Below are 49233 nucleotides of genomic sequence, written 5' to 3' on the forward strand. Positions count from 1 at the left end.
AAGGTGAGCAGATGCAGCGCGATGCTGCCTATACCGTATCGCGTGAGCAAGCAGGCTTAAAAGCGGCGAAAGACGTCGGCCTGGAAGCGGCGCAAGAAACGCTTGCACGGCTTAATAGCCAAAAACTAGGAACCATGAAGGTGCCGGTGATCTTTCGTGCCGATGTGGCCAATTCCCTGTTTGGGCATTTAGTGTCTGCCATTGGCGGCGGTGCGCTTTATCGTAAGTCGAGCTTCTTACTCGATAGCCTTAATACCCAAGTTTTCAGCGATATTGTTAATATCAGTGAGCGTCCGCATCTAGCCAAAGGTTTTGCTTCTTCACCCTTTGATGCGGAGGGCGTTAAAACGCAAGATCGTGAGATCATTCACGGTGGTGAACTGCAGACCTATTTATTAGCCAGTTATGCCGCACGCAAAATGGGCATGACCGCCACCGGCCATGCCGGCGGTATTCATAACTGGTTGGTACAGAAAACCCATGATGACTTGCACGCTTTGCTTAAACAAATGGGTAAAGGGCTGCTAGTGACCGAGTTGATGGGTCAAGGCGTCAATACTGTCACCGGCGATTACTCGCGCGGAGCGGCCGGATTTTGGGTTGAAAATGGTGAGATCCAATACCCAGTCAGTGAGATTACCATCGCTGGCAACCTTAGCTCGATGTTTAAAGGCGTTGCTGGCATTGGCGGTGATGTTGACCCTCGCGGCGGGGTGTTAACCGGTTCGGTGTTAATTGAACAAATGCAAGTTGCGGGGCAGTAGCTCAGGTAACACGATAAGCCTAGAGCCTCTCTCTAGGCTTTTTTAAATAAATGCTAAAAAAGTGCTTTACCTCAACTTAAGTTGAGGAAATAACTTACTCCCTGAAATAATAAATCATCTTCGGGAGAACGTTATGTATTTAGAGCATGTAAACCTTGTCGTGAATGACATCAATCAAGCCCTCAACTTTTATCGTGCCGCTTTTCCACATTGGCGGGTGCGCAGTCAAGGCGAGGGGTTATGGTCTGGGAAGCCGCGTACCTGGTTGCATTTTGGCGATGATTACCACTACCTTGCTTTTAGTGACAATGGCATTGGTGACAACCGTGATCTCAGCGGCCACCAAGTTGGTTTAGCACACTTTGCTTATGTCACCGAAGATCTTGATGGCGTCATTCAACGGCTCCAAGATGCGGGCTTCGAAGTTGATAAAGTGGGCCCTGAAAATCCTTATCGCCGCAACGTGTACTTTAAAGACCCAGCAGGTTTTGAAGTGGAGTTTGTTGAATACGGATCTGATATTCCAGCACAAAGAAATAACGACCTATAGGCTTAAATGCTGCTAAAAGTTGCAAAATAAACACTAAATGAACGTAAATGTCTTGGTTATTCGCTTTTCGGAAATTTTTTCACTGAGGTGTGTAACTTAGGTAAGGTTGTTCCTAAATGCTTGCTGAACACATTGCTTATGCTGTTGATTTTATGAAGAAAATCAAGTTGGCAAGGGATTCGCAACACTTAAAGCGTCACAAGCAATAGTAAGGAGACGACATTATGAAAACGTTCACTAAGACAATCGTAGCTGCAGCTGTACTTGGTTCTACTGCCTTCACTGCCCAAGCAAATGATTGGCAGAACGAGAGTAAAGATGCATGGATTGATGGTAAAGCTGAAACTGTGCTGCTACTGAATGGCAACCTAAACAACTTTGACATCAACACTGATGTGAAAAATGGCAAGGTTATGCTCACAGGTAAAGTGGACAGCGAGGTCGATAAAGAGTTGGCCGAAGAGCTGGTAGTTAGCCTAGACGGTGTAAACGATGTAGAAAACCAGCTAACGGTTATGAACAACGAAGAGGGTATGAGCCACAATGATGATGCAGGGGATACTGGTAGCGACTTAACCGACGCTAAGATCTCAACGGTAATCACTACTCGTCTACTGTTTGACTCAGAAGTAGCTGGCACTGACATTGATGTTGATACTGACCAAGGTGTCGTTACGCTTAAAGGTAACGTTGATAGCGAAGCCGAGCGTGACCTTGCGATTAAAATCGCTGAAAATACAGAAGATGTTCGTGAAGTAAACGATGAACTGCGAGTAATGGCTGAATAATTCGTTGTAAGTTCTCGGTAGAAGGCCCAGCGTTGCTGGGCTTTCCTTTATCTACAAGCAGATGTAACCAGCGGAGCAATTATGGACATTATTAGAATCATTTTCTCAATTCTTATTCCCCCACTCGGTGTATTTTTGCAGGTGGGCTTAGGAATGCACTTTTGGCTTAATATTTTACTAACCCTATTAGGCTACTTTCCTGGCCTTATTCACGCTATCTACATTATTGGGCGGCGTTAAATAAGGAACCAAGTCGCGGTTCCAAGGAATGCGAAGATACCTACGATGTCGGTAACTGTGGTCAGCACTACATTACCGGCGAGCGCCGGGTCGATATTCATTCTCTTCAGAATTAAGGGAATAACCGCACCAGCAATACCCGCAGCGAGGAGATTCATAAACATCGCAAAGGCGATCACTAAACCGATTGTTAAATCCCATTTCCAAAGCGCAATGGCGCTACCGATGAGCAAGGCCCACAGCACCCCATTCAAGGCCCCGATGGCCAGCTCTTTGGTCAGTATAAATTTCTGGTTGGTGGCATTAATATGGCCAAGTGCGAGGCCACGAATAACCAAGGTCAGCGTTTGCGAGCCAGCCACGCCCCCCATTGACGGCACAATGCCATTGAGCACGGCTAAAAATGGCAAGATACCCAAGGTGGTTTCGAAAAAGCTCGCCACAAATGCGGCCAGCATAGCGGTCAATAAATTTACTCCAAGCCAAACGGAGCGCCGTTGAGTACTTTTAAATACTGGAGCGAAGGTATCTTCTTCATCATCTAGACCAGCTAAGCTCAGTAAACTGTGTTCAGCGTCTTCACGGATAACATCGACGATATCATCAATGGTAATACGCCCAAGTAAGTGCGCTTGATCGTCGACCACAGGGGCTGAAATCCAGTTGTGACGCTCGAACAGCTGCGCCACTTCAGACTCATCCATGGTGATTGGAATAGACTCACACTCTTCATCCATGATGTCACGCACGATGGCATCTGGCATGGTGGTTAGCAAAGAGCTCAATGGCATTGAGCCTAAAAAGCAGTTATTTTTATCGACTACGTAGAGCTCATCGGTGCCTTCAGGTAACTCGCCTTTGAGGCGTAAGTAGCGCAAGACCACATCAACAGAGACATCGGGACGGATAGTCACTGTATCGGTATTCATCAGCGCCCCAGCTGAGCGCTCCTGGTAAGACAGAGCCGTAGTTGCACGGTCTCTATCTTGAATATCCATCGCCTCAATAACGTCTTTATAAACGGGCTCTGGTAAGCTTCGTAATACTTCCCCTAAGTCATCATCGTCCATGTCCTCTGTCGCTGCGGCGATATGCTCAGGCTCCATGCGTGAGATAATGCTCAGGCGTACATCTTCAGAGAGCTCTTCAAGTACATCACCTTGGACATCAGGGTCGACGAGCGCCCATAGTTTAGAACGTGTCTTATGGGGCGATGATTCTAATAATAATGCGGTATCACAGGGCGCAGTTTTGGCGAGAAGCCTGCGTACATGAACAAACTGGCCGCTATTAAGAGCTTCGGTGACTTCTTGAAGTTGTTGCAGCGGGTAATCTTGTTCATAGGCTTCTGGCATAGGCATCCCTTAAATACAAAAAATGGGGTGGGAAATAGCGTGCAAGCAAGCGCTTACAAGCCGTTGATTAGTTTAACCTAACTAAATCAATGATAGCAAAAGTAAATGCCTAAGGGTTATTCTTGTTCGTGGAACTTTTCTGCAATGAGCGCCCCGATAGCAGCTAACGCGGCATCGGCATCAGGGCCTTCACACTGCACGCGCACTTCCTTACCTTTGCCGCTCTCAAGGAGCAGTAAAGCCAAGACACTGTCGGCCTGTGCGCTCTTATCACCTTGATATAGCGTTATTTGGGCATCAAAATTCATCGCCAGTTGCGCCAATTGTGAGGCTGCACGAGCATGTAGGCCTAACTTATTTTGAATAATAAAAGTACCTTCAACCATCACTATTTTTCCTGCTCTCGATGGCGAATTTTCACGTTCGGATAGGTATCTAAAAAGCGCTCTCCCAAGGTTTGGGCAAGGTACACTGAGCGGTGTTGACCTCCAGTACAGCCAATAGCAATGGTCAAATAACTACGGTTATTACGCTCTAAGTGCGGTAACCAAGTTTGTACAAAAGTTTGGATCTGCCAAGTGAACTTTTGCACAATTGAGTGGCTGGCTAAATAGTCTTGAACGGGTTGGTCTAACCCTGTGAGCGCCTTTAGTTCAGGTTCCCAGTGGGGGTTGGGGAGAAACCGCACATCAAACACATAATCAGCATTCTTTGGAATGCCATGTTTAAACCCAAAAGACTCAAAAGTGATCAGTAATTGCTTGTCTTTTTTACCCAGCACTTTTTCACGGATCATCTCCGCCAACTGGTGAACGCTGAGCTCAGTTGTATCAATAATAAAGTCGGCGTGGGAGATGAGTACATCAAGAAGCTGCTTCTCTTCACGAATAGCGACATCCAACGTCATATTTTGCATTGATAAGGGGTGTAGCCGACGAGTTTCAGAGAAACGCTTAATCAACGTTTGTTCGTCACTATCAAGGTAAAATAGCGAAGGCTTAGCAAACTCAGGCAGATAAGCGAGAATGTCGTTAAATTCATGCTGCTCTTTGGGCAAATTGCGCACGTCGATACTGACGGCAATTTTGTCATAATTTGCCGAAACACTGCGCACCAAAGAGGGGAGTAAAATAACCGGGATGTTATCTACGCAATAGTACCCAAGGTCTTCGAGCACCCGTAACGCGACTGATTTTCCAGAACCCGAGCGACCACTGACAATGATAAGTTCCATCCGACAACTCCTTGTTTTACCCCAAGACGCACATTTAAACGACACCATGAATCAATACGGCGCGCATTAGTCGGCGATCAATTGATAAAGCTCTTGATCGCTGCTGGCTGAGCGCAGTTGTTTACACAGTTGTTTGTCTTTTAGTTTATCAGCAATTGTCGCTAAGGTCTTCAGGTGTTGTTCAGTCTCATTGGCCGGCACTAAAAGTGCGACAAAGATATCCACCGGAAGGTTATCAATGGCATCAAAGTTAATGGCTTCGCGATTAGTTACAACAATGGCAATGGTACTGTCGATACCATCGAGACGGCCGTGCGGAATAGCAACGCCTTTACCTATACCGGTACTGCCCAGCTTTTCGCGGGTCAGCAAAGCATCAAGTACCGATTGCTCGCTGAGGTGAGGGCTGTGCTGATGTGCCACCTGAGAGAGGTACTCCAGCATTCTTTTTTTGCTATTAAAAAGGACCGCAGCTTTGCTGCAGTCCTTGCTAAAGAGTGAATCTAGGTTCATGTTAGTGACGAGATAATTTCTCTTTATGTTTAATCACTTGACGGTCGAGCTTATCAATTAAGCCGTCGATCGCCGCATACATATCCTGGTGCTCTGCGGTTGCGAACAGTTCACCACCGTTAACGTGAAGAGTAGCTTCTGCTTTTTGTGTTAGTTTTTCAATATCAAGAATGACATGCACATTATTTATATGGTCAAAGTGACGCTCTAATTTTGCAAATTTGCTATTCACATAGTTGCGAAGAGAATCAGTGATTTCTACGTGACGACCGGTAAGATTTAATTGCATAAGCATTTTCCTTCTTGTCTAACGTCTATATCAAACTTTTACGCTGATTTGACGGTGGAATGGCTAGCGATTCACGATATTTAGCTATCGTGCGCCGAGCCACTTTAATTCCTTGCTCGGCTAGTACGTCGGCAATCTTGCTATCACTCAACGGCTTAGCAGGATTCTCCGCAGCTACTAGCTTTTTGATCAATGCTCGAATCGCTGTGGACGAGCATTCACCTCCGTTTTCGGTTGTAACATGGCTGGAGAAAAAGTACTTCAGCTCAAAAATACCCCGTGGTGTATGCATATACTTTTGGGTGGTCACACGGGAAATCGTTGACTCATGCATTTCCACCATTTCGGCAACGTCATTAAGCACCATTGGCTTCATTGCCTCTTCACCATGTTCAAAGAATGCCTGTTGTTGTTGAACAATGCAATTAGTTACTTTAAGTAGCGTATCATTGCGTTGCTCCAAGCTCTTTATAAACCATTTCGCTTCTTGTAAATGCGAGCGAATAAATTGACTATCACTTTGCGACTTACAGCTTCGCGACATTGATGCATAGTGATCGTTAACGCGGATCTTAGGCATACTATCTGGGTTTAATTCAACCACCCAGCGGCCTTTAACTTTCTTCACCGATACATCTGGAATCACATACTCTGACTGCTCTCGCACAATCGTGGCTGCAGGAGTTGGATTTAAACTGTGTATCAGTGTCATCACCTCTTTTAACTGCGCTTCTTTAAGCTTAGTCTTTTTCATCAAGGTGCGATAGTCACGACTACCAAGCAAATCAATATAGTTACAAATTACCTCTTTGGTCTCTTCAAGCCAAGGAGTTTGTGGGTCAAATTGCTTGAGCTGGATCAACAAGCACTCTTGTAAAGAACGCGCACCAATTCCTACTGGATCAAAGAGTTGGATACGCTTAAGGACGGCTTCAATTTCATCGAGCTCGATACCATCGTCTTGTTCGTCATGGTTCAAGCTTTCCAGCAGATCTTCACAACTGACCGTTAAAATGCCGTTGTCATTGATGGCTTCAATGATGGCTGTGGCGATGGCCTCGTCGGTGGCACTAAAAGGTGTTAATTGCAGCTGCCACATCAAATAATCGTGCAGCGACTCGGTGGTTTCGCCTTGATAGATAGACTCATCTTCTGGCATAGGCCCAGAGGAGGCAACGGGAGCCGCACTAATATACTCATCCCAAGACACATCCATGGGCAAGTCCTCACTGATGGACTCGTTGTTCATGGCATCAGCACTTTCAACTTCATCTTTGCTGGCACTGGCCGTCTCGGCGATGTCGTTATTTTGGCTGTCGGACGTCGACTCTTTTTGCTCTTGGTTGTCGTTATTGTCGGCGTAATTGTCTTCTTCAACTTCAAGTAATGGGTTGGCGTCCAACGCCTCTTGAATTTCTTGTTGGAGATCCAAAGTACTGAGCTGCAACAGGCGAATCGCTTGCTGCAATTGTGGGGTCATTGTTAATTGCTGGCCTAGGCGCAGCTGTAATGATTGCCTCATGTATCTCTAACAATCCTTTAATCGTTATAATCTAAACTGCTCACCCAAATAGACGTCGCGAACCGTTTGATCGGCAAGAACTTGCTCTGGAGTGCCGGAAGCAATGAGCTCGCCATGGGAAACAATGTATGCGGTTTCACATACGTCTAGGGTCTCTCGCACATTGTGGTCGGTGATTAATACACCAATGCCACGATTGCGCAGATGCTCTATGATTTTCTTTATATCTAACACTGAAATAGGGTCGACACCAGCAAAAGGTTCATCCAACAAGATAAACTTGGGGTTTGCCGCCAATGCTCGCGCTATTTCTACCCGGCGACGTTCGCCACCAGATAACGCCATTCCTTGTGAGTCTCGAATGTGCTGTATATTGAACTCATCAAGCAGGCCCTCAAGCTCGCTTTCACGCTCGGCTTTGCTTAAGCCCTTGCGGGTTTCTAGGATGGCCATCAAATTTTGAAAAACTGTCAGCTTTCGAAAAATAGATGACTCTTGCGGTAAATAACCAATACCTAAGCGCGCACGAGAATGCATCGGCATCAAGGTGATATCCTCATCATCAATACTGATGGTGCCTTTATCACTGGGTACCAAGCCGACTATCATGTAAAAAGTAGTTGTCTTACCGGCTCCATTAGGGCCGAGCAAGCCGACGATACTACCCGCTTGCACCTCTAAGCCAACACTTTTGACGACCTCCCGGCCTTTATAGCTTTTCGCTAGTTTTTGTGCTTTAAGAGTCGCCATTATTGCTCTTTCTCCGGCGTATCGTCACTTTGTGGTGTTAATGTTGTGCGCACTCGTGTGCTGGAGTTTTCATCTTTTTCAGCGGTGATCAGCTGTTTGGCAATATCATAGCTTATGGTTTCGGCAACGATATGCTGGTCGGCCATGGCAATCTTGGCATCACCTTGAATTTTAAGGGTTTCAGAGGCGACATCATAACGAATTTCCAGCGCCTGTGCAGAAATCTCTGTGCCATCTTCCATCACTTCGGTGTACACGGCTGGTGAGCCGGTGGCTACGAGCAATTGCTTGTTATCCCCCAATTCTGGACGACGGTGAGCTTCAAGGCGGTCAGCTTTTATTTCCCGTTTGCCGTGAACAATATGCACGTTCTTATCAAAAATAGTGATATTTTCTTTGATCAGTGCTTGTTGTTTGTCGGCATCAATTAACACTTCCTTGGCGGTGATTTGCTCAGCAATCGCGCTGGCAGAGCACAAGCCAATTGCGATGGATGTAATTAATGCACTGATTTTATTGGTCATAATATATTGTTCGCGTATGTTCTGTTAATTCAACTATCTCTGTATTGAGGTCTGCTTTCAAGCCTTGCCCAGTGATCTTCATATTCGGGCCACTTAATACTACAGCCTGCTCGGACTCCATGCGCTGGCTATCTATATCAACTTGAATGGCCTCAGCGCTGACCTTCTCAATCATCGCCCCTTCTTTTAAGTTGGTGGCGGTGACGTTATTTTCCAAGATCAAAATATTGTTGTTGTATAAAGTCGCTTCATCGGCGTTTACCTGCCAATTTTCTGTTTCACCGTATAAGGTAAACACCGGCTTGGTGAAATGCGTAAACCCGAGCTCTTGATACAGCTCCATTTCTTCAGCATAAACGGTGTGGCTTAACTCACCCTGATCGTTATAACTAGTCTGACTTAGCCCGGTTGCAATATAGTCGGGCGTGGCGATATGGTCTTGCTGAGCGACACCATCATCTGTGGACTTCATAAAATAAGGGTACCAAAGCCACGCCATCGCGACGATAAATAGCAGTGATATGAGCGCTCTCGCTGCGTTCATGTGCTACTTCCCTGTGTTCCCAAGCTATGGCCTTGGGCCAGCATCAGCAAATCTGTGAGCTCACGCACAGCGCCAAAACCACCCGGTAGCAAGGTAGTGTAATGGGCGATTCGCTTAACCAGTGGATGAGCGTCGTTAACCGCTACGGCGAACCCCACTTGCTCCATCACCGGTAAATCAGGGCCATCATCACCAATGTAGGCTATTTGCTCATCGCTTAGGTTTAATGTGCGTTTTAACTGTGCATAGGCTTCGAGCTTATTCTCTTTACCTTGATAAATGTGGGGGACACCTAGGCTTTGCATTCGCGTTTGTACTATCTGTGATTGTCGCCCGGTGATAACAGCGACTTCAACACCCGCATTGAGCAACGCTTTAATGCCAAACCCGTCTTTGGTATTAAAGGCCTTTAACTCCTCGCCTTGGTTGCCTAAGTAAATACGGCCATCTGAAAACACGCCATCAATATCACAAATTAACAACCGAGTACGTTGTGCACGTTGCCATGCGCCTTCGTCTATGGCTTGGTATAACTCTGAAAACAACACTAAATCACCCCCGCGCGCAATAAGTCTTGCGTATTCAGCGCGCCAATGGGACGTTGCTCGTGGTCGGTCACAATAAGTCCATTAATGCGCTTTTGTTCCATAATTTTCAGTGCTTCCGCCGCCAGCATATGAGCATCGGCAGTGGTGCAGTTCGGAGTCATTACCTCAATCAGCGCGGTGTTGTGAATATCCACTCGCTGCTCCAATACGCGGCGTAAATCGCCATCGGTAAATAGCCCTACCAGTCGCTCACTGTCATCGACAACAGCGGTCATGCCTAAGCCTTTGCTTGAGATTTCTAATAAGGCATCTTTAATGCTTTGTGATTGATGACTGCGTGGCACGTCATCGCCGCTATGCATAACATCATTCAAGGTCAGTAATAAGCGTTTACCTAGGCTACCGCCGGGGTGGGAGAGGGCAAAGTCATCGGCAGTAAAGCCTTTGGCTTCTAATAAAGCAACAGCAAGTGCATCGCCCATTGCCAAGGTTGCGGTCGTGCTTGCGGTGGGGGCTAAACCCAGTGGGCAGGCTTCTTGCGATACTTTAATACAAACATGGGCATCAGCTAAGGTCGCCATACTTGATTGAGGATTGCCAGTCATGGCAATCATGGGCGCGCCAATACGTTTAATTACCGGAATAATGCTCACAATTTCATGTGTTTCACCAGAGTTAGAAATGAGCATAACGATGTCATTTTCAGTGATCATGCCTAAATCACCATGGCTGGCCTCACCTGGATGCACGAAAAAAGCGGGAGTGCCTGTACTTGCTAGGGTCGCGGCAATTTTATTACCAACATGTCCTGATTTACCCATGCCAATAACAATGACTCGGCCGCTACAAGCCATGATCATCTCGCACGCTTGAATAAATTGTGCGTCTAAATACTGATGTAACTCCTGCAAAGCGGTTTGTTCTATTTCTAAAACCCGTTGTGCGGTGGCAATAAAGCTTTGGCTCATACTATTACTCTAGGCTAACTGACTAAAAATATATCCTTGGTAGGCAAAAAATGCGACTAGTAAAAAGCCGCCCTCGATTCTGTTGATACGCCGTGCGCCACGAAAGTTCAAACTCATGGCAATAAGTACCACCGTTGCCGCAATCATAATTAATGCATCACGGTTAGCGGCGGAGGGGTCGATAACCGACGGGTTTAAAATACCGGCGATGGATAGGACAGCGAGAATATTAAATAGATTCGAGCCAACAATGTTGCCCAGTGCTAAGTCATCTTCATTTTTCAGCACCCCAGCCACACAAGCAGCAAGTTCCGGTAAACTAGTGCCAATGGCGATGATGGTAAGCCCAATAACTAAATCAGAAAGGCCAAAATACTGAGCTATATCCACGGCTGAGTCGACAATAAAATGCGAACTGATGGGCAGCATCGCCATCCCGATAATTAACCAAATCAGCGCGGACTTGGTGCTTACCCCACTGGGTATTTCATCACAGACTTCACTCACCAAGGGATCGTCATCATTACTTTTTTGATTGCGTGAAATAACAATCAAAAAAACGATAAAGGTGACAAAACCGCCCGCCAATAACCACCCCTCAAGCTGAGAGAAATAATTATCGGTAAACATATACCATGCAATCAGTGACACCACGAGCACAATGGGCATTTCGCGCTTTAGCGTAATAGAGGACACTGAAAGTGGGCGTAGCAAAGCGGTAATACCTAACACCAAGAGAATATTGGTAATGTTTGAACCAACAGCGTTGCCGACAGCGGTATCGGTTTTATCTGCCAGTGCCGCAGAAGCTGATACCATCATCTCTGGTGCCGAAGACCCCATTGCGACCACAGTCAAACCGATGATTAGGGCTGGCACCCCTAAGTTGCGTGCCAGCGCAGCTGCGCCATAAACAAAACGATCCGCACTCCATACTAGGGCGACAAAACCAGCGACTAGAATGGCGAAAGAGGTGAGCATGATTAATGAGCCATTGATTTAAGTTAAACCTTGGCGCAGATAGTAACAAACTGGGCTGTGTTTGTGTAAGAAAACCGTGTGTTTAGGTGTTCCACTGAGCAGGAATTTGAACGGGCTTACAAAAATTTACAGAATCTTTTTTCCCTCAGCGTAAAAAAACTTTAAAATACGAGGTCTAATGATAGAAATGAGCGGGAGAGCGACTTGTCGCAACCAATAGTAGAAATCAAGGATGTTACCTTCTCGCGCGGAGAGCGTGTTATCTATCAAAATATGGACTTTACCATTCCGAAAGGGAAGATCACTGCTGTTATGGGCCCAAGTGGTATAGGTAAAACCACTTTGCTCAGGCTGATTGGTGGGCAATTAAAGCCCGATTCGGGCGATATTTTATTTCAAGGCAATAGCATTCCAAGCATGTCACGTTCGGCGCTTTATCAAGCGCGAACAAAAATGAGCATGTTGTTTCAAAGTGGTGCGCTGTTTACCGATATGTCGGTGTATGACAATATCGCCTTTCCTCTTAGAGAGCACACTGAACTCAGTGAGGAGTTAATTCGCTTGGTGGTGTTAATGAAACTACAAGCGGTTGGCTTACGTGGCGCAAAAGATTTAATGCCTGCTGAGTTGTCCGGGGGGATGGCACGCCGCGCTGCTTTGGCTCGCGCGATAGCCCTAGACCCTGAGTTTATTATGTATGATGAGCCTTTCGCCGGGCAAGACCCCATCTCTATGGGCGTGTTAGTGCGGCTAATTAAATCACTCAACGAAGTGTTGGGGTTGTCTTCTTTGATTGTTACCCACGATGTGCAAGAGGTGTTGAGTATCGCCGACCACGTGATTATTCTCGCCGACAAAGGGGTGATTGGCAGTGGCAGCCCGGCACAAATGCGCGAACATGAATCGCCCTTAGTGCAGCAATTTTTGCAAGGGCTGTCCGATGGGCCAGTGCCTTTTCACTTTGATGCTGAGCCTTATGAACAGGAGTTGTTGTCATGATGCAGTCGCTGCTTAATTTGTGGCAACGCCTTGGACATAAAAGTCTAAGCCGTTTCGCGTCGATGGGGCGCGCTACACAGATGTTGCTGGGTGCCTTAATTAGTGTTCCTAATGTGCGCAAAGGCACGCCCTTATTAATTCGACAGCTGTATATGGTGGGTTTTCAGTCACTGATTATTATCTTGGTGTCAGGGCTGTTTATTGGCATGGTCCTAGCTCTGCAAGGCTATACCGTATTAGTTGATTACGGCGCTGAAGATAGCTTGGGGCCCCTGGTTGCTTTGAGCCTATTACGCGAACTAGGACCGGTGGTGACGGCGCTGTTATTTGCGGGTCGCGCTGGCAGTGCGTTAACCGCCGAAATAGGCTTAATGAAAGCCACTGAGCAGTTAACGAGTTTAGAAATGATGGCTGTAGACCCGCTAAAGCGCGTCATCTCACCGCGCTTTTGGGCCGGCATGATTAGTATGCCGCTTCTTGCGCTGATCTTCTCTGCTATTGCCATCATCGGCGCACATTTAGTGGGCGTAGATTGGTTAGGCGTAGATAGAGGCAGCTTCTGGTCTATTATGCAAGCGCAAGTGTCGTTCGAAAAAGACGTTCTCAACGGCCTGATTAAAAGCTTTGTCTTCGCCTTATTGGTGACCTGGATAGCCCTCTATAAAGGCTATGACTGTATCCCGACCTCTGAGGGGATCAGTAAAGCGACCACAGAAACCGTTGTGCATTCATCATTAGCCGTTCTTGGCTTCGATTTTATTTTGACCGCCGTAATGTTTGGCGGCTAAAGGATTAACACCATGAATTCGAGAAAAATTGAAATTTTAGTCGGCTTCTTTGTCACTCTTGGTGTGGCGGCGCTGGCAATTTTGGCTTTAAAGGTCGCCAATGCGGGATTAGCTGGTAGTAATGGTACTTATTCATTGCAGGCTAAGTTTGAAAATATAGGATCGTTGAAAACACGCGCTCCGATTAAAGTCGGTGGCGTTGTGGTTGGCCGTGTTGAGGGCATCCAAGTGCACCCCAGTGAATTTGTTCCTGTGGTTGAAATGGCCATCGACAACCAATATGAGTGTAAGTTTTCCGATGCCACATCGGTATCGATATTAACCTCGGGCATACTCGGCGAGCAGTATTTGGGTATTTCCCCGGTCATAGCGAGTGACTCGGCACAGCAAAGTTGTTTAGGCAATGAAGTGGCGCAGGCACAAAGCGAGGATGAGCTTTCGATAGATGCCGTATTTGGCGTACAAACGAAAGCGCTCAAGGATGGCGATATGATCACTGACACCAAATCAGCCTTGGTTTTAGAAGAGCTTATCGGCCAGTTTTTATTTAATCAAAGTAGCGAGTAATGATTATGCGTAAGCTGTTCATTGTTTTAACTGCCGTATTCTTGGCCGCCACTTCTAGCTTACAGGCGCAAGAGGTGGATTTAAGTGAACCTTATAAAATGGTGCGTCAGGTTGCTGATAACACCTTTAAGCGTGTGGAGCGCGATCAACAAAAAATTCAAGCCGATAAAGAATACCTAAAGGTCATTGTCGAAGAAGAGCTGCTGCCCTATATCGACTATAAGTATGCATCTTATCGTATGCTCGCAAGCTATATTCAAAAAGCGCGCAGTATTGAAGACCCCGAAGAGAAGAAGCAGGCGATAGCCCATATAAAGCGCTTTATTGATGTCTTCAAAAACTACCTGGTAACCACCTATGCCGGGGTGTTTACGCAGTACACTAACCAAAAGGTTGAGTTTGCTGCGCCTCGCGATGTTGGTGATGCGAATGTGGTTGTGGTAAAGACAACCATTAAGGACCCAGGGAAACCAGACATTGATATTGGCTTCAAAGTGCGTAAGGATAACGACAACCAATGGCGTGCTTATGACATGATCGCCGAAGGCATCAGTTTGCTTGATGCCAAGCAAAGCGAAATACACGGTATTTTGCGCCAAGAAGGTATTGAGCACGTGATTGATTTACTAGATAAGAAAAGCCAATTACCTGTGCAATTTCGAGGTGATGGTGTCGATGAGTAAGCTGTCGCTGCAACAAATAAAGCCACAGCACTTTGCCATTGCCGGTGAGTTAACTCGCTACAGTGTTGCCGATAAACGCTTAAGTGAGCAACTTATGCAAGGCCAAGAGCAAGTGGAAGTCGATTTGAGCGAAGTGACGCGAGTCGATACTGCAGGCTTAGCGTGGCTTATTCAGGCATCGTCGCAACTGCAACGCCAAGGGCGCCAGTTACAACTAAACCATATACCTGAGCAGTTGCATAAACTTATGCAGTTGGGACAGGTCGAAAGTATTTTTGAGTGAGAGTGATGCAAAGCAGTCAAGTAGAAGCTTTATTAAAACAAGAGCTAGGTCTTGAAGAGATAATCGTAAAAGTAGAAGGGACCCATTACCAAGTAATTGCCGTGGGTGACTGCTTCGATGGGCTCACACCAGTGAAAAAACAACAGCTTGTTTATAAACCCCTGATGGAAAAAATCTCAGACGGCACCATTCATGCGGTTTCTATTCGCGCTTTTACGCCAGAGCAATGGCAACGCGAACGTAAGTTTATCCTTCCGCAGTAATTAGGAATCAGCATGGACCATTTTATTATTCAAGGCGGCACACCGCTCAGTGGTGAGCTCACCATTTCTGGTGCTAAAAATGCAGCATTGCCAATTTTATTCGCAGCGCTGCTGGCTGATTCACAAAGCACGTTTAGCAATGTTCCTAAACTGCGGGATATCAATACCACCGAAGCGCTGTTGAAAGAATTAGGCGCAGGAGTTCGTTGGCAAGACGAGCAATTACTGATTGATGGTGGTTCTGTCGATAAGGTGCTTGCTCCTTACGACTTAGTAAAACAAATGCGCGCATCGGTGTTGGCCTTAGGCCCCTTACTTGCGCGCTTTGGCCAAGCTCAAGTTTCTCTGCCCGGTGGCTGTGCCATTGGGGCACGACCTGTGGATATTCATATTCAAGGTATGCGCCGTATGGGAGCAACTATTGAGGTTGAAAATGGGTACATTAACGCCCATGTCGAAGGTCGGCTGCAAGGTGCGGAAATCTTTATGGATACCGTTAGTGTAGGTGCAACCGAAAACCTGTTGATGGCGGCAACCTTAGCACAAGGTAAGACGGTACTCGAAAACGCGGCGCGTGAGCCGGAGATTAGCGATTTAGCCAAGTACTTGAATAACATGGGCGCTAAAATCAGCGGAGCAGGGACAAGTCGCATCGAAGTGCAAGGGGTAGAGCGTTTGCAGGGGTGTGAGCATGCGATTTTACCGGATCGTATAGAAACCGGAACATTCCTAGTTGCGGCAGCCATGGCAAAAGGCGACGTGTTATGCAAAAACACTGATTATCACAGCCTTGAGCCAGTTATTGAAAAACTGCGTGAGGCGAATGCGCTTGTTGAAGTGACCGACAACAGCATTTACTTAGATATGCGTGGTCGTGAGCTCAAAGCTGTGAATATTAAAACCGCACCTCACCCTGGGTTTCCTACGGATATGCAAGCGCAGTTTACGGCGCTAAATGTGGTTGCTAATGGCAGCGCTACAATTACGGAAACTATTTTTGAAAACCGGTTCATGCATGTACCTGAACTTCAGCGCATGGGAGCCAATATTCGCCTTGAAGGCAATACCGCAATCTGTGGCGATAGTCCTAAATTGACTGGCGCGCGGGTTATGGCGACTGACTTGCGGGCCTCTGCAAGTTTGATCTTAACCGGAATCATTGCCAGTGGTGAAACCCGTGTTGATCGCATTTATCATGTTGATCGTGGTTATGAGCATATTGAAGACAAACTCAGCGCGCTTGGTGCCAATATTAAACGTGTGAGTGAGTAGGCTCGCTATTAACTTGGTAATAGAAAAAGGCCGCTGATAGCGGCCTTTTTAGATGGTAATTTGGGTGTGTTCGATTATAACCGGGTTTCTAGTTCAGCGACGGTGACCGTTAAGGTGTGCGGTTCCCCATCACGGTAGAGTTCCACCTCAAGTTCAGTCCCCGGTTCGGTATTGGCAATGCGCTCCAGTGTTTGTTGGATATTACTCACCGAATGCCCGCCCATGCTGACGACAATATCGCCTTCTTTGATACCAGCTCGCCACGCCGGCCCGAGTGGATCCATTTTATTAATACGCATACCGGCAATGGCCATATGGTTATTAGTGACTTCTCGACCTTGCTGATCGACAGCGGTTACATCCATGCCCATGTAGCCACGCACAACCCGACCATAGCGAATAAGCTTATCCATAACATCCTTAGCGAGAGAGTAGGGAACAGCAAAGAAGATCCCTTGAATATCGAGGTTCGCTCGGGTTTTAAACTGTGCTGAGGTAATGCCGACCAAGTCGCCATGAGAATTCACTAAGGCACCGCCTGAGTTACCGACATTTATTGCGGCATCCATTTGTAGCAGGCTACTGTGGGAGCTGTCGGTTACTCGTTGCTTTCCGGTGGCACTAATAATCCCCTGAGTAATGGTTTGCCCTAAGTTAAGGGGGTTACCAATAGCCAGCACCACATCGCCAACCTGAGGTTTGAAGTCATTATCAACCGGGATAGCTGGCAGATTCTCTCCCGCGACTTTCAATAATGCCAAATCAGTAACGGTATCGAACCCTACTAACTGCACCTCACTAAAACGGCGTCCGTCAGCAAGAATGACCTCGACTAAATCAGCATTATTAATGACATGGTAGTTAGTCAAAATGTAGCCGTCTGGACTCATTAGTACGCCTGAGCCGAGTTCAGATACGGTGTTCTGTCTTTGCATGTAACGTGGCTGAGTCGAGATGCGCTCAGAATACACTGTGACCACTGCGGGCGCGGCGCGGCGTACCGCTTTGGCGTAGCTCATATGGGAGCCAGTAAAGCCATCAGCGGAGAGAATGGGGAGCAAAGCATCACGCAAAGACGGAGTGGCGAGCACAATAATAAAGGCGATACCCAGACCACTTAATAGCGGCAGCAAGGCGAACTTAATCTTTTTCAGCACGAGATAATAATTATTATTTATTTATAAGCTTAGGCAATGATGGCACATAAACGACAACAGCGGCAAGGGCGCCGCTGTTGAATGTTGTTAAAGCACAGCTGGGGTTACTGAATAGGCGCGAAGAAGGTGCTATTGCCACGGCGTACTACCAGCACAATATTACCTTGAATATCTTTGATTAGATTAGCAAGTTCACGCACGGTTTCTACCCGCTCACGGTTGACCTGAGTAATAATGTCGCCCTCTTCCAAGCCCAGTCGGGCAGCCACGGAACGGGGGTCTACCGAATTGATTATTACCCCTTTGATACCGTTACGTTTGCCGGACTCAAGCTCTGCACCGGCTAAGGCGCGATGAATTTCGGCGGCTTCCTCTGTGACGTTGTCGGCTGCGGCTAAGGTCACGTCTAATTCGATTTCTTCATCATCACGGAAAATACCGATTTCCACTTCCTTGCCCTCACCTAGGGTAGCAATTTTGCCGGCTAATTCAGCAAAGCTCTTAATGTCATCACCGTTGACGCTGATGATAACATCGCCAGCTTTGATGCCTGCTTTCTCGGCAGCCGAGTCTTCAACGACGCGCTCAACCATTGCACCTTGTTTAACATCGAGATCCAAGGCTTCGGCATAGCCTGCATCTAATGTGCGCCCAGCAACACCCAATGAACCACGGCGCACTTGTCCATACTCAACAATCTGATCGACTAAGTTTTTCATCATATTAGAGGGGATGGCAAAACCGATACCAACGTTACCACCGGAAGCACCTAAAATAGCGGTGTTAATACCGATTAGTTCACCTTTGAGGTTAACTAGCGCTCCCCCTGAGTTACCTTGGTTGATAGCCGCATCGGTTTGAATAAAGTCCTCATAGCCTTCGATATTCAGCCCACTACGCCCTAGGGCACTGACGATGCCTGAAGTGACTGTGTGGCTTAAACCAAATGGGTTACCGATAGCGACAGAAAAGTCACCAACACGGAGCTTATCAGAGTCAGCGAGTTTGACTTCAGTAAGGTCTTCGCCATCGACTTGTAACAGCGCGATATCTGATTCTTTATCAGCGCCGACGAGTGTCGCTTCGAATTCACGACCATCTTCTAAGGTTACCACCATTTCCTCGGCATCGGCGATAACATGGTTATTCGTCACTACATAACCTTCATCGGCGTCGATGATGACACCGGAGCCTAGGCCACTAAATGGACGCTTTTGTGAACGAGGTTGAGGACGCCCAAAGAAGAAGTCAAACGGGTCGACACGGCGACGCACTTCTTTTGAGCCGGATACACGAATACTCACTACGCCAGGAGTGACGCGCTCGAGCATAGGTGCAAGCGTAGGTAACTGCTGTCCATCTACCGCGACGGGCAGCTTGGCATGAGAGATATTAGGTTGAGCAAGTAAAGTGGCCGATAAAATAGCGGCACTGATGATTGATAACTTCATTTTCATAGTCTGGGCAAACTCCACAATACAGGGGCTGCTATGCAGCCCGATACCTATAAAGCTATTTCCTATACAGACTATGGGGTCGTTAATTTAGTTCCTCAAGAGATAAATAACTGCCTATTTATCAGGCAGGTTGCTTATCGTTAGATTTTTGCTCACCACTAAATAACCCTGATTCGCCGCTGGCATAATCGGTTGGCTGACTGTCGTGCACGCTGCGAGTAGGCTGGCGCTCGGGACGCTGATTTAAAGACGCATGCAGTTGCTCAGTGGTTTCTTTTGAGAAGAAAGGCTGGCTTAAATCAACATCTTGTTTTGCAGTTAATAAGTGGTCGCTTTGCTGTACATGGTTAACTAACTGTTCGTAGTTTTCTTTGAGCTTAGCGATCAATTTATTGGTGTTATCTAAATGATCAGCGACATCCTGACGGTAACGCTCAAGATCATTTTGCGCTTGTTGCGCTTGCTCTTCCAATTCGCCCTGCTTGAAGCGGCGTTTAGTCATCCAGCTGCCAACAAAAAAGCTGCATGCAGCAACAATAATTACGATACCTAGCCAAGTAGTGGTATACATAAATTTCCCCTTTTGAAAACTTTACTGAGTCAAATATACGCTTTGTTGTCAGCCGTGTTAAGATAGCGCGAAAATTAATCCCTAGTATTACTCCTATCACCATGACACCTTGGCAAAAATATCAACAAGATTTACAGCGCGATGACTTCCTCCATGATGAAGCACAAGAAAACGCGGTGCGTCACCTGCAACGCCTGTATGATGACATTGTTGCCCAGCCTGAAAAGCCGCGCGGTTTTTTCTCTAAGCTGTTTGCCAAGGATAGCACGAAGGCCATTAAAGGGCTTTACTTTTGGGGGGGAGTAGGACGTGGTAAGACCTATCTGGTCGATACCTTTTACGAGGCTCTACCGACTGAGCGTAAAATGCGGGTGCATTTTCACCGGTTTATGCACCGCGTGCATCAGGAGCTAAAGCAATTACAAGATGTTAAAAACCCGCTGTTGGTGGTGGCCGATAAGCTCAAAGCCGAAACTGACATCATCTGCTTTGATGAGTTCTTTGTTCAGGATATCACTGATGCCATGTTACTAGGCGGCTTGATGGAAGCGCTGTTTGCGCGAGGGATTGTATTAGTTGCGACGTCTAATATTGTGCCTGATGAGCTGTATAAAAATGGTTTGCAGCGGGCACGTTTCCTGCCCGCAATTGAGTTGGTAAAGGCTAATACTGAGATAGTGAATGTCGATTCCGGCGTTGATTATCGCTTACGTACCCTTGAGCAAGCGGAAATTTTTCACAGTCCGCTTGATGAGCAAGCGGATCAAAACCTATTTGCTTATTTCGAGCAACTATCACCCGAGCCGGGCAGAGCAAACGAGGCCATTGAAATTGAAGGGCGGATGATTCAAACACGCATGGTCAGTGACTGTATTGTGATGTTTGATTTTGCCGAACTGTGTGAAAGTGCGCGCTCGCAAGTGGATTATATGGAAATCTCCCGCCTTTATAACACCGTGCTACTCGCCAATGTGAAGCAGATGGGGCAACACAATGATGACGCTGCGCGCCGTTTTATTGCGTTAGTCGATGAGTTTTATGAGCGTAATGTGACGCTGATTATCTCCGCACAAGCGCCCATTGAAGCGCTCTATACTCAAGGGAACTTAAACTTTGAGTTCAAACGCTGTGTCAGCCGACTGCAAGAGATGCAATCACGCGAATATCTAGAGCGCCCTCATTTAGCTTAGTCGGTTCGTTTTTACAGCTCCTATCACTGCATAAAAAATCAGCGCGGCGGTAGCCAAGGGATTTTCAAACTGCTATACTCCCGCGCCTGCCACGTTGCGTTCTATCACTGTATTTAGCTTAGCCACTATTTACAGTATCAAGTCTTAAACTCGAAGGGGTTAAAGCATTAGTAGAGCGGCAGTTAATAAACTGCCTGTGGTTTTAAAATTGAAAACATTGGATTTTTAGAATGAAAACGTTTGTTGCTAAACCAGAATCAGTAAAACGTGACTGGTACGTAGTTGACGCCGAAGGTAAAACTTTAGGTCGCATCGCTACTGAAATCGCTCGTCGTCTTCGCGGTAAGCATAAAGCAGAGTACACTCCACACGTTGACACTGGTGACTACATCATCGTAATCAACGCTGACAAAGTTACTGTAACTGGTAACAAAGCTCAGAACAAAATGTACTATGCGCACACTGGTTACCCAGGTGGCCTGAAGTCTACTAACTTTGAGAAACTTCAAGCTAGCAAGCCTGAGATGATCATTGAAAAAGCGGTTAAAGGCATGTTGCCACGTGGTCCTCTAGGCCGTGCAATGTTCCGTAAGCTTAAAGTTTACGCAGGTACTGAGCACAATCACGCTGCACAGCAGCCTCAGGTTCTAGACATTTAAGGAGCACAGTCATGGCAAATCAATACTACGGTACAGGTCGTCGTAAAAGTTCAAGTGCTCGCGTATTCCTACGCCCAGGCACTGGCAACATCGTAATTAATCAACGTTCTATCGAAGAATACTTCAGTCGTGAAACGTCTCGCATGGTTGTTCGTCAGCCATTAGAGCTTGTTGAAATGACTGAGAAGTTTGACCTATACATCACTGTTGAAGGTGGTGGTTCTACAGGTCAAGCTGGTGCAATCCGTCACGGTATTACCCGTGCGCTTATGGAGTTTGACGAGTCACTTCGTTCAGACCTTCGTAAAGCTGGCTTTGTTACTCGCGATGCTCGTAAAGTTGAGCGTAAGAAAGTGGGTCTTAAGAAAGCACGTAAGAACACTCAATTCTCGAAGCGTTAATTTTTTACGTATCCAGAATTTCAAAACCCGGCTTTGCTTTGGCAAACCGGGTTTTTTACTTTAGGCAATGATAAAGTGTCATCTCCCCCGTTACTGCCTTAAAGTTTGATATTTTTCTATTATTTCCCTCATTTAATGCCCATCGCGCCACTATTTTTGATAAAATTTTGCTACAATTGCGTGGCAAATAAACCGATGAAGTGATTTTTAATACTTTGCTGAACCGATATTGATCTTTGTCACCGTCACCAGCAAGTAACCGCGATATGATCGTTCACGCTGATCTATGCCGTAAAAAGTTGCATGGCAATAATGGCGGTGTTTATTGGCGGTGAGACAATGAATAACCTTGTTTTAATCAAGGCTTTTATTTATGATCGCTTCTATTTTGTAACTTCAAAAATTAACCTGCTGTAACTGATGTTCTCAATATAGCAAGTGTTGAGAATCATAGTGGAGATAAGTGGATGAGCAATGCGCCTGTAGACAACAGCCGACGCCGCTTTTTAACCATAGCTACCTCTGTTGTAGGTGGTGTTGGTGCGGTTGGAGCTGCTGTTCCTTTTATCGCGTCTTGGAACCCAAGTGAGAGAGCTAAATCTGCGGGTGCTCCCGTAGAAGTTGATATCTCGAAGATTGAGCCAGGACAACTAATCCGTGTTGAGTGGCGAGGCAAACCTGTATGGGTTATCTCGCGTACGCCTGACATGTTAAAACAACTTAAAGAGCACGAAGATCAGCTGCGTGATCCTCAATCTGAGGAACCACAACAGCCTGAATTTGCAAAGAACCCAATGCGTTCTCGCAAAGACGACATCTTTGTCGCTGTGGGTATCTGTACTCACTTAGGTTGCTCTCCTAGCTTCTTACAAGGTGGCTTTGGCGAGAAAGTGGAAGGTACTGATGATGGTTTCTTCTGTCCATGTCACGGTTCTAAGTTTGATATGGCAGGTCGAGTATTCCAATCGGTTCCCGCTCCACTGAACCTTGAGATCCCTCCTTATTACTTCATTGATGACACCACGATTTTGGTCGGTGGTGAAAAAGGCGAAGGGGCAGCATAATGTTTGGTAATATTATCAATTGGATTGATGAACGTATTCCCATGACTCGCGTCTGGAATATGCACATCGCACAATATCCAGCACCGAAAAACTTTAACTTCTGGTACTTCTTTGGCTCATTGGCCATGCTCGTGCTAGTAAACCAAATCGTCACGGGCATTTGGTTGACCATGAACTTCGTGCCTTCTGCTGAAGGTGCTTTTGCTTCCGTTGAATATATCATGCGTGATGTTGAATACGGCTGGCTACTGCGTTATCTCCACTCTACAGGGGCTTCTGCCTTCTTCGTGGTGGTTTATTTGCACATGTTCCGTGGCATGATCTACGGTTCATATCAAAAACCGCGTGAGCTATTGTGGTTGTTTGGTATGTTTATCTTCCTAGCATTAATGGCTGAAGCCTTCATGGGCTACCTATTACCATGGGGTCAGATGTCATTCTGGGGTGCTCAGGTTATTATCTCACTGTTTGGTGCGATTCCGGTTATTGGTGATGATCTAACACTGTGGATCCGTGGCGACTATGTTATCTCTGGTGCCACTTTGAACCGTTTCTTTGCATTGCACGTTATCGCGCTGCCATTAGTGCTCGTTATTCTCGTGTTCTTACACATTGTTGCGCTGCACGAAGTGGGCTCAAACAACCCTGACGGTATCGATATTAAACGTAAGAAAGGCACTGTTGCGGAAGAAGACAAAGCGAAATTCAAATTCCACGAGTATTACACCGATAAGAAAGATATTGTCGATGCAATACCGTTCCACCCTTACTACACAGTGAAAGACATTGTTGGTGTGGTTGGCTTCTTGATTATTTTCTCTTACATCGTGTTCTTTACGCCAGAGATGGGCGGCTTCTTCTTGGAAGCACCAAACTTTGAAGCAGCGAACCCGCTGAAAACGCCTGAGCATATTTTCCCGGTATGGTACTTCACACCGTTCTACGCAATCCTGCGTGCAATTCCAGATAAACTACTGGGTGTTGTGGCGATGGGTGCATCTATTGTGGTGTTAGCTTTACTACCTTGGATTGACCGTGGTCGCGTACGCTCTATTCGCTATCGTTGTGGTTTCCACAAATTGAATATTGCGCAGTTCGTTGTGACCTTTGTTATTCTTGGTTGGGTTGGTGCAACACCGCAAACTGATTTCAAAACAATTCTGTCGCAGATTTGTACGGTGACCTATTTCATGTTCTTTGTGTTACTGTTCTTCTACAGTAAAAACGAGAAAACCAAGCCATTGCCAGAGAGGTTGACGAAATGATGAAGAAACTAGTTATCGGTTTATTCGCATTGCTGCCTACTTTGTCGATGGCAGCAGGTCCTTCGATGCCGCTGCAAGACGCGAACATTGACCTAAAGGACCAGGCATCATTACAGCGTGGTGCCAAGTTGTTCATGAACTACTGCCTTGGTTGTCACCAAATGCAGTATCAGCGCTACCAGCGTACTTTCCGCGATATCGGTATTCCTACTGAAATCGGCGAAGAGACGCTTATTTTTGATGGTTCAAAAGTAGGTAGCCATATTAAAAATGCGATGGGTGAAGAAGATGCAGCGAAATGGTTTGGTGCGGCTCCGCCGGATTTAACCTTAATCGCACGTGTTAAGTCACCTGACTACATCTATACGTACTTAAAGTCGTTTTATAAAGATGAGTCGCGTCCTTTTGGTGTGAACAATGTAGTGTTCCCATCAGTAGGTATGCCGCACGTGCTGCAAGAGTTGCAAGGTCTACCAACGCCAATTTACGAAGAAGTTGAGCAAAATGGTAAAACAGTACAAAAAGTAGTGGGTACTGAGACTGATGGGACCGGGGAAATGAGTGTCGATGAATACGACCAAGCTGCCCGCGACCTAGCAAACTTCATGGCGTATGTAGGTGAGCCTTCGCGCTTAGATTCAGAGGCGCTGGGTATTAAGGTCATCGGCTTTTTGGTGATTCTGTTTATCCTCGCTTTCTTTTTGAAGAAAGAATACTGGCGAGATGTTCATTAATTAGAATATTCAACCAGTTAACTCAATAGGGGCAACATGCCCCTATTGCCGTTTAAAGTCATTGCTCAAATTTTGGGCCATGACGCAAAAGTATTTTGTACTTTGTGATTTTTTGATGGAGGTAGGCATGGCCGTTGCTGCCAATAAACGCCCTGTAATGACGCTGTTTTCCGGTGCTAATTGTATGTACAGCCACCAAGTTCGTATTGTCTTGGCGGAAAAAGGAGTTAGCGTGGATATCCACTTGGCGGAGAAGGATAACTTGCCAGAAGCGTTACACGAGATTAACCCATATGGCACTGTACCCACTCTGATTGATCGTGAACTTGGTTTATACCAAGCGAACATCATTATGGAATATCTGGATGAGCGTTTTCCACATCCTCCATTAATGCCTGTTTACCCAGTCATGCGTGGTCGTAGTCGCTTGATGATGCACCGTATCGAAACAGACTGGTACTCACTGGCAGCGAAAATTTATGCCGGTGGCAGTGATGCTGAACAAGCGCGTAAAGAATTGACCGAAGCATTACTTGCTGTGGCTCCTATCTTTAACGAAGCGCCTTATTTTATGAGCGAAGAGTTTAGTCTTGTTGATTGTTACCTTGCGCCACTATTATGGCGTTTACCTGAACTAGGCATTAGCTTAGAAGGTGCTGGTAGCAAAGAGCTAAAAGAATACATGATTCGTTTGTTTGAGCGTGAGTCATTCCAAGCATCACTAACCGAAGCCGAACGTGAGATTCGTCTATAATGACGCCTAACAGACCTTATCTGCTACGCGCCTTTTACGATTGGATTGTTGACAACCAGTGCACACCGCACTTGGTTGTTAACGCCGATTTTCCCAACGTGCAAGTGCCTACTCAGTTTGTTCAAGATGGACAAATTGTGTTGAATATAAGCCCAAGCGCGGTTACTCAGTTCTCAATGGACAACGCTCTGCTGACATTTAATGCTCGATTCGGCGGTCAGCCGATGCAGGTCTATGTGCCAATGGGCGCTGTGTTAGCGATATATGCACGGGAAAACGGTGAAGGGACGGTGTTTACTCAGGATGAAACCTACGAAGAGCAAGAACGCTCAGGTGTAACGCCTTCACAGCCACAGTCTGAAGAGTTGCCTGAACCGCAGCCTGGACTGGAGGCCATTGACAATCCAAACCCACAAGCTAGCCGTGAAACCAGTCAGGAAGACAAGAGTAAGGGCAAAAAAGGCAGTCACTTAAAAGTGATCAAATAGCCTAGCTACATCTTTGGCTAAAACAGCTCACTCTCGGTGAAGGTCATCTACACTACTTCCCGAGGGCTGTTTCCGTGACCGACCGCCTACTGTAATTATTTACTGTATTATGCTTGAAAACAGGCATAAATTACTGAGATAATCTCCCCCTTGATTTTGGGGCCAGTCGCGAGGCGGGGTTTTTAATTCAAATTTTAGAGTTCGTTTGTACTAAAAAATATGGCTGAGAAACGTAATATATTTCTAGTAGGCCCAATGGGGGCCGGCAAGAGCACAATTGGTCGTCACATCGCAGATCAACTACACCTTGAGTTTTATGACTCAGATAACGAAATTGAGCGCCGTACCGGTGCCGATATTGCGTGGGTGTTCGATATTGAGGGCGAAGAAGGTTTTCGTCGTCGCGAAGAGACCGTGATCACTGATTTAACCGAGCTTCAAGGTATTGTACTTGCAACGGGTGGTGGCTCTGTAGTCAGTAAAGAAGTACGCAACAAACTGTCTGCACGTGGTATCGTAGTGTACCTAGAAACCCCAATCGAAAAGCAAGTGGCTCGCACCCAGCGCGACAAACGTCGTCCGCTACTGCAAACTAAAGAAGATCCACAAGACGTGTTAGAGCGTCTAGCTGAGGAGCGTAACCCGCTCTATCAAGAAGTGGCTGACTTCACGGTTCGCACCGACGAGCAAAGCGCCAAAGTGGTCGCTAACCAAATCATTGAGAAGCTTGATTTCTAAGTAAACCAGGGAGAATTGCGCATGCTGGAACTTAATGTTGAACTAGGTGAGCGCAGTTACCCCATTTTCATTGGTGATAATTTACTGCGTGATTCTGAGCGCCTAGGGTCATTCTTAGGTCAAAATCGACCAGTTATTGTCACCAATGAAACCATCGCCCCGCTGTATCTAGATATCCTCATAAATACCTTGCATGAACACCAACCATTAGTGTTCGTGATGCCTGATGGTGAGCAATTTAAAACGCTGCAATGGTTCGAGCGCTTAAATGCGTTTTTGCTTGAGCATAATTGTGGGCGTGACACTTGTCTGCTAGCGCTAGGCGGAGGTGTCATTGGCGACCTTACCGGTTTTGTTGCAGCGTGTTATCAACGCGGCATCGACTTTATACAAATTCCAACGACTCTGCTATCACAAGTCGACTCGTCTGTCGGTGGCAAAACAGCCGTCAATCATCCCCTTGGGAAAAATATGATTGGCGCTTTTTACCAGCCGCAGGCGGTATTTATTGATAATCGTGTGCTCAACACTTTGCCGAGCAAGGAATTTGCTGCAGGAATGGCGGAAGTGGTCAAATATGGGCTAATTTATGATGCCGATTTATTTGCACAACTAGAACAGCACAGTGATGAAATCAAGGCACAGCACCCGCAGTTGTTACCGCAAGTTATCCATCGTTGCTGTGAAATTAAAGCACAAATTGTTGCCCAAGATGAGAAAGAAGCGGGCCTGCGTGCTCTGCTCAATCTCGGTCATACCTTTGGCCATGCTATCGAGGCACACATGGGCTATGGCCAGTGGTTACATGGTGAGGCCGTAGCCGCCGGGATGGTATTAGCCGCGAAGTTAGCCGTGATGCGTGGTTGGCTTAGTGAACAAGAATTAACGCGCATTGTGACTTTATTAGCGAATTATGACTTACCAACCAGCGCGCCAGAGCAAATGAGCTGCCAAGACTTTATCGCGCATATGAGAAAAGATAAAAAGAATAAGGCGGGCCGCATACGCTTTATCCTTCCTACGGCTTTTGGTCGCTGTGAACTTATCGATGATGTATCAGAGGCCGAGTTAGATACTTTGTTTTCACGCTAATGCAATCGCAAATACTTCCCTCGCGAGCAGCCTTAGCTAAACGCATCGCGCTGCAATTTAGCTATGGGCAAAACCTTATTCATTTGGTTGCCGCTCCAGGATTCGGTAAGAGCTATCTTTTAGAGCACTTTGTAACCGACCACTACGAACCCTTTAGTAAGGCTTATATTGAAGTTGGCGCTAAGACGCGGGATGAAGATGTGGTGACTCACCTGTTGGAGCATAGCTTTTCTTATCCTTTGGTGGATGTAAACGAGACCCTCAGTGATAACTTCTACCGTTTAGTAAAAGAGCAGGGGGAGCGACAGTTACTTTGGGTTATAGATAACGCCAAACAGCTATCGCAGGAACTGATCATTGAGTTAGAAAAGCTTGCGAAAACAGCGCCAGGTGTTCTGTATATCCTCTGTGCATCTTCTCGCGCGGAACTATTTGAAAACGCCGTAGATATTCATCTTGAACCGCTCTCCGACTCGGAAAGCATACGTCTTATGCAAAGCTTTTATAAGACCTTACCACCGGCAGAAGACCCCGTTTTTGCTGAATTCGTGCGTCAATGCCACGGCAATCCAGCATTGTTGTTACAGTGGCACCAAGAACAGCAGATGCCAAAACACACGGCAAAGCCAACCCGGCGATGGTGGCTCGTGCCGACCATGATTGTTGTTATTTTGATTGTTATTGGCTTGGTTTATCAACGTGATGAACTAACGGTCATGCTGCCACAAAGCGAGAATGCGCCGGTGGTTGCTAACGATGCGCTCTTTGCAAAGCAGCAACAGCCCTCGCAGGGCGCACATGAGGACAACATGCCGCAGCCTGAGCAAGCGAGTGACGACAATCTCATCACTGAAAAGCTAGAAAATGATACTCAAGCTGTGGTTGCAGCATTGCAACAGCCAGCCGCGCAGGCGGCTACAGAGCAGGCACAGCCAGTAGAGGAAGCAGAGCCTGAACAGCGACAGAGCGTACCGACCAATAGCCACACGCTGCCATATGATCATCACTGGTATAACCGCCAAGATGATAGTTTATGGTTATGGCAACTAACTGTGATGTCTAACGAGCAGCAGGTGGAGGCGTATATTGCCCGCCATAATCTCGAGAAAAAAGTACGTCATTATCAACGCGCTGATAAAGGATGGCATATTCTGACTTGGACACAGCCTGCTAGTCGTAGCGCAATTGAAGCACAGCTTATAGAAATTGCAGAGCTACTGCCTAGTTTAGAGCCCTACGCAAAGCAAATCAGTAAGATAAAAGCAGAGATAGACTCGCAACCTAACCCTGAGTTGCGGTAGAATCTTGCGTTAACATCGCCCGCCGCGATGCTGTGATATTTAATTCATAACCGATGAGCAAGTGATTTAATGCAAAAGAAAACCCGTGCTTTCCTGAAGTGGGCGGGCGGCAAATATAGCTTGGTAGATGATATTGCCAAGCGCTTAGATACCGCACAGGCGCTGACGGGCAACCGCGCCACGACACTGGTCGAGCCCTTTGTCGGCGCCGGCTCGGTGTTTCTTAATACGCACTTTGATCATTATGTGCTCAATGATATCAACGCTGATCTTATTAACCTTTACCGTGAATTAACCCACGCCCCTGATGAGTTTATCAATGACGCTCGTAAGTTATTCAGTGCGGTCAATAATGATGCTGATATTTACTATGGTTTGCGCAAACAGTTTAATGCCAGTCGCGATGCCTACGAGCGTGCCATATTATTTTTGTACATGAATCGTCATGGTTACAATGGCCTGTGTCGCTACAACCTAAAAGGCATTTTTAACGTCCCATTTGGCAAATACAAAAAGCCCTATTTTCCAGAGAAGGAAATGTACTTCTTTGCTGAAAAGGCGCAGCGAGCGACATTTACTTGTTTGAGCTATAAAGATGTTTTTGCCCAGTTGCCAAAAAATGCAGTGGTGTACTGCGATCCCCCTTATGTGCCATTAAGTAAAACCGCATCGTTCACCTCTTATGCAAAAGGTGGTTTTAATCTTGATGATCAGGCTAACCTTGCCAATTTAGCGGAGCAAGCTGCGGGAGTAAGTAATACTTCGGTGTTGATCTCTAACCATGATACCCTTTGGACGCGCAAAATATATGAGCAAGCGAGTATTGATGTGCTGAATGTCAAGCGCACAATTAGCCCCAAGGGGCATGCTCGCAATAAGGTAAGTGAGTTGATGGCGATGTATTTATCTGGCCGGCAATACCAATTGAACCAAACCAAACACGCCTAAAATAAACGCGATAAATAATACGATAGCGATAGCAATAAGCACTTTTGGGTTATGGTGCTTAAAGTCATGCTCACGTTTGGCATTACTTTGAACCCCAAAAAATGCGGCGATAACGCTTTGCAGTTGCGACCACATAAGTAGAGTCGTGACTTAGTAAGATTTGCTTGAGAATTGGCGAGACTTGTTGTCGTCGCGGGTCAATAGTTCGAGTAAATCGAGGTAGTGAAATTGTGCGCTGCGGCTGTCGCCAGTTAACCATGCGAACCAAGACTGTTGGGCTTGGTGGTTACAGGCTTGCTTGATATCGATGTCATAGCTAGAGGCGGAGCCGTTACATTGGCATTGTTCTAACGCCACTTGTTGCGCTTGTACTGAGCTGTTTATGCTGAAGGCAGCGACTGTAACACCCAATGCAGCGGCTGCTACAAGCAGTGTACGAGTTTTAAGGCCAAACATATCCATCTCCAGTCCATTAGTATTAACCAGAGCTTACTCAATATTGATTAAAAAAACAACTGAATATTAACTGAGAAACAAAACTTTTTCTTTAAAAATAAGGGTCTTATGTTTAATTAATGTTAATTTTTGTTTTTAAATTATTGTTTCTTTTCACTTATCTGTGCAGCAAAGTTCGCAAACTTAATTTACTAAGCTGACACGCTCGTCTGTTTTCCGTTAAAGTAACGGCTAAGTTCAAAGGAGCCGTAATATGAAAGATTACCTGATAGCGCCGTCTATTTTAGCAGCCGACTTTGCTCGCCTCGGTGATGAAGTAGAACGCGTATTGGCGGGTGGAGCCGATGTGATTCATTTCGATGTAATGGATAACCATTATGTTCCCAACCTTACTTTTGGCCCTATGGTGTGCAAAGCGATACGGGACTTTGGTATTAGTGCACCGATTGATGTGCACCTAATGGTTAAGCCTGTTGATAGTTTAATTCCGCAGTTTGCACAAGCCGGTGCCAGTATTATTACTTTCCACCCCGAAGCCAGTGAGCACATTGATAGAAGCTTAGCGCTTATCAAAGAGCAGGGCTGTAAAGCCGGGCTGGTCCTCAATCCTGCAACACCTTTGCATATTTTAGAGCATGTGATGGATAAACTGGACGTTATTCTTCTGATGTCGGTGAATCCAGGTTTTGGTGGCCAAAGCTTTATTCCCCATACACTAGAAAAGCTGCGCCAGACCCGTGCATTGATTGACGCCAGCGGCCGTGATATTCGCTTAGAGGTGGATGGTGGCATAAAAGTAGATAACATTGCTGAAGTTGCAGCAGCCGGCGCCGATATGTTTGTGGCTGGTTCGGCGATTTTCAACCAACCCGATTATAAAGCGGTGATTACGCAAATGCGCGACCAATTGGCAAAGGTGCAGGCGTGAAGTATCAAGCGCTGCTATTTGACCTAGACGGCACCTTAGTGGATAGCGCTGAGGATATGTATATTGCTAGCAACTTGATGCTAACTGATTTAGCACGGCCCATCGTCTCGCAAACTATGGTGCGTCAGTTTGTAGGCAATGGTATTGAGATGCTAGTGAAACGACTCCTGAGTGGTGACATGGCGGTGAATCCCCACCTAAGCGCTGCAGATATAGAGCGAGCGACCTCGCTGTTTTTCAGCCATTATGAAGCGGTAGTCGCTGAGCATAGCGCGCTCTATCCCCATGTAGAAACGGTACTTGCTGCATTTGCACATATTCCCAAAGCTGTGGTGACTAATAAAGCGCGTCGCTTTACCTTGCCGCTGCTAGAGAAAATGGCCATTGCCCGCCATTTCGATGTTGTTATATGTGGCGATGACGGCGACAAGAAACCGGCCCCGACACCGCTTTTGAGTGCGAGCGAACAATTAGCCGTTGCACCTAAAGACTGCCTTATGATCGGAGACTCCAAATCTGACCTATTGGCTGCGCAGGCAGCCGCAATGGATTGCCTTGCACTTACCTATGGCTATCATCAAGGCGAAGATTTAAGGCAATACAATCCACAGTACCTCTGTGACCAATTCTTAGATATAATCACGACCATTAATTGATCAGTAATAAAGGAACATCATGAGTAAACCCGTAGTGTTAAGTGGCATTCAGCCAACCGGTGGTATGACAATAGGCAATTACGTTGGCGCCATTAACCAGTGGCTTAGCTTGCAAGAGCATCATGAAAGTTACTTTATGCTTGTTGATTTGCACGCCATCACCATTCGCCAAGAGCCAGAGGTGTTAAAATCGCGAGTATTAGATGGCATTGCTCTGTACACCGCATGCGGTATCGACCCACAGAAGTCAGCGTTATTCGTGCAATCGCAAGTGCCAGAGCATGCCCAATTGGCATGGGTGCTAAATTGCTACGCACAAATGGGTGAGCTTAACCGCATGACCCAATTTAAGGATAAATCATCCAAGCATGCGAACAATGTCAATGTTGGCTTGTTCTCTTACCCGGTATTACAAGCGGCTGATATTCTTTTATATCAGGCTGACCAAGTGCCTGTTGGCGAAGACCAAAAGCAACACTTAGAGTTAACCCGTGATATCGCGACCCGCTTTAACAACCTATATGGTGAAGTCTTTAAAATTCCTGAGCCATATATCCCAGAATTTGGGGCTCGGGTAATGAGCTTGCAAGATCCATTGAAAAAAATGTCAAAGTCGGATGATAACCCCAATGGTTACATCATGTTGTTGGATGAACCTAAGAAAATAGAGAAGAAGCTGAAAAAAGCGGTGACCGATTCCGATGAACAGGCGCGTATCTATTTCGATCGTGAAGAAAAGCCCGGGGTGTCTAACTTGTTGACCTTACTGTCAGTGGCGACCAAGCGTAGCATTGATGAGTTAGTCCCTGAATATGAAGATAAAATGTATGGGCATTTGAAGAAAGATACTGCTGAAGCGGTGGTTGGTATGATTGAGCCAATCCAACAGCGCTTCAAGGAGATCCGTGAAGATCAGCCACTGCTTGAAAAGATCATGAAAGAGGGGGCCGAGAAGGCCAGTGCTAAAGCCGCCCCCACTTTGAAAGCGGTGTATGACGCATTAGGGTTTATCCCACGCCCATAGATGGCTTGCCAGTGTAAATGACCACAAAAGCCAAGCGCGAAAGCTTGGCTTTTTAATGGAAGATTCCATGTTATTGATGATAGATAATTACGACTCCTTCACCTTTAACCTGGTGCAGTATTTCCAGCGCCTTGACCAAGAAGTGCTGGTAAAGCGCAATGATGAACTCACGTTAGCTGATATCCGTGCGTTAAACCCAGCACATATCGTGCTTTCACCGGGCCCTTGTAGTCCCAATGAAGCGGGGGTGTGTGTGGATGTGGTGCGTCGCTTTGCCGGACATATTCCCATTTTAGGAGTATGCCTAGGGCATCAAAGTATCGCCCAAGCTATGGGGGCGCAGGTGGTGCGTGCCAAGCAAGTTATGCATGGAAAAACGTCAACCATCTATACTAAGCAACAGGGCGTATTTGCGGGGTTGCCGCAGCATTTCGAAGTATGTCGTTACCACTCTTTAGTGGTGGACCCAGCGTCTCTGCCTGAATCCTTAGAAATTACAGCGTGGACACAAGATGAGCACGAAAACATGGATGAAATCATGGGTTTGGTTCATACTTCTAAAGCATTGGAGGGCATTCAATTTCATCCTGAGGCCATTCTAACTGAACATGGGCTCACGATGTTGCAGCACTTCATTCACAGGTACTAGGGCTTATAAGCGTTAGCAGCCTCAACGCAGCAAAAATATAGAAGCGGTATAACTTAGTAATTATGGTGACTAAAACAGAGCAAATTCGCCAACGTGTGGATGCCCTAGAACAGCGTTTTAATGACTTGCTGTTAGGGCATAGCTTTGCGCAGCAACAAATAGGTTTTATTAAAACCTTTGATATTCAATATGGTAAACCTCTTAAGCAGCGGACCTTATTGGAGGTCGAGCAGGCGGCGCACAGTCAACGGCAAAAACAAAGCTCAGAAAAGCTGCAGTTCACCGCCAAAGTCAGTACCAAATTACACGCGATCATTGAGAATGCAATCAATGAGCAGCTCCACAATGCTGATAACCTATATTCCGAAGTGTTAGGTATCCAAGATGCGGTCCCCACTATTTTAGATATCCTAGGCGCAAAAGCGGCGAGCGTTGGCCGCTTAGAGCCGCTCGTTAATGATTTGAGTTGGCTCGGGCGAGAACTCGTTACCTTAGTGAACTTACCTCAGTATCGCCAAGAGCGAGCCAATCGTGGTGTGAAGATTGACACCCCCGCGTTGGCGATTCGCTATTTGGGTTTAGATAACCTCCGCCTAACCATTCCTACTTACGCTATGCGCCATTGGTTGCCACACAGCACTGAGCCTTTTAGTTTATTGAAGCGTAAGTTACGCGAATCAGCAATGAGTCGAGCGATAGCAGCGTATGAGCTGGCTCAACTACAGGGTCTTAATCCATACAGTGCGTATATCGCTGCGTTGTTCTTGGATTTAGGCCGGGTCGCGCTAACACGACTGTATTTACGTTTGTTCCAACAGATTTGGCAACGTAAGGTGGCGTTGGCACGAGATGAAGGCAACAAACGCCTCCATGATGCGCTCATTGCTATCGAGCCTGATCCACTGTACTTACGTAACCTTTTCGTTGAGCGCTCGTTGGAGATCACCCGCTCGTTGGTGGAGAAAATGGGCTTTCGCTATATTGGCCTTAACGCATTGCTGGATGATTTTGCTTTGGTCGAAGCCAGTGAGCAGTCTGGCTTGGCGCAGGTTTTGGTGCATGCCAGCTGCTACAGTCAATATTTGATGCTGCACGAGCATCAACTTATTGAAGATGACGAGCGCACCCTGTGGTTCAACTATGTGGGTCTGCAAAGTGACCATGTCCAACACCTAGAAAAGACCAATTTGCACAATTTAGCACTGCAAATTGACGGCTAACTGAAAATTTTTTGTAAATTTTTTTGCGTATATTCATTCATTATTCACTCCTTGGGCTCTTTCGGTGCTGCGCATAAGCTATAGTTCAATTTCCTAAAAGAATACCAAGATAGTTATTCACTGATTATGAAAAACTATCCTCAAAGCCTTTGTTTTCAAGGGCTGCATGAAAGCTTTGCATGAGACTTTAAGGTCTTTTTCTGAAATAATGGGATATCAACTAGTGTACTGCGCTACTTAAAAGTAGGCCGTATTTATCGCTTTTCGTGTCCCGCCTGTCGGCGTGCTTTAGATGCGACACAAAAGTAATACTCAGTGAGGAAATGAAATGACAGTTAATCGCGCTTTATTCGACGAGGTAATGGTACCTAATTACAACCCTTCAGCGGTTATCCCTGTACGCGGCGAAGGTTCGCGGGTGTGGGACCAGCAAGGCAAAGAGTTTATCGACTTCGCTGGTGGTATTGCGGTTAACTGTTTGGGCCATTGTCACCCAGCCTTAGTCAACGCCTTGAAAGAGCAGGGTGAAAAGATTTGGCACCTGTCGAACATCTGGACCAATGAACCAGCCTTGCGTTTAGCAAAGAAAATGACCGACAACACCTTTGCTGACAAAGTGTATTTTGCTAACTCTGGCGCTGAAGCCAATGAAGCTGCACTAAAGCTGGCACGTCGTTGGGCAATCGATGTGCACGGTGAGCACAAATCGAAAATTATCTCCTTCAACAAAGGTTTCCATGGGCGCACCTTCTTTACCGTGACCGTAGGCGGTCAGGCTGCGTATTCTGACGGCTTTGGCCCGAAACCGGGTGACGTCGTTCACTGCGACTATAACGACCTGGAAAGCTTCAAAGCGCTGATTGACGATAATACCTGTGCGGTGATGATGGAGCCGTTGCAAGGTGAAGGCGGTATTATCGCGCCGGAGCAAGCATTTGTTGAGGGTGTGCGTGAACTGTGTAACCAGCACAATGCTTTACTTATTTTTGATGAAGTACAAACAGGTGTAGGTCGTACCGGCGAGCTTTACGCTTACCAAGGTCTTGGCGTGACGCCAGACATTCTAAGCTCAGCAAAAGCGCTCGGTGGTGGTTTTCCTATCGGCGCAATGTTAACCACGGCAGAGATTGCACAGCACCTTAAGCCGGGTACACATGGCTCTACCTATGGTGGTAACCCACTTGCTTGTGCGGTAGCCGAAGCGGCATTTGACACCGTAAACGACGCCACGGTACTGGCCGGTGTTAAAGAAAAAGAAGCGTTATTCAAATCGCTACTTAACGACATCAATGCTAAATACGACGTATTTTCTGAAATTCGCGGTAAGGGCTTGCTGTTAGGTGCAGTTGTTAACGATAAATTCAAAGGTCGTGCACGCGAATTCTTAGTCGCGAGTATGGAGCAGGGGTTGATGTCGCTTGTTGCGGGTGCCGATGTAGTACGCTTCACACCGTCTTTAGTGATCCCTGAAGCCGATATCCGTGAAGGCATGGCGCGCTTTGAAAAAGCGGTAGCAAGCCTAGTCTAACCTGCCAGGGGCTGCAAAGCCCCATCCTGTAGTAAGTAAATTGCTGGAGTTCCACCTTGCCTTCTCGGTGAGGTTGCGGGCTCCTTTGGTATTTAACCTTTAGGGAGTAAGCGAGTCGATGATGATTCTTCGCCCAATCCAACAAGATGATTATCAGGATCTATTGATCATGGCCGAAGAGTCGGGCCATGGTTTTACATCCTTGCCGTTAAATGAAGAGTTGCTGCAGAATAAAATCGCACGCTCCGTACAGTCATTCGCGAAGCCGACTGAAAAGGCTGGAGACGAGGGCTATTTATTCGTATTGGAAGACAGTGAAACCGGTGAAATTGCGGGAACCTGTGGCATTGAAGCTGCAGTGGGCCTAGACGATGCATTTTACCACTACCATCTCAGCAAAGTGATTCATTCTTCACGCACTTTGGGAGTGTATAAAGCCGTTGATATTCTTACTTTATGTAATGATTATACCGGTGCAACAGAGCTGTGTACGCTGTTCTTGAAGGAAAAATACCGACAAAAATACAACGGCAAACTATTATCGAAGTCACGTATGCTGTTTATTAATCAGCACAGACAGCGCTTTGCCGATACCGTTATTGCAGAAATGCGCGGCGTGTCTGATGAAAATGGCGATAGCCCATTTTGGCAGTGGTTGGAAGAGCACTTTTTCTCAATGGATTTTCCGACGGCTGATTACCTCACCGGCATTGGCCAGAAAGTATTCATCGCTGAGTTGATGCCAAAATATCCGATTTACGTCAACTTATTGAGTAAAGAAGCACAACAGGTGGTAGGGGAAGTGCACAGCAATACTCGCCCTGCCATTGAGTTGTTAAAAAGTGAAGGTTTCACTTTTAATGGTTATGTCGATATTTTCGATGCCGGACCGACGGTTGAAGCGAAAGTTGATAACATTCGTACTATTGCAAACAGCTCGTTACGTGAAGTGGTTATTGCAGATAACCCAGGTGAGCAAGCGGTATTAGTAGCGAACCAAGGCCTGCAAGACTATCGTGCTGTGGTTATTGAATGCGAATACAACGACGGCGAACAACATATCACACTAAGCCAAGCAACGGCGGATGCTTTAAAGGTTAAAGCAGGCGAGCGCGTTAGCGTGGCAGCATTATAAGGAGCAAGCAATGTCTCATTTAGCTCAATTCATTAATGGTCAATGGACAGCAGGTGAGGGCCAGGCCTTCAATTCCATTAACCCAGCGAACAACGACGTGATTTGGCAAGCAAACAGTGCCACACCTCAGCAAGTTGATGCAGCGGTAAAGGCAGCGCGAGAAGCGTTTATTTCTTGGACAGATAAAACCGTAGAGCAGCGTTTAGAGGTGGTTAAAGCCTTCGTTGAGCAACTTAAAGAAAACAGCGAAGAGCTGGCACTGATCATTGCTCAAGAAACCGGAAAACCATTATGGGAAACGCGCACAGAAGCAGCGGCGATGATTGGCAAAGCAGGCATCTCAGAGCGTGCTTATCATGAGCGCACTGGCACAGTAGAAAACCCAATGCCAGTAGGTAAGGCTGTTATTCGCCACCGTGCACATGGCGTGGTTGCTGTATTTGGCCCATATAACTTCCCGGGTCACCTGCCAAATGGGCATATCATCCCAGCGCTGTTAGCGGGTAACACGGTGATCTTTAAACCGTCAGAGCTGACCCCAGCAGTGGCGGAATTCACCTTAAAGTTATGGCAGCAAGCTGGGTTACCACAAGGGGTGATTAACCTCGTTCAGGGTGAAGTTGAAACGGGCAAAGCCTTAGCATCTCACCCAGGTATCGACGGTCTATTCTTCACCGGTTCATCGCGCACAGGCCACGTGTTACATGAGCAATTCGCAGGTCAGCCAGGTAAAATCTTAGCATTAGAGATGGGTGGTAATAACCCTCTCATTGTTAAGGATGTAAGCGATGAAAAAGCAGCAGTACATGATATTTTGCAATCAGCCTATATCTCTGCTGGACAGCGTTGTACGTGTGCCCGTAAGTTATTCTTGCCTGCGGGTGAGCAAGGCGATGCGATTCTTGCTCAGTTAATTACGGCGACTAAGAACATTAAAGTGGATGTCTATGACGCACCAGAACAGCCGTTCATGGGATCCATGATTTCCGAAGCAGCGGCAAAGGGCCTGGTTGCGGCGCAGCAACAACTGGTTGAGCTCGGTGCAGAAGTGTTAGTCGAGCTTAAACATACAGCGGGCACGGGCTTTGTGACTCCTGGAATCTTGGAATGTAGCAATGTTAGTGATTTCCCTGATGACGAGCATTTCGGACCACTTTTGAAAGTATTCCGTTACACGGAGTTTGATGACGCCATTAACAAAGCCAATGATACAGCCTATGGCTTATCTGCAGGCCTGTTAAGCGACAGTGAGCAAGACTATGAATACTTCTTGCGTCGCATCCGTGCCGGTATTGTTAACTGGAACCGCCCAATTACGGGCGCATCGAGCGCAGCACCTTTCGGTGGTATTGGTGCTTCAGGCAATCACCGTGCAAGTGCTTACTACGCAGCAGATTACTGCGCCTACCCAGTTGCTTCTGTGGAACTTGAGAAAGTAACGCTTCCTGAAAAGTTGAGCCCAGGGCTGAGCCTCGACTAATAGCGACTTTATTTGGGTCATAAAAAAGCAGCTTCGGCTGCTTTTTTTAGTGCTAAGCAAGCACTTCAAAGTGGCTATAAAAGCATCGTAAGTCCTAGCTTTTCGGCTAAGTTTCTGCTTAAATCTAGAAAGATTTATAAGAAGTTAATGGTGTTTAATGGTTCTCGACAGACAAGGCTATGATGATCTCATCATGTACCTCACGCAAAACCTCTCGTTGTTTGAGAAGTCCGGTGAGGTCGCTCCTGATGCGCCGACGGTCATGGAGCTTATAGAAGATGTGATCGCCGAGCATGTAATGCTCATCTGTCAGCAGCACACCGAGCTCGATACCGAGCAGCGCAGTCAAATTGTACGTGAAGTCGATGGTATTGTGTACGACCTTCAAGAAGTTCTCAGTAGTGTCACTAATCAACCTGTAACCAAAGAGCAGCGCGAGTTTATTGACGAGTTTGCCGGGTTGATTAAAAACTTATTTGATAACGCCGTCGCTCGCGTATCGGCCTAAGCCGTCACTTTTGCATACCAAGGGCAAGCATCGTTTAAACTTTGCATTGCCGGTAGCCTCATTTACAATCGCTGTAAACTTATTACCAATAAGAGGTTTACATGCAAGCGAAAGTAAAATGGGTAGAGGGTGATACCTTCATAGGCACATCTGACTCTGGCCACAATGTAGTATTCGATACTGGCAGTGATAGCCATGCCCCTTCACCGATGGAAATGGTTCTTATGTCAGCTGGAGCTTGCTCTTCGGTTGATGTGGTGAGCATTCTAAAGAAAGCTCGACAGCAAGTGAGTGACGTACAAGTTCAGCTCAGTGCCGAGCGCGCGCCATCAGCCCCAAAAGTGTTCACTAAGCTTAACCTGCATTTTGTTGTAAGTGGCAAAGAGGTCAGTGAGAAGCATGTTGAGCGCGCTGTTTCACTGTCTGCGGAAAAGTATTGCTCGGTGGCATTGATGCTAGAAAAATCAGTGAAAATCACGCATAGTTTTGAAGTACAAGAAATCGCTTAAAAAGTGCTTTTTCAAGGGGCCAAATTGGGCTAAAATCCGCGCTCTTTTATGGCCCCGATGCGGCTTTTAGCGACTAGGTTTTAAGGTTGGTTTATAGTGAACAAACCCTTCGATAAAATTAAACTTCATGGTTTCAATAACTTAACCAAAAGTTTAAGCTTCAGCATATACGATATCTGCTATGCCAAAACAGAGCAGCAGCGTAAAGAGTACATTGAGTACATTGACGAGCAATACAGTGCTGACCGCCTCACTGATATTTTAGGTGAAGTCGTAGACATAATCGGCGCCAATATTCTTAACGTGGCGCGTCAGGATTATGACCCACAGGGCGCGAGTGTGACTATCTTGGTTTCTGAAGAGCCAGTGCATGAACAAAGCTTTGATAGCGAGGAAACACCAGGCCCGTTACCGGACTCTGTCGTGGCGCACTTGGATAAGAGCCATATATGTGTACACACTTATCCAGAAGCTCATCCTCATGATGGGATTTGCACTTTTAGGGCCGATATTGAAGTATCGACCTGTGGCGTGATCTCGCCATTAAAAGCGCTCAACTTCTTGATCCATTCGTTAGAATCCGACGTTGTGACCATAGACTATCGCGTCCGTGGCTTTACTCGCGACGTTAATGGCGTGAAGCACTATATCGACCATGCCATTAATTCTATCCAAAATTACATGACAGAGGATACCAAAGAGCTCTATCAGATGATGGATGTGAATGTGTACCAAGAAAACTTGTTTCACACCAAAATGATGCTTAAAGAGACAGACCTGAATACCTACCTATTCGGCGTTACCACCGATGAGTTAGAGCAACAAGAGATTGAAGAGATCCGCACGCGTCTCAACCGTGAGATTCAAGAAATCTTTTACGGTCGTAACCTGCCTGACGCGTAGCGATTACTCAGATAGGCAAATCCACCGGCGCTAAATGTTCAAGGGCCCGCTTTTTCACTAGCAGGTCCTTGATCAGAGGCGTTAAAAGTAACTCCATGGCCAAGCCCATTTTGCCACCAGGAACGACCAGCGTGTTCATGCGTGACATAAAGCTTCCTTCAATCATTTGCAGAAAATAAGGAAAGTCGACATCGTCTATGCCGCGAAAACGGATCACCACAAAACTCTCATCTAAAGATGGAATATCTTTAGCGCTAAAGGGGTTAGAGGTATCTACCGTTGGTACTCGCTGAAAATTGATATGGGTGCGGGAAAACTGCGGGGTGATGTGGTTAATGTAATCATCCATGCTGCGAATAATCGAGCCCATAACCGCTTCGCGAGAATGACCGCGCTCTGATGTGTCTCGGATCAGCTTTTGGATCCACTCTAAGTTTATGATTGGCACCATGCCTATGAGTAAATCCACATGCTTGGCAACGTCGTAGTCTTCATCAGCAACCCCACCGTGCAAGCCTTCGTAGAACATCAGATCTGTGCCTTGCTCAAGTTCTTGCCAAGGGGTGAATGTGCCTGGTAACTGATTATAGGGAACGGCTTCGTCAAAGGTGTGAAGGTAGCGACGGACCTTACCGTTACCGGTCTCGCCGTAATTGGCAAACAGCGACTCTAGCGCTTCAAAGTCATTGGCCTCACGGCCAAAGTAGCTAATATGGCGTCCTTGTTGCTCCGCTTCACGAATCTTCTTGTCCATTTCTGGGCGGGTATAGCGATGAAAGCTATCACCCTCAATAAACGCGGCATTTATGTCTAGTGCACGGAAAATGTGCTTGATTGCATTGGTTGTTGTGGTTGTGCCTGCGCCTGAAGAGCCAGTAATTGCCACAATAGGGTGTTTCGCCGACATAAGATTAACCGTTTGTTAATTAGAATACCCTTTATAAAGGTGCAGTGCAGTGAAATCAAGCCTAGTTACTTGCGAGACGGTGAATTCACGTTAGTATAGGGAGATTGCCAATAACAATAAAAAATTATGCGTAAATTCAAAAATCTACTGCTTGGTAGTGTCGCTCTTATCGTCACTGCCTCGGCGCCAGCTTGGGCGTTAGATAGCCAAGTATTGCTTTTGCGGGAGCATTCGCAAGGTATTGATGTTTCTGCCATCAGTGATAAAGCAGGGTACAGCAATCAACCTTGGCTTACCGCCAAGGGGGTGTATTACACCCAAGCGGTGACCCAAGCACAGCAATCACAAACAGATATCTTCTTTTACGACTTTGCCACCAACAACCGAGTGAACGTTACACAAAGCAAAAACAGTAGTGAGTATTCACCAACGATGATGCTTGATGGCGATGCAATCTCTGCCGTGGTAGTCGAACCGAATGCGGCACAAAAGTTATGGCGTTATCCGTTAGATGGCACGGCGCCGCAGCGAATTTTCGACAACGGCATGACTATAGGTTATCACGCTTGGGGGCCGCAAGGCGTGTTGGTCTTTGCCTTAGGCGAGCCACATAGCATTCATTATCTGCCTTTCAAAAACCCCAAAAAGGGCAAGCACATCGTTGATAACCCCGGTCGCACACTGAGCTATAACTCGGCACTGCGGGTTTACACTTATACCTTTGAGGAACAAGGGCAGAGTTGGTTCGCCACCTATGCAGTTGATGATGATGTATCGAGCAAAGCCTTTCGCCTACCACAAGGTGTCCAAGATTACACCTGGTTTGACGCGCAGACGGTGATTTATGCAAATCAAAATCGATTATATAAGAAACAGTTGGGTAATGCTCAGCCAGCGCAGCTATGGCACGACTTAAGCGCCCATTGCCAAGGTACCATTACACGCGTGAGCTACCTAGCTACAGAGAAGACCTTGGCATGGGTATGTAATGCCAAAGCGAAAGAGAGCTAATGGCGATTGCAAAAGCGTTGCCAGTGGGTGTGGGCATTCACAACGCGCACCCCTCGGACTATCTTTTGCAATAAGCGCATATCGGCGAATTCTCGTTGTGGGTATTCCTTGAGGCCGAGCAGATAACAAAACCCAGCTTTACTGCCTAACTGCATGGCACTAATACGAACCTGCTGCTCGAAGTTTAGACGTAAACTACTCAAAGCGGTTTTGTGACCGTGCTGATCCACGGTGGGCAGAGCACATTTCTGTAGGTAGCCAGCGCGCTCTCCCTCGCCGGAAAACCAAATCCGTGCCTTTTCACTGTAACGACCAGATTTTGCAGGTAAGTCAAACAGTAAGCGCTGATGTCCATGATCTGTCAACCATTGCACATATTCATGTAATCCACAGGAGAATAAGTGTGGATGGATGGGGATCTTACGTGCTTTGATTTTGCCATGAGTATGCACATGCAAGTAGGCGGTGCCAGTGCTTAAATGCACATCTTCCAAAGTGAGGCTGCCAAGCTCATCACTAAAGCCCCCCGTATAATAGGCTAGTAGAGGCAGCCAGAAATGCCAATGCTTGGCTTGCTCGCGTGGTTGTTTTTCGTCGCCATACACATACCCTGAAAACAGGGTGTGTAATTCCATAGCAGAAAATGGCCGCCGTCCTAAATGGGTTTTCACAGCTTAGTCGATCAGTGCATTCACTAATGATTGGGCACTTAACTCACTGCAAGCACCTTCAGCCCAATTAACACCTACCCACACGCCATCATCATGCAAAGCGGGAGCTAATTCATCAAGATACTCACTAAGCGATATATCAATGGCTGTGTAGTCTTGCCACTCATTTACGCATTGTTGCTGCGCCAGCGCTTCGCTGTGCCACAGTAGCAGCACATCTTTGTTATTATCGTATGCCGAGGTCACACTGGCTACACCGCCATCTGGGGCGCTCAATAGCCATAATGTTTGCTGTTCACGGACCTGCTCACAAAAGCTATCAAGTTGCGATTCTATTTCTATATCGTTGCTATTATTCATTAATCGGCCTGTCTTGGATCGGTTTGTTGGGCCAGTTGTTCACGGCTGTACTGTTGCCAAAACGCATGTAATTGCGAATAAACGCTGAAATCGGTGAGTTGACGAAACGCCAACCAATCTAACAGGCAAAATAGGCTGGTTAGTATATAAGCATGCTTTATTTTACCACTGCTAAGTAATTCTTCTAACACTCCTAAACATTGGCTAATGCGCTGATGTTGGAGGTTAAAAAATAACGTATCTTGCGTGGTGTCAAACCCTGAACGCTGGCATAAAAGCAACTCAACACCGGAATCATTAGCCGCGTTGATAGTTGTTAGTTGGTTACGCTCATCCCAATGTAATGGTTTGAGTTGATGGGCTTGGCTTAAGTATTCAAAAATTACAGTGGAGTCATATATACTCTGCTGCCCGTCGACCAGTACTGGAATTTTCGCCACTGGCGTGTGTTGTAATAGCAGTTTTCGCCCTGCGGGGGAGAAAATATCTATATGTTGATAAGGAACATCTAGTGTGTGCTGGGCGCACCAAATACGCAGGCGGCGTACGTAGGGGGAGGTATCAGAGCCATACAATTGCATTGTAAAACCTGCCTTGTGAGCAACAATTTCAATAACTGAGCTCCAAAATAGCAGGCTTTACAAGCAATGCAATAGAAATTTGGCGAGCTTAATCGCTGCGGCTAGTCACTTCGAGTAAATGATAACCAAACTGCGTTTGTACTGGACCTTGTACTTGGTTTAACGGAGCTGAAAACACCACTTTATCAAACTCTGGTACCATCATGCCTGGGCCAAACTCTCCAAGCGCTCCGCCGTCTTGTGAGCTCGGACACATGGAGTGTTGTTTTGCCAGTTCTGCGAAATCCTCTCCCTGTTCAATCTTATCTTTTAAATCTAGGCACAGGGCCTCGTTATCCACCAATATATGACGCGCACTTGCCAAAGCCATAAGTTACTCCATTTGTTAATATCATGATTCTATTAGGCCCTTCGCCGTGGGTGAGCCGGACCTTTTTTACTGACATTAAGTTTAGACAAACATAATGTTTTGTCATTATAGCGCTTGCTCAACAGCTTGGGTAAGCGTTTCTGACATTGGTTTTGTGCGGCTGTTAAAGCGTTGCACCTGTTGTCTATCCTTTGACACTAAGTACTTGTAAAAATTCCAATTTGGAGAGCTGGTTTGCTCGTTCAAAAATTGAAATACCGGATGAGCATCGTCGCCCCTCACCGGCGTGGGTGCGAGCATAGTGAAAGTCACACCATAATTGATGTAGCACACTTCAGCAGTGTCTTTTTCGTCATCTTCCTCTTGGAAAAAATCGTCAGATGGAAACCCTAACACCACCAAGCCTTGATCTTTGTACTTTTGATGCAGCTGCTCAAGCTCTTTGAACTGCGGTGTAAAACCACAGTTGCTGGCCGTATTAACAATAAGCAAAGGCTTATCTTTAAATTGGCAAAGATTAATGCTTTGCTCTGAGCGTAGCTTACGCACTTCAACATCGGTGAAATCGCCACATTCGCTGGCTTCGACTGTAGAGCTAAGCAGTAATAACGCAGCGCTTAGGGTGCTGAGAGTGAATCGGATCATGACCGTCGCCTTTTCATTGTTTGTCTCGCAGAGTACGATACTATCAATGTAAATGATCATTTTTAGCAACCATTATTTATGTTTGAAACCGCTGAATTAAGTGATTTGCCTCGTATCGTAGATATTTACAACCAGACTATCGCCAGTCGCATGGTGACCGCAGACACTGAGCCGGTCACTGTTGAAGAGCGTCGCTCGTGGTTTCTAGGTCATACGCCTGAGCGGCCCATTTTCGTTTGCAAACAAGGTGAGCGAGTTGTGGGTTGGTTGAGTTTCAAATCTTTTTATGGCCGCCCCGCTTACGACGGCACCGTAGAGGTTGCTATTTATTTATGTGAATCGGTAAGAGGACAGGGGTTGGGGCGAAAAGCGCTTAACTTCGTTGAAGCTCATGCCCATACACTGGCAATTGAGAACCTCTTAGCTTTTATATTTAGTCATAATAAACCCAGTATCGGGCTTTTCACCTCGGCGGGATTTTCGGTGTGGGGGCAACTGCCAGATGTAGCGAGAATGGATGGTCAATTATACAGCTTGACCATCCTTGGTAAGTCGCTAGTCACGTAGTTTCGCAAACGCTGTGCCCATGCGCGTGGTGGCCTCGGGAACTTGATCGTCAAGAAAGTCAGCCTGGTTAGCACCCCACGCTAGAATGACAGTGGAGCCAAGCTTGAAGCGCCCCATTTCCTCACCTTTTTTCAGCGTCACTGCGCGGTTTCCTTCGCTTGGATAATCCCAGCTGAATACATCTTTACCTGCTGGTGGCGTGACTGTCCCAGCCCAAACAGTTTCGATGCTGGCAACAATGGTGGCGCCTACCAGCACCATCGCGAGCGGGCCAATGTCTGTATCAAATATCGCCACTACGCGCTCGTTGCGAGCAAATAAGTTAGGCACGTTTTGCGCCGTTAATGGGTTTACAGAGAATAAATCGCCAGGTACATAGATCATCCGTTTTAACGTACCGTCTACTGGCATGTGGATGCGGTGGTAATCTTTCGGTGCAAGGTAAATGGTGGCGAACTTACCGCCTAAGAAGGGCTCGGCATCGGCTTGGTTGCCGCCAAGTAAAGTCTGCACACTATAATGATGGCCTTTAGCTTGCAGTAATTGACCCTCATTAATATCACCAAGTTGGCTAATGGCCCCATCAACGGGGTGAGCGATAATATTGTCATCTTCGCAAAGCGGGCGGATACCGGCTTTGAGTGGGCGAGTGAAAAACTCATTAAAGCTTTGGTAGTGACTTGGGTCCTCATGCTGCGCTTCGCTCATATCAATTTTATATTGCTTGATAAAAAGCTTAATGAGCGAGGTGGTAAGCTTGCCCGCCTTTGCTGCGGCTAATTTACCAACTAAGCGTGATACGCCGTGTTTTGGTAGCGCATATTGAAAAGCGATTTTTACTTTGTCTAAATTCACTGAGTAGATTCCACTGTAATTTGTTAAATGGTAACGAAACCAAAGACTAAAGGCCAGTTACCGGCCTTTGGGTGCTACACTCGTGGATTACGAGCGCCAGCACGGCCATCGGCCATTGATTCTATTATGCGGTGATAGTTCTCAAAGCGAAAATCGGCAATTTCGCCTTGTTCTACAGCCTCTCGCAGTAGACAGCCCGGATCATCTAAATGTTTACAATCACGGAACTTACAGCCGCCTAAATATTGACGAAACTCTTTAAAGCACCAAGCGACGCGCTCGGGCTCTAAATGCCAAAGGCCAAATTCGCGGATCCCTGGGGAGTCGATTAAATTGCCGCCGCTGGGGAGGTGATGTAAACGAGACACGGTTGTGGTGTGTTGACCTAACCCGCTATTGCTCGATACGGTCTTGGTAAGGATATCGGCATCAGGCAACAAGGCATTGACTAAGCTTGATTTGCCGACCCCACTTTGGCCAACAAAGATGCTGTTGTTATCCGCCAACATTGCCTTTAGTGTATCCATGCCTTCACCGCTTTCGCTACTGACCATCATCACCTGATAGCCTAAATGAGCGTACTCAGCGAGGTAATCGGCAAATAGCTCACGGTCTTCATCATCGAGTAAGTCCACTTTATTCAAAAGCAGCACAGGGGGAATACCCATGTCCTCACACGCAACGATATAACGGTCGATTATTTGTGTGCTAAATTCCGGCACCACCGCAGAGACCATCAGAATTTGATCGACATTGGCAGCCACCACTTTGACACCATCGTAAAAATCAGGGCGGGTTAGTTGCGAATGGCGCTCTTCTACTAACTCAACCACTCCGGCGATATCGCCTTCACTGACTTTTGCGCGGCGGAACATCACTTTGTCACCACAGACCAAGCTAGATATCGTGCGGCGAATATTACAGCGTAATACTTCGGCATCCGCTGTTTCCACATCGGCATGCTGACCGAAGCGGCTTACAACGAGAGCCGGTTCAGCCGCGCCTAAATTCTGGCTATCAAGTTCCAGCTCAGCCGCCTTGTTGGCATCGGACTTTACCCGCTGTAAGCGTTTCTGGTGATTAGCGCGTATACGTCGCGCTTGCCCTTTCGACAATTTCTGTTTTTTGGCCACGGAATCTCTTTCGTTCATGCCCATCTTTGGCACTGCCTTATTTGCAGTAAATAAGGACGGTGTAAAAAAGGCTTTAGGTCTGCGTATGAAGCTAATATGATATAACTAATCGCAGCAAACCGAAAGAGAAGCAGGGCGCACGACTATGGCTGTAAGCAAAACAAACCTGGTCTGGTTAGACTTGGAAATGACCGGCTTGAACCCCGATCACGACCGCATTATGGAAATTGCCACCATTGTTACCGACAGCGAGTTAAACATCCTCGCTCAGGGCCCAGTGATTGCTATTCACCAAAGCGACGAGTTACTCAACAGTATGGACGCGTGGTGTACTAACCAACATGGTAAATCGGGATTGACTAAACGCTGCCAACAAAGCGAGGTTAGCGAGCATCAAGCCATGGCTGAGACTTTGGCGTTTTTAGAGCAGTGGGTCCCCGCAGGCGCATCGCCTTTATGTGGGAACTCCATTGGTCAAGACCGTCGCTTTCTAGTGCGTTACATGCCTGAGCTCGATAATTTCTTCCATTACCGCAACATCGATGTCAGTACCATTAAAGAGTTGGCCCGACGTTGGCAGCCTGAGGTATTGGATAAAGTTGAGAAAAAGGGCTCGCACTTAGCATTGGACGATATCAAAGACTCAATTATGGAATTGCAGGTTTATCGTACAGAAGTGTTCAAAATTTAAAAAAACAGCAAAAAAGGGCTTGCAAAGACAAGGTATTCTTGTAAAATCCTGCCCCGCTTAAGACGAACACCCCGCACTAGTCGGTGTGCTTAAACTAAGCGCTGTGTAGCAGTCTCGCTGTTGCATATGAAGCGGCACTAGCTCAGCTGGTAGAGCGCAACCTTGCCAAGGTTGAGGTCACGAGTTCGAACCTCGTGTGCCG

At 46.7% G+C, this 49233-nt stretch carries 62 protein-coding genes and 1 tRNA gene (1 of these 63 cut by a window edge); 38 read left to right on the forward strand and 25 right to left on the reverse strand.

Annotation, left to right across the window (positions count from 1 at the left end):
• The 4 genes from pmbA to EXT46_RS10480 form a co-directional block, all read left to right on the forward strand.
• Nucleotides 1-764 carry the 3' portion of a metalloprotease PmbA gene (gene pmbA / locus EXT46_RS10465; protein ID WP_130147149.1) on the forward strand. 586 nt of this gene lie to the left of the window's left edge, so 764 of the gene's 1350 nt are visible here — the last part of the coding sequence; its start codon lies beyond the left edge, outside the window; it ends in the stop codon at nt 762-764.
• 133 nt (nt 765-897) lie between these two features.
• The gene (locus tag EXT46_RS10470; RefSeq protein ID WP_130147151.1) at nt 898-1314 is read left to right on the forward strand and encodes a VOC family protein; all 417 of its coding nucleotides are present in this window, start codon (nt 898-900) and stop codon (nt 1312-1314) included.
• A gap of 224 nt (nt 1315-1538) precedes the next feature.
• Nucleotides 1539-2102 (forward strand): BON domain-containing protein, encoded by a 564-nt coding sequence (locus tag EXT46_RS10475; protein WP_045979157.1) that lies wholly within the window; start codon nt 1539-1541, stop codon nt 2100-2102.
• 81 nt (nt 2103-2183) lie between these two features.
• Nucleotides 2184-2342, forward strand: a complete 159-nt coding sequence (locus EXT46_RS10480; protein WP_022945545.1) for a YqaE/Pmp3 family membrane protein — start codon at nt 2184-2186, stop codon at nt 2340-2342.
• On the opposite strand, the gene mgtE is transcribed toward EXT46_RS10480, so the two are convergent.
• The 12 genes from mgtE to EXT46_RS10540 all read right to left on the reverse strand — a co-directional run bounded on the left by mgtE (nt 2339) and on the right by EXT46_RS10540 (nt 11570).
• The gene (gene mgtE, locus EXT46_RS10485) at nt 2339-3697 is read right to left on the reverse strand and encodes a magnesium transporter (protein ID WP_022945546.1); all 1359 of its coding nucleotides are present in this window, start codon (nt 3695-3697) and stop codon (nt 2339-2341) included. The genes EXT46_RS10480 and mgtE overlap by 4 nt on opposite strands.
• A gap of 116 nt (nt 3698-3813) precedes the next feature.
• Nucleotides 3814-4086, reverse strand: coding sequence for an HPr family phosphocarrier protein (locus EXT46_RS10490; RefSeq protein ID WP_165381105.1), 273 nt, complete (start codon nt 4084-4086; stop codon nt 3814-3816).
• Nucleotides 4086-4931, reverse strand: a complete 846-nt coding sequence (rapZ, locus tag EXT46_RS10495; protein ID WP_022945548.1) for an RNase adapter RapZ — start codon at nt 4929-4931, stop codon at nt 4086-4088. The genes EXT46_RS10490 and rapZ overlap by 1 nt, the downstream gene beginning before the upstream one ends.
• A gap of 66 nt (nt 4932-4997) precedes the next feature.
• A complete protein-coding gene (gene ptsN / locus EXT46_RS10500) occupies nt 4998-5444 on the reverse strand; it encodes a PTS IIA-like nitrogen regulatory protein PtsN (protein WP_130147155.1) in 447 nt (148 codons plus the stop codon).
• A gap of 1 nt (nt 5445) precedes the next feature.
• Complete coding sequence (hpf, locus tag EXT46_RS10505) at nt 5446-5733, reverse strand: ribosome hibernation promoting factor (RefSeq protein ID WP_022945550.1); 288 nt, start codon at nt 5731-5733, stop codon at nt 5446-5448.
• A gap of 25 nt (nt 5734-5758) precedes the next feature.
• Nucleotides 5759-7255, reverse strand: coding sequence for an RNA polymerase factor sigma-54 (locus EXT46_RS10510; protein WP_130147157.1), 1497 nt, complete (start codon nt 7253-7255; stop codon nt 5759-5761).
• 24 nt (nt 7256-7279) lie between these two features.
• Nucleotides 7280-8005 carry an LPS export ABC transporter ATP-binding protein gene (gene lptB, locus EXT46_RS10515; RefSeq protein WP_022945552.1) on the reverse strand — a complete coding sequence of 242 codons (726 nt, stop codon included), beginning with the start codon at nt 8003-8005 and terminating at the stop codon, nt 7280-7282.
• The gene (gene lptA, locus EXT46_RS10520; protein WP_130147159.1) at nt 8005-8529 is read right to left on the reverse strand and encodes a lipopolysaccharide transport periplasmic protein LptA; all 525 of its coding nucleotides are present in this window, start codon (nt 8527-8529) and stop codon (nt 8005-8007) included. Before lptA ends, lptB begins: the two co-directional genes overlap by 1 nt.
• Nucleotides 8519-9073 (reverse strand): LPS export ABC transporter periplasmic protein LptC, encoded by a 555-nt coding sequence (gene lptC / locus EXT46_RS10525; RefSeq protein WP_022945554.1) that lies wholly within the window; start codon nt 9071-9073, stop codon nt 8519-8521. The genes lptA and lptC overlap by 11 nt, the downstream gene beginning before the upstream one ends.
• Nucleotides 9070-9621, reverse strand: a complete 552-nt coding sequence (gene kdsC / locus EXT46_RS10530) for a 3-deoxy-manno-octulosonate-8-phosphatase KdsC (protein ID WP_130147161.1) — start codon at nt 9619-9621, stop codon at nt 9070-9072. The genes lptC and kdsC overlap by 4 nt, the downstream gene beginning before the upstream one ends.
• Complete coding sequence (locus tag EXT46_RS10535) at nt 9621-10589, reverse strand: KpsF/GutQ family sugar-phosphate isomerase (RefSeq protein WP_130147163.1); 969 nt, start codon at nt 10587-10589, stop codon at nt 9621-9623. Before EXT46_RS10535 ends, kdsC begins: the two co-directional genes overlap by 1 nt.
• A gap of 9 nt (nt 10590-10598) precedes the next feature.
• Nucleotides 10599-11570, reverse strand: coding sequence for a calcium/sodium antiporter (locus tag EXT46_RS10540; RefSeq protein WP_045979160.1), 972 nt, complete (start codon nt 11568-11570; stop codon nt 10599-10601).
• Between the two features lie 204 nt (nt 11571-11774).
• Between EXT46_RS10540 and EXT46_RS10545 the strand changes: the two genes are divergently transcribed.
• The 7 genes from EXT46_RS10545 to murA are packed head-to-tail and all read left to right on the forward strand — an operon-like array spanning nt 11775 to nt 16425.
• Nucleotides 11775-12569, forward strand: a complete 795-nt coding sequence (locus EXT46_RS10545; RefSeq protein ID WP_081604435.1) for an ATP-binding cassette domain-containing protein — start codon at nt 11775-11777, stop codon at nt 12567-12569.
• Nucleotides 12570-12577: 8 nt separating this feature from the next.
• The gene (gene mlaE, locus EXT46_RS10550) at nt 12578-13357 is read left to right on the forward strand and encodes a lipid asymmetry maintenance ABC transporter permease subunit MlaE (protein WP_026111194.1); all 780 of its coding nucleotides are present in this window, start codon (nt 12578-12580) and stop codon (nt 13355-13357) included.
• Nucleotides 13358-13369: 12 nt separating this feature from the next.
• Nucleotides 13370-13924, forward strand: coding sequence for an outer membrane lipid asymmetry maintenance protein MlaD (gene mlaD / locus EXT46_RS10555; protein WP_022945560.1), 555 nt, complete (start codon nt 13370-13372; stop codon nt 13922-13924).
• Between the two features lie 5 nt (nt 13925-13929).
• Nucleotides 13930-14607, forward strand: a complete 678-nt coding sequence (locus EXT46_RS10560; RefSeq protein WP_130147165.1) for an ABC transporter substrate-binding protein — start codon at nt 13930-13932, stop codon at nt 14605-14607.
• Nucleotides 14600-14890 (forward strand): STAS domain-containing protein, encoded by a 291-nt coding sequence (locus tag EXT46_RS10565; protein WP_130147167.1) that lies wholly within the window; start codon nt 14600-14602, stop codon nt 14888-14890. Before EXT46_RS10560 ends, EXT46_RS10565 begins: the two co-directional genes overlap by 8 nt.
• A 5-nt stretch (nt 14891-14895) precedes the next feature.
• Nucleotides 14896-15153 carry a BolA family protein gene (locus EXT46_RS10570; protein WP_026111196.1) on the forward strand — a complete coding sequence of 86 codons (258 nt, stop codon included), beginning with the start codon at nt 14896-14898 and terminating at the stop codon, nt 15151-15153.
• Nucleotides 15154-15165: 12 nt separating this feature from the next.
• Nucleotides 15166-16425 (forward strand): UDP-N-acetylglucosamine 1-carboxyvinyltransferase, encoded by a 1260-nt coding sequence (gene murA / locus EXT46_RS10575; protein ID WP_022945564.1) that lies wholly within the window; start codon nt 15166-15168, stop codon nt 16423-16425.
• Between the two features lie 74 nt (nt 16426-16499).
• Here murA and EXT46_RS10580 read toward each other — a convergent pair whose 3' ends face one another.
• The 3 genes from EXT46_RS10580 to EXT46_RS10590 form a co-directional block, all read right to left on the reverse strand.
• Complete coding sequence (locus EXT46_RS10580) at nt 16500-17582, reverse strand: trypsin-like peptidase domain-containing protein (RefSeq protein WP_022945565.1); 1083 nt, start codon at nt 17580-17582, stop codon at nt 16500-16502.
• Nucleotides 17583-17686: 104 nt separating this feature from the next.
• A complete protein-coding gene (locus EXT46_RS10585) occupies nt 17687-19039 on the reverse strand; it encodes a DegQ family serine endoprotease (protein ID WP_130147169.1) in 1353 nt (450 codons plus the stop codon).
• Between the two features lie 121 nt (nt 19040-19160).
• On the reverse strand, nt 19161-19610 hold the full coding sequence (locus tag EXT46_RS10590) for a YhcB family protein (RefSeq protein WP_045979162.1): 450 nt from the start codon (nt 19608-19610) through the stop codon (nt 19161-19163).
• 101 nt (nt 19611-19711) lie between these two features.
• Here EXT46_RS10590 and zapE point away from each other — a divergent pair, with 101 nt between their 5' ends.
• The 12 genes from zapE to EXT46_RS10650 all read left to right on the forward strand — a co-directional run bounded on the left by zapE (nt 19712) and on the right by EXT46_RS10650 (nt 30244).
• Nucleotides 19712-20800, forward strand: a complete 1089-nt coding sequence (gene zapE / locus EXT46_RS10595; protein ID WP_130147171.1) for a cell division protein ZapE — start codon at nt 19712-19714, stop codon at nt 20798-20800.
• 230 nt (nt 20801-21030) lie between these two features.
• Entirely contained in the window at nt 21031-21459 is a 429-nt protein-coding gene (rplM, locus tag EXT46_RS10600; RefSeq protein WP_022945569.1) for a 50S ribosomal protein L13, read from the forward strand.
• Nucleotides 21460-21470: 11 nt separating this feature from the next.
• A complete protein-coding gene (gene rpsI / locus EXT46_RS10605) occupies nt 21471-21860 on the forward strand; it encodes a 30S ribosomal protein S9 (protein ID WP_022945570.1) in 390 nt (129 codons plus the stop codon).
• Nucleotides 21861-22327: 467 nt separating this feature from the next.
• Nucleotides 22328-22924, forward strand: a complete 597-nt coding sequence (gene petA, locus EXT46_RS10610) for a ubiquinol-cytochrome c reductase iron-sulfur subunit (RefSeq protein ID WP_022945572.1) — start codon at nt 22328-22330, stop codon at nt 22922-22924.
• Nucleotides 22924-24189, forward strand: a complete 1266-nt coding sequence (locus EXT46_RS10615; RefSeq protein WP_045979164.1) for a cytochrome b N-terminal domain-containing protein — start codon at nt 22924-22926, stop codon at nt 24187-24189. The genes petA and EXT46_RS10615 overlap by 1 nt, the downstream gene beginning before the upstream one ends.
• Nucleotides 24186-24923 carry a cytochrome c1 gene (locus EXT46_RS10620; RefSeq protein WP_022945574.1) on the forward strand — a complete coding sequence of 246 codons (738 nt, stop codon included), beginning with the start codon at nt 24186-24188 and terminating at the stop codon, nt 24921-24923. The genes EXT46_RS10615 and EXT46_RS10620 overlap by 4 nt, the downstream gene beginning before the upstream one ends.
• Before the next feature lie 127 nt (nt 24924-25050).
• Nucleotides 25051-25677 carry a stringent starvation protein SspA gene (sspA, locus tag EXT46_RS10625; protein ID WP_022945575.1) on the forward strand — a complete coding sequence of 209 codons (627 nt, stop codon included), beginning with the start codon at nt 25051-25053 and terminating at the stop codon, nt 25675-25677.
• Nucleotides 25677-26165 (forward strand): ClpXP protease specificity-enhancing factor, encoded by a 489-nt coding sequence (locus EXT46_RS10630; RefSeq protein WP_022945576.1) that lies wholly within the window; start codon nt 25677-25679, stop codon nt 26163-26165. The genes sspA and EXT46_RS10630 overlap by 1 nt, the downstream gene beginning before the upstream one ends.
• A 219-nt stretch (nt 26166-26384) precedes the next feature.
• Nucleotides 26385-26903, forward strand: a complete 519-nt coding sequence (gene aroK / locus EXT46_RS10635; RefSeq protein WP_022945577.1) for a shikimate kinase AroK — start codon at nt 26385-26387, stop codon at nt 26901-26903.
• 21 nt (nt 26904-26924) lie between these two features.
• A complete protein-coding gene (aroB, locus tag EXT46_RS10640; protein ID WP_130147173.1) occupies nt 26925-27995 on the forward strand; it encodes a 3-dehydroquinate synthase in 1071 nt (356 codons plus the stop codon).
• The gene (locus tag EXT46_RS10645) at nt 27995-29296 is read left to right on the forward strand and encodes an AAA family ATPase (RefSeq protein ID WP_130147175.1); all 1302 of its coding nucleotides are present in this window, start codon (nt 27995-27997) and stop codon (nt 29294-29296) included. The genes aroB and EXT46_RS10645 overlap by 1 nt, the downstream gene beginning before the upstream one ends.
• Before the next feature lie 69 nt (nt 29297-29365).
• Complete coding sequence (locus tag EXT46_RS10650) at nt 29366-30244, forward strand: Dam family site-specific DNA-(adenine-N6)-methyltransferase (RefSeq protein ID WP_130147177.1); 879 nt, start codon at nt 29366-29368, stop codon at nt 30242-30244.
• Here the strand turns inward: EXT46_RS10650 and EXT46_RS10655 are convergent.
• On the reverse strand, nt 30200-30379 hold the full coding sequence (locus EXT46_RS10655; RefSeq protein WP_130147179.1) for a DUF2970 domain-containing protein: 180 nt from the start codon (nt 30377-30379) through the stop codon (nt 30200-30202). The genes EXT46_RS10650 and EXT46_RS10655 overlap by 45 nt on opposite strands.
• A 15-nt stretch (nt 30380-30394) precedes the next feature.
• The gene (locus EXT46_RS10660) at nt 30395-30700 is read right to left on the reverse strand and encodes a hypothetical protein (protein ID WP_130147181.1); all 306 of its coding nucleotides are present in this window, start codon (nt 30698-30700) and stop codon (nt 30395-30397) included.
• A 253-nt stretch (nt 30701-30953) separates the two neighbouring features.
• On the opposite strand from EXT46_RS10660, the gene rpe reads away from it, so the two are divergent.
• The 11 genes from rpe to speD all read left to right on the forward strand — a co-directional run bounded on the left by rpe (nt 30954) and on the right by speD (nt 41240).
• Nucleotides 30954-31628: a ribulose-phosphate 3-epimerase gene (gene rpe, locus EXT46_RS10665; RefSeq protein WP_022945583.1), complete on the forward strand. Its 675-nt coding sequence runs from the start codon at nt 30954-30956 to the stop codon at nt 31626-31628.
• A complete protein-coding gene (locus tag EXT46_RS10670) occupies nt 31625-32284 on the forward strand; it encodes an HAD-IA family hydrolase (RefSeq protein WP_130147183.1) in 660 nt (219 codons plus the stop codon). Before rpe ends, EXT46_RS10670 begins: the two co-directional genes overlap by 4 nt.
• 19 nt (nt 32285-32303) lie before the next feature.
• Entirely contained in the window at nt 32304-33308 is a 1005-nt protein-coding gene (gene trpS, locus EXT46_RS10675; RefSeq protein WP_022945585.1) for a tryptophan--tRNA ligase, read from the forward strand.
• 67 nt (nt 33309-33375) lie between these two features.
• On the forward strand, nt 33376-33957 hold the full coding sequence (locus EXT46_RS10680) for an aminodeoxychorismate/anthranilate synthase component II (protein ID WP_130147185.1): 582 nt from the start codon (nt 33376-33378) through the stop codon (nt 33955-33957).
• Nucleotides 33958-34019: 62 nt separating this feature from the next.
• Nucleotides 34020-35177: an HDOD domain-containing protein gene (locus tag EXT46_RS10685; protein ID WP_130147187.1), complete on the forward strand. Its 1158-nt coding sequence runs from the start codon at nt 34020-34022 to the stop codon at nt 35175-35177.
• 328 nt (nt 35178-35505) lie between these two features.
• Complete coding sequence (locus EXT46_RS10690) at nt 35506-36705, forward strand: aspartate aminotransferase family protein (protein ID WP_022945588.1); 1200 nt, start codon at nt 35506-35508, stop codon at nt 36703-36705.
• 118 nt (nt 36706-36823) lie between these two features.
• Nucleotides 36824-37840, forward strand: a complete 1017-nt coding sequence (gene astA / locus EXT46_RS10695; protein WP_022945589.1) for an arginine N-succinyltransferase — start codon at nt 36824-36826, stop codon at nt 37838-37840.
• A 10-nt stretch (nt 37841-37850) separates the two neighbouring features.
• Complete coding sequence (astD, locus tag EXT46_RS10700) at nt 37851-39320, forward strand: succinylglutamate-semialdehyde dehydrogenase (RefSeq protein WP_130147189.1); 1470 nt, start codon at nt 37851-37853, stop codon at nt 39318-39320.
• 157 nt (nt 39321-39477) lie between these two features.
• On the forward strand, nt 39478-39828 hold the full coding sequence (locus EXT46_RS10705; RefSeq protein ID WP_022945591.1) for a DUF3802 family protein: 351 nt from the start codon (nt 39478-39480) through the stop codon (nt 39826-39828).
• A 101-nt stretch (nt 39829-39929) separates the two neighbouring features.
• Entirely contained in the window at nt 39930-40337 is a 408-nt protein-coding gene (locus EXT46_RS10710) for an OsmC family protein (protein ID WP_130147191.1), read from the forward strand.
• A gap of 96 nt (nt 40338-40433) precedes the next feature.
• Entirely contained in the window at nt 40434-41240 is an 807-nt protein-coding gene (gene speD / locus EXT46_RS10715) for an adenosylmethionine decarboxylase (protein ID WP_130147193.1), read from the forward strand.
• A 7-nt stretch (nt 41241-41247) separates the two neighbouring features.
• Here the strand turns inward: speD and EXT46_RS10720 are convergent, their stop codons facing one another.
• Complete coding sequence (locus EXT46_RS10720; RefSeq protein WP_022945594.1) at nt 41248-42147, reverse strand: phosphoribulokinase; 900 nt, start codon at nt 42145-42147, stop codon at nt 41248-41250.
• A 126-nt stretch (nt 42148-42273) separates the two neighbouring features.
• On the opposite strand from EXT46_RS10720, the gene EXT46_RS10725 reads away from it, so the two are divergent.
• Nucleotides 42274-43158, forward strand: coding sequence for a hypothetical protein (locus EXT46_RS10725; protein ID WP_130147195.1), 885 nt, complete (start codon nt 42274-42276; stop codon nt 43156-43158).
• Here the strand turns inward: EXT46_RS10725 and EXT46_RS10730 are convergent.
• The 5 genes from EXT46_RS10730 to EXT46_RS10750 form a co-directional block, all read right to left on the reverse strand.
• Nucleotides 43155-43829 (reverse strand): hypothetical protein, encoded by a 675-nt coding sequence (locus EXT46_RS10730; RefSeq protein WP_130147197.1) that lies wholly within the window; start codon nt 43827-43829, stop codon nt 43155-43157. The genes EXT46_RS10725 and EXT46_RS10730 overlap by 4 nt on opposite strands.
• 3 nt (nt 43830-43832) lie before the next feature.
• Nucleotides 43833-44189, reverse strand: a complete 357-nt coding sequence (locus EXT46_RS10735) for a DUF2750 domain-containing protein (protein WP_130147199.1) — start codon at nt 44187-44189, stop codon at nt 43833-43835.
• Nucleotides 44189-44770 (reverse strand): glutathione S-transferase family protein, encoded by a 582-nt coding sequence (locus tag EXT46_RS10740; RefSeq protein WP_130147201.1) that lies wholly within the window; start codon nt 44768-44770, stop codon nt 44189-44191. Before EXT46_RS10740 ends, EXT46_RS10735 begins: the two co-directional genes overlap by 1 nt.
• 88 nt (nt 44771-44858) lie before the next feature.
• On the reverse strand, nt 44859-45140 hold the full coding sequence (locus tag EXT46_RS10745; protein WP_022945599.1) for a peptidylprolyl isomerase: 282 nt from the start codon (nt 45138-45140) through the stop codon (nt 44859-44861).
• A gap of 105 nt (nt 45141-45245) precedes the next feature.
• The gene (locus EXT46_RS10750; RefSeq protein ID WP_130147203.1) at nt 45246-45785 is read right to left on the reverse strand and encodes a glutathione peroxidase; all 540 of its coding nucleotides are present in this window, start codon (nt 45783-45785) and stop codon (nt 45246-45248) included.
• A gap of 78 nt (nt 45786-45863) precedes the next feature.
• Here EXT46_RS10750 and EXT46_RS10755 point away from each other — a divergent pair, with 78 nt between their 5' ends.
• On the forward strand, nt 45864-46352 hold the full coding sequence (locus tag EXT46_RS10755; protein WP_130147205.1) for a GNAT family N-acetyltransferase: 489 nt from the start codon (nt 45864-45866) through the stop codon (nt 46350-46352).
• Here EXT46_RS10755 and asd read toward each other — a convergent pair.
• Together asd and rsgA are read right to left on the reverse strand one after the other, a co-directional pair.
• Nucleotides 46341-47207, reverse strand: a complete 867-nt coding sequence (gene asd / locus EXT46_RS10760) for an archaetidylserine decarboxylase (RefSeq protein ID WP_130147207.1) — start codon at nt 47205-47207, stop codon at nt 46341-46343. The genes EXT46_RS10755 and asd overlap by 12 nt on opposite strands.
• Before the next feature lie 74 nt (nt 47208-47281).
• Nucleotides 47282-48340, reverse strand: a complete 1059-nt coding sequence (gene rsgA / locus EXT46_RS10765; RefSeq protein WP_053909987.1) for a small ribosomal subunit biogenesis GTPase RsgA — start codon at nt 48338-48340, stop codon at nt 47282-47284.
• 145 nt (nt 48341-48485) lie between these two features.
• Between rsgA and orn the strand changes: the two genes are divergently transcribed.
• Together orn and EXT46_RS10775 are read left to right on the forward strand one after the other, a co-directional pair.
• Nucleotides 48486-49031 (forward strand): oligoribonuclease, encoded by a 546-nt coding sequence (gene orn, locus EXT46_RS10770; RefSeq protein WP_053909858.1) that lies wholly within the window; start codon nt 48486-48488, stop codon nt 49029-49031.
• A 133-nt stretch (nt 49032-49164) separates the two neighbouring features.
• A tRNA-Gly gene (locus tag EXT46_RS10775) sits at nt 49165-49233 on the forward strand.

Origin of the sequence: Pseudoalteromonas sp. CO325X, from assembly GCF_004208955.1 — a bacterium.
Lineage (GTDB): Bacteria > Pseudomonadota > Gammaproteobacteria > Enterobacterales > Alteromonadaceae > Pseudoalteromonas > Pseudoalteromonas ruthenica.

Bases quoted from the DNA above. Each gene is read 5' to 3' on its own strand.
- EXT46_RS10475 (WP_045979157.1), top strand. From the start codon at position 1,539: ATGAAAACGTTCACTAAGACAATCGTAGCTGCAGCTGTACTTGGTTCT.
- trpS (WP_022945585.1), top strand. From the start codon at position 32,304: ATGAGTAAACCCGTAGTGTTAAGTGGCATTCAGCCAACCGGTGGTATG.
- rpsI (WP_022945570.1), top strand. From the start codon at position 21,471: ATGGCAAATCAATACTACGGTACAGGTCGTCGTAAAAGTTCAAGTGCT.
- EXT46_RS10620 (WP_022945574.1), top strand. From the start codon at position 24,186: ATGATGAAGAAACTAGTTATCGGTTTATTCGCATTGCTGCCTACTTTG.
- EXT46_RS10560 (WP_130147165.1), top strand. From the start codon at position 13,930: ATGCGTAAGCTGTTCATTGTTTTAACTGCCGTATTCTTGGCCGCCACT.
- EXT46_RS10705 (WP_022945591.1), top strand. From the start codon at position 39,478: ATGGTTCTCGACAGACAAGGCTATGATGATCTCATCATGTACCTCACG.
- lptA (WP_130147159.1), bottom strand. From the start codon at position 8,529: ATGACCAATAAAATCAGTGCATTAATTACATCCATCGCAATTGGCTTG.
- astD (WP_130147189.1), top strand. From the start codon at position 37,851: ATGTCTCATTTAGCTCAATTCATTAATGGTCAATGGACAGCAGGTGAG.
- rapZ (WP_022945548.1), bottom strand. From the start codon at position 4,931: ATGGAACTTATCATTGTCAGTGGTCGCTCGGGTTCTGGAAAATCAGTC.
- EXT46_RS10655 (WP_130147179.1), bottom strand. From the start codon at position 30,379: ATGTGGTCGCAACTGCAAAGCGTTATCGCCGCATTTTTTGGGGTTCAA.
- EXT46_RS10480 (WP_022945545.1), top strand. From the start codon at position 2,184: ATGGACATTATTAGAATCATTTTCTCAATTCTTATTCCCCCACTCGGT.
- EXT46_RS10645 (WP_130147175.1), top strand. From the start codon at position 27,995: ATGCAATCGCAAATACTTCCCTCGCGAGCAGCCTTAGCTAAACGCATC.
- EXT46_RS10745 (WP_022945599.1), bottom strand. From the start codon at position 45,140: ATGGCTTTGGCAAGTGCGCGTCATATATTGGTGGATAACGAGGCCCTG.
- rplM (WP_022945569.1), top strand. From the start codon at position 21,031: ATGAAAACGTTTGTTGCTAAACCAGAATCAGTAAAACGTGACTGGTAC.
- EXT46_RS10630 (WP_022945576.1), top strand. From the start codon at position 25,677: ATGACGCCTAACAGACCTTATCTGCTACGCGCCTTTTACGATTGGATT.
- EXT46_RS10725 (WP_130147195.1), top strand. From the start codon at position 42,274: ATGCGTAAATTCAAAAATCTACTGCTTGGTAGTGTCGCTCTTATCGTC.
- EXT46_RS10615 (WP_045979164.1), top strand. From the start codon at position 22,924: ATGTTTGGTAATATTATCAATTGGATTGATGAACGTATTCCCATGACT.
- EXT46_RS10710 (WP_130147191.1), top strand. From the start codon at position 39,930: ATGCAAGCGAAAGTAAAATGGGTAGAGGGTGATACCTTCATAGGCACA.
- EXT46_RS10590 (WP_045979162.1), bottom strand. From the start codon at position 19,610: ATGTATACCACTACTTGGCTAGGTATCGTAATTATTGTTGCTGCATGC.
- EXT46_RS10535 (WP_130147163.1), bottom strand. From the start codon at position 10,589: ATGAGCCAAAGCTTTATTGCCACCGCACAACGGGTTTTAGAAATAGAA.
- astA (WP_022945589.1), top strand. From the start codon at position 36,824: ATGATGATTCTTCGCCCAATCCAACAAGATGATTATCAGGATCTATTG.
- EXT46_RS10540 (WP_045979160.1), bottom strand. From the start codon at position 11,570: ATGCTCACCTCTTTCGCCATTCTAGTCGCTGGTTTTGTCGCCCTAGTA.
- EXT46_RS10720 (WP_022945594.1), bottom strand. From the start codon at position 42,147: ATGTCGGCGAAACACCCTATTGTGGCAATTACTGGCTCTTCAGGCGCA.
- EXT46_RS10470 (WP_130147151.1), top strand. From the start codon at position 898: ATGTATTTAGAGCATGTAAACCTTGTCGTGAATGACATCAATCAAGCC.
- hpf (WP_022945550.1), bottom strand. From the start codon at position 5,733: ATGCAATTAAATCTTACCGGTCGTCACGTAGAAATCACTGATTCTCTT.
- EXT46_RS10680 (WP_130147185.1), top strand. From the start codon at position 33,376: ATGTTATTGATGATAGATAATTACGACTCCTTCACCTTTAACCTGGTG.
- lptB (WP_022945552.1), bottom strand. From the start codon at position 8,005: ATGGCGACTCTTAAAGCACAAAAACTAGCGAAAAGCTATAAAGGCCGG.
- EXT46_RS10650 (WP_130147177.1), top strand. From the start codon at position 29,366: ATGCAAAAGAAAACCCGTGCTTTCCTGAAGTGGGCGGGCGGCAAATAT.
- mlaD (WP_022945560.1), top strand. From the start codon at position 13,370: ATGAATTCGAGAAAAATTGAAATTTTAGTCGGCTTCTTTGTCACTCTT.
- lptC (WP_022945554.1), bottom strand. From the start codon at position 9,073: ATGAACGCAGCGAGAGCGCTCATATCACTGCTATTTATCGTCGCGATG.
- EXT46_RS10660 (WP_130147181.1), bottom strand. From the start codon at position 30,700: ATGTTTGGCCTTAAAACTCGTACACTGCTTGTAGCAGCCGCTGCATTG.
- EXT46_RS10585 (WP_130147169.1), bottom strand. From the start codon at position 19,039: ATGAAAATGAAGTTATCAATCATCAGTGCCGCTATTTTATCGGCCACT.
- EXT46_RS10570 (WP_026111196.1), top strand. From the start codon at position 14,896: ATGCAAAGCAGTCAAGTAGAAGCTTTATTAAAACAAGAGCTAGGTCTT.
- zapE (WP_130147171.1), top strand. From the start codon at position 19,712: ATGACACCTTGGCAAAAATATCAACAAGATTTACAGCGCGATGACTTC.
- EXT46_RS10735 (WP_130147199.1), bottom strand. From the start codon at position 44,189: ATGAATAATAGCAACGATATAGAAATAGAATCGCAACTTGATAGCTTT.
- ptsN (WP_130147155.1), bottom strand. From the start codon at position 5,444: ATGAACCTAGATTCACTCTTTAGCAAGGACTGCAGCAAAGCTGCGGTC.
- murA (WP_022945564.1), top strand. From the start codon at position 15,166: ATGGACCATTTTATTATTCAAGGCGGCACACCGCTCAGTGGTGAGCTC.
- EXT46_RS10565 (WP_130147167.1), top strand. From the start codon at position 14,600: ATGAGTAAGCTGTCGCTGCAACAAATAAAGCCACAGCACTTTGCCATT.
- petA (WP_022945572.1), top strand. From the start codon at position 22,328: ATGAGCAATGCGCCTGTAGACAACAGCCGACGCCGCTTTTTAACCATA.
- EXT46_RS10685 (WP_130147187.1), top strand. From the start codon at position 34,020: ATGGTGACTAAAACAGAGCAAATTCGCCAACGTGTGGATGCCCTAGAA.
- EXT46_RS10755 (WP_130147205.1), top strand. From the start codon at position 45,864: ATGTTTGAAACCGCTGAATTAAGTGATTTGCCTCGTATCGTAGATATT.
- EXT46_RS10690 (WP_022945588.1), top strand. From the start codon at position 35,506: ATGACAGTTAATCGCGCTTTATTCGACGAGGTAATGGTACCTAATTAC.
- mgtE (WP_022945546.1), bottom strand. From the start codon at position 3,697: ATGCCAGAAGCCTATGAACAAGATTACCCGCTGCAACAACTTCAAGAA.
- sspA (WP_022945575.1), top strand. From the start codon at position 25,051: ATGGCCGTTGCTGCCAATAAACGCCCTGTAATGACGCTGTTTTCCGGT.
- rpe (WP_022945583.1), top strand. From the start codon at position 30,954: ATGAAAGATTACCTGATAGCGCCGTCTATTTTAGCAGCCGACTTTGCT.
- EXT46_RS10740 (WP_130147201.1), bottom strand. From the start codon at position 44,770: ATGCAATTGTATGGCTCTGATACCTCCCCCTACGTACGCCGCCTGCGT.
- aroB (WP_130147173.1), top strand. From the start codon at position 26,925: ATGCTGGAACTTAATGTTGAACTAGGTGAGCGCAGTTACCCCATTTTC.
- EXT46_RS10510 (WP_130147157.1), bottom strand. From the start codon at position 7,255: ATGAGGCAATCATTACAGCTGCGCCTAGGCCAGCAATTAACAATGACC.
- orn (WP_053909858.1), top strand. From the start codon at position 48,486: ATGGCTGTAAGCAAAACAAACCTGGTCTGGTTAGACTTGGAAATGACC.
- aroK (WP_022945577.1), top strand. From the start codon at position 26,385: ATGGCTGAGAAACGTAATATATTTCTAGTAGGCCCAATGGGGGCCGGC.
- EXT46_RS10750 (WP_130147203.1), bottom strand. From the start codon at position 45,785: ATGATCCGATTCACTCTCAGCACCCTAAGCGCTGCGTTATTACTGCTT.